Genomic DNA, 54,441 nt, shown 5'->3' on the forward strand with positions numbered 1-54,441 from the left:
GATGAGATTTCCCTTTGAGCAATCAAGAAAGACCCCTCAGAGACGATGAGGTAGATAGGTCATGGGTGGAAGCACGGCGACGTGTGGAGCTGAATGATACTAATCGGTCGAGGCTTTGATCTAGAAACGGTTTGAACTTGATGAGTCTTCAGTTTTCAGGGAACAATCCCTTGTCTGGTGGCGATAGCGAAGCGGCCACACCCGTTCCCATGCCGAACACGGAAGTTAAGCGCTTCAGCGCCGAAAGTAGTTGGGGGTCTCCCCCTGTGAGGATAGGACGTTGCCAGGCCATATGAAAGACGACCAAGCACATGCTTGGTCGTCTTTTCTTTTGAGCGACTACGCATTTGCGTCGTCGCTTTTCGTTTGCCTTTTTTTAAATCAGTGATAGAATAAAATCAAAAGTCAAAGATGGTCAGAGGGTGGTGGAGATGAGAAACATATCTGATGTAATCGAACAGTATTTGAAGCAAGTGCTGAAGGAAAGTCAGGCAGAAGCGATTGAAATCAAACGACAAGATATCGCGAAACGTTTTGAATGTGTTCCGTCTCAAATCAACTATGTCATCAATACACGTTTTACGGTCGAAAAAGGCTACCTTGTAGAAAGTAAGCGAGGTGGGGGCGGTTATATTCGAATTCGTCGTGTCATTCTTCACGAGAAACAAGACTTGCTGACGAGTTTAATGGACATTTTACAAGACCATCCTCGTCTGACGGAACAACTTGTTGAAAACATTTTGATCCGTTTATTTGAAGAAGGTATGTTGAGCGAGCGGGATGTCCGTTTACTGTACCACTTGTTGTCCGACGAAACGCTCGGCTTGAACGCCGACGACCGCTATCTGATTCGAAGACAGCAGCTACTCGCCCTGATGAAGTTACTTAGTTATCACTGACGGAGGCTTAAGACATGTTATGCGAACGGTGTAAACGGCGTCCTGCCGTCAATGAAGTCGTTATGTTGGAAAACGGGGTCCCAGTCGAACGAAAACTATGTCGGAACTGTACAGTCGAAGTGATGGCCGATTACGTTCCTGTCGTGAAGCGGTGTCCAACTTGCCAGATGACACAGAGCGAGATGACGCATCTAAGAAAAGCGGGCTGCGCCTCATGCTACACGGTCTTCCGTGAAGAGTTGATTAAAATGACACGTCAGTACCAGCAAGGGCATGACCATCATGTCGGGTCGGTACCTGACGCGTTACGCACACCGGATGAGCGAATCGGCGAACGTCTTGTAAAGTTAGCAGGGGAGTTAGAATGGGCCGTCGAACAAGAAGATTATGAACGAGCGGCACGCATCAAAAAAGAAATGACGCAACTGAAAGGGCAAGGTGAGGCGTGATGGAGACATTCCTCAAACATCCACTCGGTCCAAAAATGAAAGAACGGGCCAAGCTTGATGATCTTGTCATCTCGACACGAATTCGTTTGGCACGCAATTTAAAAGACATCGTCTTTTCTCCGACATTGTCTCAAGAAGGACAGCGTCAGCTATGCGAACGCATCGAGACGGCCTTGGGCGGCTTACAAGGCTTTGAATATTTGCATATGCGCGCCTATGATCAAGTGACGCGGCAAGCTCTCGTCGAAAAGCATTTGATCAGCCCGACGATTGCGGAAAAAGATGAGAGTGCTGTTTTCCTGAGTGAAGACGAGACGATCAGCGTGTTGATTAACGAAGAAGATCATTTGCGCATCCAAACGTTGCTTCCCGGCTATCAAGTCCAAGAAGCGTTCGAACTTGCGAAACGAGTCGACGCGCTCTGTGGCGAGTCGCTCCCATACGCTTTCGATGAAGAGCTTGGCTATTTGACGACGTGTCCGAGCAACATCGGTACCGGACTTCGCGCATCGGTCATGCTGCACCTGCCGGGTCTGACGTTAACGGGACGAATAACTCCTATATTAGTAGAACTTCGCAAACTCGGATACACGATTCGAGGACGTTACGGAGAAGGCAGTGACGCAGCCGGGCGTTTGTTCCAGTTATCGAATCAACGGACGCTTGGTAGCGATGAATCGCAGTTGTTATCTGATTTTATGGAAATCACAGAACAAGTCGTCCACGCGGAACGTCAAGCCCGAGAACAACTCCTGAACAGTAATCAAGATGAATTGGAAGATCAGTTTTATCGTTCTTACGGGATTTTACGGTATTCCAAATTATTGTCGTCGACAGAGGCGATTGAACGGTTATCCGATTTACATTTAGCGAGTGACCTCGGTATTTTGTCCGACTGGAGTCCACCGCAGTTTCATGATTTGATTGTCCGCCTACAATCAGGTTTCCTACAAAAACATTTCGGGAAAACATTATCTACGAAAGAACGAGATCGCGAACGAGCGACTCTCGTACGTCGAACGTTAGATCATGGTTTAGTTTGATCCAACTCTAAGGAGGTTTTGTCAATGATGTTTGGTCGATTTACAGAACGAGCTCAGCGCGTATTAGCTTTAGCACAAGAGGAAGCGGTACGACTTGGCCATCATAATATTGGTACGGAACATATCTTGCTCGGACTTGTCCGTGAAGGTGAAGGGATTGCTGCCAAAGCGTTGTTCGCCCTCGGTCTAACTTCTGAGAAGATTCAACAAGAAGTCGAGGCGTTGATTGGCCGTGGTTCTGAGAACGGGTCGACAATCCACTACACGCCGCGTGCGAAAAAAGTAATCGAGCTCTCGATGGATGAAGCCCGTAAACTCGGTCATTCTTACGTCGGGACAGAGCATATTTTACTCGGATTGATTCGTGAAGGCGAAGGCGTCGCTGCCCGCGTCTTGAACAACCTTGGTATCAGCTTGACGAAAGCACGGCAACAAGTGCTTCAACTTCTCGGGAACACGGAATCGTCGTCAAACGCATCACAACCAGGCACGAGCGCTGCGACACCGACACTTGATGGCTTGGCCCGCGACTTGACGCAACAAGCCCGTGAGTCACGTCTCGACCCTGTTATCGGCCGTGCCGGTGAAATTCAACGGGTCATCGAAGTGTTGTCTCGCCGGACGAAGAACAACCCGGTCTTGATTGGAGAGCCAGGTGTCGGTAAGACGGCAGTTGTCGAAGGACTCGCGCAACAGATCATTAACAATGAAGTGCCGGAGACGCTTCGCAACAAACGCGTCATGGTGCTCGACATGGGTACGCTCGTCGCGGGAACGAAATACCGCGGTGAGTTTGAAGACCGATTGAAAAAAGTCATGGACGAGATTCGCCAGGCCGGCAACGTCATTCTCTTCATCGACGAGTTACACACGTTGATTGGGGCGGGTGGAGCCGAAGGGGCGATCGATGCCTCGAACATCTTGAAACCGTCGCTCGCGCGAGGTGAGCTCCAATGTATCGGTGCAACAACGCTTGACGAGTACCGGAAATACATTGAGAAGGATGCCGCACTCGAACGCCGCTTCCAACCGATTCAAGTGAATGAGCCGACGACGGACCAGGCTGAACAAATTTTGTTCGGTTTGCGTGACCGCTATGAGGCTCACCACCGTGTCACAATTACGGATGAGGCGATTCATGAAGCGGTTGTCTTATCTGACCGCTATATTTCGGACCGGTTCCTTCCAGATAAAGCGATCGACCTCGTCGACGAAGCGGCTTCGAAAGTTCGCCTCCGTTCATTCACGGCGCCGCCGAACTTAAAAGAGCTTGAAGCACGTCTCGAATCGATCCGTAAAGAAAAAGATGCGGCCGTCCAGAGCCAAGAGTTTGAAAAAGCGGCTTCGCTTCGTGATACAGAACAGAAGCTTCGCGATGAACTCGAGCACCTCAAATCAGAATGGCAGAACAAGCAAGGTAATGAAAAGCTTGAAGTGACGAAAGAAGATATCGCTCAAGTCGTCGCAAGCTGGACGGGTGTGCCGGTGACAAAAATTGCCGAAGAGGAGACAGACCGTCTCCTCAAGCTCGAGTCGATCTTACACGGTCGGGTCATCGGTCAAGATGAAGCCGTCAAATCAATCTCGCGTGCGATTCGCCGGGCCCGGGCCGGACTGAAAGATCCGAAACGTCCGATCGGGTCATTCGTTTTCCTCGGACCGACCGGTGTCGGGAAGACGGAACTAGCGCGTGCTGTCGCTGAGGCGCTCTTCGGTGACGAGGATGCGATCATCCGAATCGACATGTCGGAGTATATGGAAAAACATGCGACGAGCCGTCTCGTCGGGTCGCCTCCAGGGTATGTCGGATACGAAGAAGGCGGTCAGTTGACGGAGAAAGTTCGTCGTAAGCCATACTCGGTCATCTTGCTTGATGAGATTGAGAAAGCTCACCCTGAAGTGTTCAACATCTTGCTCCAAGTGCTCGATGACGGGCGTCTGACCGACTCGAAAGGTCGTACGGTCGACTTCCGTAACACGGTCATCATCATGACGTCAAACGTCGGTGCGGCCGCACTTAAACGGAACAAATATGTCGGTTTCACCGTCGAAGATGACGTGAAACGTGAATATACGGAAATGAAAGATAAAGTCATGGAAGAATTGAAAAAAGCGTTCCGGCCTGAGTTCTTGAACCGGATCGACGAGATCACCGTCTTCCATTCGCTTCAAAAAGAGCATATCCAAGAAATCGTCAAACTTATGGCGAAGACGCTCACAGACCGACTTGGCGAGCAAGGCATCGATTTCACCTTGACGGAATCGGCGCTTGAGAAGATTGCCGTCGTCGGCTATGACCCTGAGTACGGGGCTCGTCCGCTCCGCCGTGCGCTCCAGCGCGAGGTGGAAGACCGACTCTCAGAATCGATGCTCAGCGGGGAAATCACGAAAGGCAGTAAAGTGGCTCTCGATGTTCAAGATGGTGAATTCATTGTCCGCAACGAAGGTGTCGTCCAGTAAATACGGAGCTCCCTCTCTCTTTTGAGGGGGCTTTTTTAGACAGAAGGGAATAACATGGCAAAAATTAAAACGAAGTACGTATGTCAGTCTTGTGGCTATGAATCCGCAAAATGGATGGGCCGTTGTCCGGGATGTAACGAGTGGAACACGCTCGTCGAAGAATTTGTTGAAGAAAAGAAAGCGAAACGGGGAGCTGCGTTTGTCCATAGTTCGTCGCGACAACTGAAGCCAGAGCGTCTCTCAGACGTCGTTTCCCAAGAAGAAACACGTGTGCATACGAACAGTCAAGAGTTCGACCGGGTGCTCGGGGGTGGAATTGTCCCGGGCTCGCTCGTCCTCGTCGGTGGGGACCCGGGGATCGGGAAGTCGACAATTCTCCTGCAAGTGAGTGCACATCTCGCCCATAGCGGTCGGAAAGTGCTATATATTTCCGGGGAAGAATCGTTGAAGCAGACAAAGCTGCGCGCGGAACGACTCGGGTTACCGACACAGGATTTATATGTTCTCGCCGAGACGGACATGCTCATGATCGAACGGGTCATCGATGAAGAGGAACCTGGGTTCGTCATTATTGACTCGATTCAGACGGTATATATGGATGAAATCCAATCGGCGCCAGGAAGCGTCGCCCAAGTACGGGAATGTACGGCTGCGCTGATGAAAATTGCCAAGACACGAGGGGTCGCCGTCTTTATCGTCGGCCACGTGACGAAGCAAGGGTCGATTGCCGGACCGCGTCTGCTCGAGCATATGGTGGATGCTGTTCTGTATTTTGAAGGAGAACGTCACCACACGTTCCGGATTTTACGGGCCGTCAAAAACCGGTTCGGTTCAACGAACGAGATTGGAATATTCGAGATGAAAGAAGGCGGCCTTGAGGAAGTGCTCAACCCGTCAGAGATTTTCCTCGAAGAACGGACGGCAGGCGTCTCAGGCTCGACGGTCGTCGCGTCGATGGAAGGGACACGGACGGTACTCGTCGAGCTGCAGGCACTCATTTCCCCGACGTCGTTCGGGAACCCGCGCCGGATGGCAACGGGAATCGACCAAAACCGGGTCGCCCTTCTCATGGCCGTGCTGGAGAAACGTTCGGGTCTCTTGCTGCAAACGCAAGACGCTTATTTGAAGGCGGCGGGCGGGGTCAAGCTCGATGAACCGGCGATTGACTTGGCGATTTGTATTTCCATCGCCTCGAGTTTCCGGGACCGCCCGACTCGTCCGACTGATGTCTGCATCGGCGAGGTCGGGTTGACCGGGGAAGTGCGCCGTGTGTCACGGATTGAGCAACGTGTCGCGGAAGCGGCCAAGCTCGGTTTCACACGTGCGATCATTCCGAAGAATAACCTAGGGGGCTGGACCGCCCCGCCTGGTATCGATGTGGTCGGTGTCAGTACTGTCGATGAAGCGCTCCAACTCGCCATCCCGTTTTGATGGGGCGCTTCTGGCAGTTTTTAACGCTTTGTAACGAACGCGTTTATAAGAACCGTGTTACAATATAGGTGTTATTTTTTTGAAATTTTAATTCAATAGAAGGAGGTGGAATGAGTGAAGATTTCAGTGCGACTCGGATTTATTTTGATTGGACTCGTCGTCGGGTGGTTTGGCATGATCGAAGCGATGGTGCTTCTTGATGACCTCGGGGTCAGCGTGCCGGCATGGTTGACGATTCCTTACGTTGCTAGTTTGATTGGTGGACTTATCTTCTTCATTCTCAGTTTATTTTTGACTGATGCAATCGTCAAATTTATCCGTTTTGTCGAAGAACGGCTCGTCCATTTACCGGTCGGCGATATTTTATTCGGCTCAATCGGATTGATCATCGGTTTATTGATTGCCTTTTTGATCAGTGTATCGCTTGAGGTCACGGACATCTTCTTACTCAGTAAGATTGTTCCGATTTTTGTGACTGCCCTGTTCGGTTACTTTGGATTTGCCGTTGGTTACCGGAAGCGGAACGAATGGATCAAGTTGTTCGTGAAAAGTGAACGGGACAAGCCGGAAGCGGAACCGTTACGCCGCTCGAACGACAAGATATTAGATACGAGTGTGATCATCGATGGTCGGATCGCCGATATTTCGAAGACCGGATTCATCGAAGGGACGCTCATCGTTCCTCAGTTCGTCATCGGAGAGTTGCAGTACATCGCCGACTCGTCGGATACGCTTAAACGGAATCGAGGCCGACGCGGTCTGGATATTTTAAAAGAGCTCCAAAACAACGATCGAATCGAGGTCGAGATTTACGATGGTGACTTTGAAGACGTAGCCGAAGTCGATATTAAATTGATCAAGCTCGCCGAGTTAAAGAAAGGCATTGTCGTGACGAACGATTACAACTTGAATAAAGTGTGTGAAGTCCGAAACGTACCGGTGCTCAACATTAATGATTTGGCCAACTCGGTCAAACAGATCGTCATTCCCGGAGAAGAGATGGTCGTGACGGTCATCAAAGAAGGGAAAGAACAAAACCAAGGGGTCGCTTACCTCGAAGACGGGACGATGGTCGTTGTCGAAGGCGGACGCAAGCTCATCTCGAAGACACTTCCTGTCGTCGTGACGAGCGTACTCCAAACATCCGCGGGCCGAATGATTTTTGCTCGCCCTGAATAAGTATGAAAAAAGAGACGCATCAGCGCTCTCTTTTTTCACGAAGAGAGGTGAACGTGATGGTACGTTACACGGTCGTCATCCCGGCTGCCGGGAAAGGCAAGCGCATGGGAGCCGATGAGAACAAGTTGATGTTGTCGCTCCAAGGAAAACCGATCATCGTCTGGACCGTCGAGGCGTTTGCGAAAGACACATGGTGTGAACAGATTGTTCTGGCGATTCGTCCGGAAGAAGAAGCCTGGTTCGCGCATGAGTTACGTCACGTCCCGACGCCGATTACGTACGTGGCAGGCGGGGAAGAACGGCAACAGAGCGTTCGAGCCGGTTTACAGACAATCGACACGGACGGAGTTGTGTTGATCCATGACGGGGCCCGGCCGTTCGTTCGAATCAGTCAGTTGCATCAAGTAGCGGAAGCGGCTCAGACGAAAGGGGCCATTTTAGCCGTTCCAGTGAAAGATACGGTGAAACAAGTGACCGCGGGGACGATTACGCAAACTGTTCCCCGTGAGACACTTTGGCTCGCTCAGACACCGCAAGCGTTTCCTGTGGCTGACATCCGGGCGATTCATGACCAGGCAGAATCATCCCGATTCATCGGGACTGATGATGCGAGCTTGTTCGAGTGGTCAGGGAAAGAAGTCACCGTCATTCCAGGTGACTATCACAACATAAAAATGACGACCCCTGAGGATTTGTTGTTCGGGGAAGCGATCTTGACGAAGGAGGACTATCGATGAGAATCGGACAAGGTTTTGATGTACATGCGTTCGCAGAAGGGCGCCCGCTTATATTAGGAGGGATCGAGATTCCCCACGACCGCGGTTTGCTTGGACACTCGGATGCCGACGTGTTACTTCACACCATCGCAGATGCGGCGCTCGGTGCCATCGCGGCAGGGGATATCGGCAAACACTTCCCGGATACGGATCCCGATTTTAAAGATGCAGACTCGAAAGTGTTGCTCCAACACGTATGGCAACTCGTCAAGGCAGAAGGGTATGTGCTCGGCAACGTAGACGCGACCGTTATGGCGGAACGGCCGAAGCTCCGGACGTATATCGATGACATGCGCGCGGTCATCGCCGAACTGCTTGAAGCTGATATTAGCCAAGTGAACGTGAAAGCGACGACGACGGAACGGTTAGGTTTCACGGGACGTGAAGAAGGAATCGCCGCCCAGGCGGTCATCTTGCTCAACCGTGCTTGAAAAAAGTGGTATACTATTTGGGCAGAAGAGAAGAAAGGTGGAAATATTATGAGTGAAGTGCGTGTACGCTATGCGCCAAGTCCGACGGGTCACCTTCATATCGGGAACGCCCGGACCGCGCTATTTAACTATTTATATGCTCGCCACGCAGGCGGGAAAATGATTCTTCGGATCGAGGACACGGATCAAAAACGAAACGTCGAGAACGGTGTCGAAAGTCAGATGAAGTACTTGGAATGGCTCGGTATCGAGTGGGATGAAGGTCCAGGTCGCGATGGCGATTACGGTCCATATTTCCAAATGGAACGACTCGATCTCTACAATAAACACGTGAACGAGTTGATGGACAAAGGGCTCGCTTATAAATGCTACATGACGTCAGAAGAACTCGAAGCGGAACGCGAGGCACAGATCGCACGCGGTGAAGCACCACGCTACTCGGGAGCACATCGCGACTTGAGCGACGCTGAGCGCTCGGCGTTTGAAGCCGAAGGACGGAAGCCGTCGATTCGGATTCGAGTGCCAGAACAGGTTACGTACAAATGGACAGACGTTGTCAAAGGCGACGTTTCGTTCGAGTCGAAAGACTTCGGAGACTGGGTCATCGTCAAGCAAGACGGGATCCCGACGTACAACTTTGCCGTCGTCGTCGATGACTACTTGATGAAAATCAGCCACGTGTTGCGCGGGGATGACCATATCGCGAACACACCGAAACAGATGATGGTATACGATGCACTCGGATGGGAGTATCCGGCGTTCGGTCACATGACATTGATCTATAACGAGAACCATAAGAAGCTCTCGAAACGTGATGAGTCGATCATCCAGTTCATCGAACAATATGCAGACCTCGGATATCTCCCTGGTGCGCTCTTCAACTTCATCTCGCTTCTCGGTTGGTCTCCAGTCGGTGAAGAGGAAATCTTCACGAAAGAAGCGTTTATCGACATGTTCGACGCGGGCCGTCTATCGAAGAGTCCGGCCGTATTCGACCAGCATAAGCTCGCTTGGATCAACAGTGTCTACATGAAGCAGGCTTCGCTTGACGAAGTGGTGGCACTCAGTTTACCATTCTTACAAGAAGCAGGACGATTGCCTGAAGCCTTGTCAATGGAAGAGGCGGACTGGGCCACAGCGCTCATCGCTCTTTATAAAGAACAAATGACACACGGTGCCGAAATTGTACCGTTGACAGACTTGTTCTTTAAAGACGAGGTCGAGTATGACGAGGCGGCGAACGCGGTGCTTGCCGGTGAAGCGGTGCCGGCTGTACTCGCCGAGTTTAAAACGCAACTCGAGGCGATCGAGGACTTCACACCGGAAGCTATCAAGGCGGCTACGAAGGCCACTCAAAAAGCGACTGGGCAAAAAGGAAAGAACTTGTTCATGCCAATCCGTGTCGCCACGACCGGACAAACACATGGACCAGAACTTCCAAACGCGATTGCGCTGATTGGCAAAGAGCGTGTGTTGGCACGTCTCACAACATTATTAGCTTAAAGGCAACGATGAGGAAAGTAAGCGGGTTGACACTTGTCAGAGACTAGAACCTAGGCTGGAAGTTCTAGAAGCGTCCCCCGTCGAAGTGCACCTCGGAGCCGTTCCGGCGATATGTAGTCGGGACCGCGACTCGGCGTTAACGAGACTTGAGAGGGGAACTTTCCCAAACAGAGTGGAACCGCGCTTACGGCGTCTCTGTGCCTTGGCACAGGGGCGTCTTTGTTTTTGATATGGAAAAGGAGAACAATTATGGGATTTTGGAAAAGTGTGAGCGCCGACATCCGGAACGTGCTCGAACTCGATCCGGCTGCCCGCTCAAAAGCAGAAGTCGTATTGACGTATCCAGGCCTCCATGCCTTATGGTCGCATCGGATCGCGCATGGGTTGTGGACTCGCAATATTAAACTATTGGCTAAAATGATTGCCCAGACGAGTCGCTGGGTGACCGGGATTGAGATTCATCCGGGTGCCATCATCGGCGAAGGTGTCTTTATCGACCACGGATTCGGGATCGTCATCGGGGAGACGGCCATCATCGGCAACAACGTCACCATCTATCAAGGCGTGACGCTCGGCGGAACCGGCAAAGAAAAAGGGAAGCGGCATCCGACCATCGGGAACGATGTGCTCATCTCGGCCGGCGCGAAAGTGCTCGGTAATATCACGATAGGCGATTGCGTCAAAATTGGGGCCAGTTCGGTCGTCTTAAAAGATGTCCCGTCAGACTCGACCGTCGTCGGGATCCCGGGACGTGTCGTCATCCGCAACGGGGAGCGGGTCAAACAGCACGACCTCGACCATCGCTTACCGGACCCGGATCGTGAATGCCAAGAGCGGTTAGAGAACGCCGTGGCTGATTTGGAACGCAAGTTAGCATTACTCGAGAAACAGATGGAGGAGAAGTCACATGATTCAGTTTTACAACAGCCTCACGAATAAGAAAGAACCGTTCAACCCGATCGTTCCTGGGAAAGTGTCCATGTACGTATGCGGACCGACCGTCTATAATTATATTCACGTCGGAAACGCCCGTCCGGCCATCGCATTCGACACGGTACGGCGCTATTTGACATACCGAGGCTACGACGTGAAGTACGTCCTCAACTTTACCGATGTGGATGATAAGATCATCCGTACGGCGAATGAGCTCGGTGAAGATGTCGGAACGCTGACGAACCGCTATATCGACGCTTATTTGGCGGATACGGGTGCGTTGAACGTCTTGCCAGCGGACGTGCATCCACGTGTCACCGACACGATGGAGGAAATCATCGACTTTATCCGTAACTTAGAGGATGAAGGCTACGCCTACGCATCAGAAGGCGATGTCTATTTCCGGACGCGTAAGTTTGAAGAGTATGGCAAGCTCAGCCAACAGTCGATTGAAGACCTTCGGGCCGGGTCACGTGTCGATGTCGGGGAGAAGAAGGAAGACCCGCTCGACTTCGTGCTCTGGAAAGCGGCCAAACCAGATGAGCCGGCTTGGGACAGCCCGTGGGGACAAGGACGCCCCGGCTGGCATATCGAATGCTCGGCCATGGCGAAGAAGCACCTCGGCAAAACGATCGACATTCACGCAGGCGGGCATGACCTCAAATTCCCGCACCACGAGAATGAGATTGCACAGTCTGAGGCGTGCAACCATACGAAGTTTGCGAACTACTGGCTCCACAACGGCTTCATCAACATCGAGAACGAGAAGATGTCGAAATCACTCGGGAATTTCCTGCTCGTCCACGAGGCGTTAAAAGAAGTCGACGCGATGGTGCTCCGTTTCTTCATGTTATCGGTCCACTACCGTCATCCGATCAACTATAGCCGCGAGCTGATCAATCAGGCCGCTAACGGATGGGACCGGATCAAGGAAGCGTACCATAACGTCGAATACCGTCTGTCGGTCACGGCCGGCCTCGTTGAACCGAGCGAGGCGATGGAGCGAAAACTTGCGACGGTGAAAGCAGCATTTATCGAAGCGATGGATGATGATATCAACACGGCGAATGCCGTGACAGTATTGTTTGATTTAGCAAAAGAGGCAAACATCTACGCCAAAGCAGACCATGTCTCGAAAGATACGCTCGAGCAAGTGCTCGACTTGTTCAAGGAATTGACGGGCGTACTCGGGTTGACGATTGAAGTGGAAACAGAACTACTCGACGCCGAGGTCGATCAGTTGATTCTCGAGCGGAATACGGCTCGAGCAGATCGTAACTTTGCCCGTGCCGACGAGATCCGTGACTTGTTGAAACAACAAAATATCCAGCTCGAAGATACGGCGCAAGGCGTACGGTGGAAACGATCATGACGAATGCGAATCAACTAAACGCGCTCGCCCTCGCTTATATGGGCGACGCAGTGTATGAGATGGCGGTACGAAAACGACTGCTCGGCAAAGGGTTGACGCGACCGAACGACCTCCATCGCGGGGCCGTCCGTTACGTGAATGCAACCGCGCAAGCGAGTGTCGTCACCCACTGGTTAGAGACGGGTATCTTGAACGAGGACGAGACAGCGATCGTCCGGCGCGGTAAAAACGCGAAATCAGGGTCGATCCCGAAACGCACTGACGTCCACACGTACCGCTACTCGACAGCTTTTGAGGCATTGATCGGCTACACATATCTAATAGAAAGAAGGGATCGTCTTGAAGAACTCATCGAACAGGCACTCACATGGCTCGAAACCGAGCAACCCGAAACGACATGAAGGAGGACGAGCGAACGATAAGCGTTCGTTCGACCGTCCGAGAGGCGAACGGGGCGACCGTCCGCACCGTCAAAAGCCGGAACGCCCGGACTATCAAGAAGTTGACGTCCTTGAAGAAGGCATCGATTTCTTATATGGACGTAATCCAGTAATCGAGGCGCTTCGGAGCGGACGGGATATGAACAAAGTCTTTATCATGGAAGGGCAGCACAAAGGGCCGCTCGCCCAAATTATCGGCATGGCCAATGAGGCCTCGGTACAGATCTCGTTCGTCCCGAAGACGAAGCTTGAAAAAATGGCTGGCAGTGAACACCATCAAGGCGTCGTCGCGGCCGTTGCGGCTTACGAGTATAAGACGCTTGACGATATGTTCGCGCTGGCCGAGTCTAAAGGGGAGACACCGCTCTTTATTTTGCTCGATGAGCTAGAGGACCCGCACAACTTGGGATCGATTTTACGGACAGCTGACGCGGTCGGCGCCCATGGAGTCATCATTCCGAAACGGCGTTCGGTCGGCTTGACGCAAACCGTCGCGAAAGCCTCGACGGGAGCGATTGAATATATCCCGGTCGCGCGTGTCACGAACTTGACGCGGACGCTCGAAGAATTGAAAGAAAAAGGGATGTGGATCGTCGGAACTGACGCGAGTGAGAGTCAAGACTATCGTCGGCTCGATGGGAACATGCCACTCGTCGTCGTCATCGGCAGCGAAGGGAAAGGGATGGGCCGTCTCGTGCGCGAGGCGTGTGACTTCCTCGTCCATATGCCGATGGTCGGTCATGTCACGTCGCTCAACGCTTCGGTCGCAGCCGCACTTCTTCTGTATGAGGTGCATCGCTCTCGTAATCCGTTATCATGAGCCTGAAAAAGCGAGAATTACTCCTCGTCGATGGCTATAACATCATTGGGGCGTGGCCGCATCTTCGAAAACTGCGGGACATCGACTTCGATCAAGCTCGAAATGACTTGATTGAAGCGATGGCCGAGTATCAGGCCGCCACAGGCCGCATGGTGACGGTCGTCTTTGATGCCCACATGCGCTATGGGCGCGAATCGATCCAGAAGCGGAGCCGGGTCGAGGTCGTCTATACGAAGGAGAACGAAACGGCGGATGAGTGGATCGAACGGCGAGCCCATGAACTCGTGGACGATCGTTTAGTGACGTTATTCGTCGCCACAAACGACTTTACCGAGCAATGGGTCATCTTCGGTCAAGGTGCCCTCCGTGTCCCGGCGACCGAACTATTAAAGGATTGGAAGCAAGCGAAAGTGGCGATTGAGCAAGAGCGTCAGACGCTCGCGAGCGACCGGTCCAATCGAAAAACAATCGATATCCCGCCTGACGTCATGGCCCGTTTTGAAGAAATGCGGCGCCGTAAGTCGAACGGTGAGGATTCTCACTGACGAGTTCATACAATGGACTCGTTTTTTTGTTTTTAATTTGACATTTTTTTGGAAAGAAATGTTGTATACTATTAGTTGTATAAGTTACACCATATCTAATTGACGGAATTTTTTGAAATTTATTTGACGGTCGTTTTGTATGACGCCTATAATAAGAGCACTAACTTACATAGTTCATTATCAATAGCCGGGGGGTATGAAACATGAACGGATGGCCATACGAGCAGTTTGAAACGATGTCAGACGAAGAGCTCGTCTCTCTAGCGCGGAATGAAGGGGATAGTGATGCGCTCGAGTTTTTGATTGAACGTTACCGTTACTTCGTGCGGGCGAAGGCGCGGTCTTACTTTTTGATCGGCGCCGACCACGAGGATATCGTCCAAGAGGGAATGATCGGTCTGTATAAAGGCGTGCGTGACTATCGGGATGAACGCCTCGCTTCGTTTAAGAGTTTTGCCGAGATGTGTATCACCCGTCAGATGATCACGGCGATTAAGACGGCGACGCGTCAAAAACATATTCCGCTCAACTCATACGTCTCGCTCGACAAGCCGATCTTTGACGATGAGTCTGACCGGACGTTGCTCGACGTGATCTTGCCCCCGCATCCGAACGACCCGCAAGACTTGCTCGTCACGCGGGAAGAACAACTGTTCATGGAAGAGAAGATGGATGAGCTCCTCAGTGACTTGGAACGAAAAGTGCTTCGTCTTTATTTAGATGGTCGTTCGTATCAAGAAATCTCTGACGACCTTGACCGTCACGTGAAGTCGATCGATAACGCCTTACAGCGCGTGAAGAAAAAATTCGAGCGGCACGTTGATGTTAAAATGCTGACGAGTTAACTCGTATTGACCGCACGCCTCCTATGTGATACTTTTAAGGCAGCGCCTTGTCCGTAGACGCCAGTTACAGGAGGCGTTTTTTTTTCGCTCTTTTTTAATATGGAGCTGTCGAAAGGGGCGCTTATGGATGGCAAAGAAAGTAAGTCTCGAGTGCGCGGATTGCGGGTCAAGAGTTTACTCGACGACCAAGAAAGATGATGTGCAGACGCGGCTCGAGCTGAACAAGTTCTGCCGTCGTTGCAATGCGCATACAACACATCGAGAATCAAAGTAACGTAGATTGGCATTCAACGTAGGAGGAAGCTACCATGAACTTTTTGCGCGATGTATGGAAAGAGTTAAAGAAGACGAGTTGGCCGACTCGTAAAGAGCTCACAAAATATACCATCACAGTCATCGCGACGGTCGTCGTGATCGGCCTGTTCGTGTTCGGCGTAGATACTGGTGTCAGTTATCTCGTCAACCTATTGATTAACTAAGGAAAGAGGTGAAAGCCGTGGAGAAACAATGGTTTGTTGTCCAGACGTACTCTGGCTTTGAGAACAATGTCAAAGAAAACCTAGAACGTCGAATCGGTTCGATGAACATGGAAGATAAAATTTTCCGCGTCCTCGTTCCGACCGAAACAACGCAAGAAGAAGTCACGTTGAAGAGTGGCGAAAAGAAAATTAAAGAGCGTGAAGTGAAAAACTTCCCTGGATACGTCTTCGTCGAGATGATTATGACAGACGATTCATGGTATGTTGTTCGTAACACGCCAAACGTAACGGGCTTCCTCGGATCAACCGGGGGCGGCGCCAAGCCGATCCCGCTCCAGCCTGACGAAGTGACGAACGTCCTTTCGCAGATGGGTCTGATTGAGAAGAAAGACCGTTATAACTATGAGCTTGGCGATCTCGTTCGTGTCAAAGAAGGCGCGTTCGAGAACTTTGAAGGTACGATTGATGAGATCGAAACTGACAAAGAGAAGCTCAAAGTCGTCGTCGACATGTTCGGCCGCGAAACAAAAATTGAGCTTGATTTCGAACAAGTTCAGAAAATTAACTAAAACCCACTTGCCATTCTCGGAAACGGATGGTACAATCGGAAATGTTTGATGTTGTGCTATATTTCAGTACAAACTCGACCTAATAGATTGAGTGGGAGGGCGCACAACGTCCAAGAAACCACATTTTAGACTTAAGGAGGTGTGTCTCGTGGCGAAAAAAGTTACTAAACTCGTTAAACTTCAAATCCCTGCTGGTAAAGCTAACCCAGCACCACCAGTTGGTCCAGCACTTGGTCAAGCAGGTGTTAACATCATGGGATTCTGTAAAGAGTTCAACGCTCGTACACAAGACCAAGCCGGATTGATTATTCCTGTAGTCATTACGGTATACGAAGATCGTTCGTTTACATTCATTACGAAAACTCCACCAGCTGCAGTTCTTTTGAAAAAAGCTGCTGGTATCGAGAGCGGTTCAGGAGAACCGAACCGTAAGAAAGTAGCAACGGTTAAGCGTGATAAAGTTCGCGAAATCGCTGAACTTAAAATGCCTGACCTTAACGCAGCGTCTGTAGAAACAGCGATGCTTATGGTTGAAGGTACTGCGCGCAGTATGGGTATTGTAATCGAAGACTAATTTATTAGTCTCTGGGATTGTCGGTGCATATTTTGCTCACCTTCAATCCCTTCATTATGTGGGAGGAAATTCCGCTAACCACAAGGAGGAAAAGAATCATGGGTAAAAAACACCAAGAAGCAGCTAAGCTTGTTGATCGCACGAAGTCTTACGACCTCGCAGAAGCGGTTGAACTCGTTCAAAAAACTGCAACAGCTAAGTTCGATGAAACAATCGAAATTGCTGTCCGTCTCGGCGTAGATCCGAAGAAAGCGGACCAACAAATCCGCGGTGCCGTTGTACTTCCACACGGTACTGGTAAAACACAAAAAGTTCTCGTCTTTGCAAAAGGCGAAAAAGTTAAAGAAGCTGAAGCGGCTGGCGCTGACTTCGTCGGCGATGCTGAGTACATCACTAAAATCCAACAAGGATGGTTCGACTTCGATGTTATCGTTGCGACACCTGACATGATGGGTGAAGTTGGTAAACTCGGTCGCGTTCTCGGACCAAAAGGCCTCATGCCTAACCCGAAAACAGGCACAGTCACGTTCGACGTTGCGAAAGCAATCGCGGACATCAAAGCTGGTAAAGTTGAGTACCGTGTTGATAAAGCCGGTAACATCCACGTACCAGTTGGTAAGAAGTCATTTGAAGCAACAAAACTCTCTGAGAACATCGAGACTATCCTCGAGACACTCATGAAAGTTAAGCCTGCTACTGCAAAAGGAACTTACCTCAAAAACATCGCGCTTTCTTCGACAATGGGTCCTGGTATCCGTGTCGCGACTGCCGATTTCATCAAGTAATTCACTTGAAATAAACTGTTGACAACGTGTGATGCCGCTGTTAAAGTAAAACACGTTCAACCGAATATGTTGGATTACCGCAGACAGAAGGTGGACATCGGTCCGTAAACCCTTCCGAGGTGTCTTTGCTCGAACTTGAGCCTGTTGTCACGGGTTTACTTTCAAACAATTACGCCCTCGTATGTCTTCATACGAGGGATTTCTTTTTGGAGAGCAGCCTCTCGTCCGGTATAAGAATTGACTAGGAGGTGCACAAACATGGCAAGCGAAAAAATCGTAGCTCAGAAATCGGTACTCGTTGATGAAATCGCTGAGAAAATGCAAGCAAGCGTTGGAACGATCGTTGTTGACTACCGTGGACTTACAGTTGAAGAAGTGACTACACTCCGTAAAACACTTCGTGACGCTGGAATCGAGTTCAAAGTATACAAAAACGGTCTCCTTCGTCGCGCGGCGACTCAGTCTGGTTATGACGGTCTCGATGAAGTCTTCACAGGTCCTACTGCAATCGCGTTCTCGAAAGAAGACGTTATTGCTCCAGCGAAGATCTTGAACGACTTCTCAAAAGAGCACAAAGCGCTCGAACTTAAAGGCGGAATCATCGAAGGCAAAGTAACTTCACTCGAAGAAGTTAAAGCCCTTGCAGAACTTCCATCACGCGATGGTCTTCTCTCGATGCTTCTCAGCGTCCTTCAAGCTCCGATCCGCGGGCTCGCAATCGCAACAAACGCAATCGCAGAACAAAAAGAAGAGCAGTCTGCTTAATCTTTGTCGCGTAGCGTAAAAAAACTTTTTACAACATCAAAGGAGGAAAACCATAATGGCTTTCAACAAAGAGCAATTCATCGAAGACCTCAAATCAATGACGGTTCTCGAACTTAACGAACTCGTAAAAACAATCGAAGAAGAATTCGGCGTATCAGCAGCAGCTCCAGTAGCAGCAGCAGGTGCAGGCGCAGCAGTAGCTGAAGAGCAAACTGAATTCGACGTAATCCTCACAAGCGCAGGTTCTGGTAAGATCAACGTAATCAAAGCAGTACGTGAACTTACTGGCCTCGGTCTTAAAGAAGCAAAAGCACTCGTTGACGGAACTCCGGCTCCAGTCAAAGAAGGCGTTTCTAAAGAAGATGCAGACGCAGTTAAAGCTAAGCTTGAAGAAGCTGGCGCATCTGTCGAAGTTAAGTAATCTAACTTTTACTTCACAACGTATAGAAGCTCGCTATGGCGAGCTTCTTTTATTTCCTTGAAGAGTGGGTTAGGAGGTTCAATGCATGGGAGATCATTACTATACGAACGATCCGAGTTCGAAAAGTGCCCCTGAGACGTGGACGTATGAGTTGCGAGGGAAGATGTATCGCTTCACCTCGGACCGCGGCGTGTTCTCGAAAGGATCGGTCGATTTTGGGTCACGTCTCTTAATCGAGTCATTTGAAGTGCCGGAAGTTGAAGGTCGCATTTTAGATGTAGGCTGCGGCTACGGTCCGATGGGGATCTCGCTTGCCGACGCCTCTGGGCGTGAAGCGCTTCTCGTCGACGTGAACGAACGAGCGCTTGCCTTGTCAGAGCAAAACGCCGCCCAAAACGGGGTGACGATCGAAACACGGCTTAGCCACGCATATGATGGAGTCGGAGGCGAGCAATTTGCCGCTATCGTGACCAATCCGCCGATTCGGGCCGGGAAGCAAGTGGTTCACACGATTTTAAGAGATGCGTACGCGCATCTCGTCATGGGCGGGGCACTCTACGTCGTCATTCAAAAGAAACAAGGAGCACCTTCTGCTAAGAAGTTGCTTGAAGATGTGTTCGGTCAGGTCGAGACGGTTGCCAAAGACAAAGGCTATTTTATTTTCCGGGCAATTCGCTCTTGACAAACGGTTGAGTCTTGTTGACTCGCTATAACGTATATGCTAACATTATAAAATGCCATTGGAATGGAATTCGCCTTGAATTGCCGCGTTTGCCGCTTTTTAGACGCGGAAAAAGGGCGACATTCAATGACAATGTTCGATTATTACGCCCGAAAAATTCGATAGAGAATTGGGGGTCTGAGAGGTGAATCAGTTGACTGGTCAACTTGTTCAGTACGGTCGTCACCGTCAGAGAAGAAGCTTTGCCCGTATCAGTGAGGTATTAGAGCTTCCGAATTTGATTGAAATTCAAACTGCTTCTTATGAGTGGTTCTTACGTGAAGGATTGAAAGAGATGTTTACCGACATTTCGCCAATCTCCGACTTCACTGGAAACCTCGTGCTTGAGTTCATCGATTACTCGCTTAGCGAGCCGAAATATTCGATTGATGACTCGAAGGAGCGCGACGTCACTTATTCTGCGCCATTGCGCGTGAAAGTACGTCTGCAAAACAAAGAGACAGGTGAGCTTAAAGAACAAGAAGTATTCATGGGTGATTTCCCGATTATGACAGAGTCGGGAACGTTTATTATTAACGGCGCAGAACGCGTCATCGTTTCCCAGCTTGTTCGTTCGCCGAGCGTCTATTACAATTCTAAACTCGATAAAAACGGTAAACGTGGTTTCGGTGCGACAGTCATCCCGAACCGTGGAGCATGGCTCGAACTTGAGACAGATGCTAAGGATATCGTTTATGTTCGTATCGACCGTACCCGTAAGATCCCGGTAACGGTGTTGTTGCGTGCTCTCGGATTTGGTACGGACCAAGAAATTATCGACCTTCTCGGGGATGATGAATATCTTCGGAACACCCTTGAAAAAGATAATACCGAGTCGACAGAGAAAGCGTTGATCGAGATTTACGAGCGTCTCCGCCCTGGTGAACCACCAACGGTTGAAAACGCAAAATCACTTCTCGTCTCACGTTTCTTCGACCCGAAACGCTACGACCTCGCAAACGTTGGTCGTTATAAGATGAACAAAAAACTTCATCTTAAAAACCGTCTCTTCGGTCAGAAATTGGCCGAGACGCTCGTTGACCCAGAGACAGGCGAAGTGATCGCCGAAGCTGGAACAATCCTCGACCGTCGCAACTTAGACCGCGTCCTTCCGCATTTGGAAAACGGTCTCGGTTACATGGACGCTGAGCCAACTGGCGGCGTTGCTGAAGGTGAGCCGTTTGGTCTCCAATCGATTAAAGTCATCTCACCAGATGACCCGGATGGAGAGCGTGTCTTGAACATTATCGGTAATGGCAACATCGACCGTAGCATCAAGCACGTCACACCAGCGGATATCATTGCATCGATCAACTACTTCTTCAACTTACTTCACGAAGTCGGAACAACAGATGACATCGACCACTTAGGAAACCGTCGTCTTCGTTCAGTCGGAGAACTTCTCCAAAACCAATTCCGTATCGGTCTTTCTCGTATGGAACGTGTCGTAAAAGAACGGATGTCGATTCAAGATCAAAATGCGATCACACCACAGGCGCTGATTAACATCCGCCCGGTAATCGCATCGCTGAAAGAGTTCTTCGGTAGCTCGCAGTTGTCACAGTTCATGGACCAAACAAACCCGCTCGCAGAGCTCACGCACAAGCGTCGTCTCTCTGCACTCGGACCGGGTGGTTTGACACGTGAGCGTGCCGGCTTCGAAGTTCGAGACGTTCACTATTCGCACTACGGTCGGATGTGTCCAATCGAAACACCTGAAGGACCGAACATCGGTCTCATCAACTCGCTTTCATCTTTTGCGAAAGTAAACGAGTACGGTTTCATTGAGACACCGTACCGCCGAGTCGACCCAGAAACAGGTCTCGTCACGAGCGAGATTCAATATATGACGGCGGATGAAGAAGATCTCTACGTCGTCGCCCAGGCGAACATGCCGCTCACTGAAGACAGTTACTTTGCAAACGAGCAAGTCCTTTGCCGCTTCCGCGGACAAAACTTGTCAGTTGAGCCAAGTCGAGTCGACTACATGGACGTTTCGCCGAAACAGGTTGTTTCTGCGGCAACAGCATGTATCCCGTTCCTTGAGAACGATGACTCGAACCGTGCCCTCATGGGAGCGAACATGCAACGTCAAGCTGTACCACTCCTTCAACCTGACTCGCCGATTATCGGTACTGGTATGGAGTACGTGTCAGCGAAAGACTCTGGGGCCGCGATTATCGCGAAATACCCAGGTGTCGTCGAGCGTGTCACAGCGCGTGAAATCTTGGTCCGCCGCACGTCTGACGTGAACGGAACAACGGTTTCAGGTGACCTTGACCGCTACAAACTTCAAAAGTACGTTCGTTCGAACCAAGGAACGTGCTATAACCAAAAGCCGATCATCGCTGCTGGTGACCAAGTCGAAAAAGGAGAAATCCTTGCTGACGGTCCATCGATGGATATGGGTGAGCTCGCGCTCGGCCGTAACGTCGTTGTCGCCTTCATGACTTGGGACGGTTACAACTATGAGGATGCGATCATCATGAGTGAGCGCCTCGTGAAAGATGACGTCTACACTTCGATTCACATCGAGGAGTATGAGTCAGAGTCACGAGACACGAAACTCGGACCTGAGGAAATCACACGTGATATTCCGAACGTCGGTGATGACGCGCTTCGCAACTTGGACGATCGTGGGATCATCCGCATTGGTGCGGAAGTGAAAGATGGCGATATCCTCGTCGGGAAAGTCACGCCTAAAGGTGTAACTGAACTGACGGCGGAAGAGCGTCTCTTGCATGCGATCTTCGGTGAGAAAGCCCGTGAAGTCCGTGATACGTCACTCCGTGTACCAAACGGCGGCGACGGCATCATCTTGGACGTCAAGGTGTTCGACCGTGAGAACGGCGACGAACTTTCACCAGGTGTGAACCAAATGGTTCGTGTCTACATCGTTCAAAAACGTAAGATTCACGAAGGGGATAAGATGGCGGGACGTCACGGTAACAAAGGTGTTATCTCGCGGATCCTCCCTGAAGAAGACATGCCATACATGCCAGACGGCACACCGATTGACATCATGCTTAACCCACTCGGTGTACCATCGCGGATGAACATCGGTCAGGTACTTGAACTCCACCTTGGAATGGCGGCTAAAAAGCTCGGCATCAAAGTGGCGACACCTGTATTCGATGGCGCACGTGAAGAAGACGTATGGGCAACGATTGAAGAAGCTGGAATGGACAAAGATGCCAAGACTCGTCTCTATGACGGTCGTACTGGTGAACCGTTCGATAACCGCGTCTCGGTCGGTGTCATGTATATGATCAAACTTGCGCACATGGTTGATGATAAACTTCACGCTCGTTCGACAGGACCATACTCGCTCGTTACGCAACAACCGCTCGGTGGTAAAGCACAGTTCGGTGGACAGCGCTTCGGTGAGATGGAAGTTTGGGCACTTGAAGCGTACGGCGCAGCCTACACGCTCCAAGAAATCCTTACAATCAAGTCGGATGACACGGTTGGTCGTGTGAAAGCATACGAAGCAATCGTGAAAGGCGAGAGCGTTCCGAAAGCGGGCGTTCCTGAATCGTTCCGCGTCTTGATCAAAGAGCTTCAAGCGCTCGGTATGGAAGTCAAGATGATGTCTGTGGACGACGAAGAAGTTGAAATGAAAGATGAAGATGACGACAACATCCCGAACGCAACATCGGCGTTAGAACAAGTCGTTCAACCGACTGTTACGGAAGAGGAATAAGGCGAAAAGGGAGGTCGGCCCCTTGGTAGATGTTAATCGATTTGAATATATGAAAATCGGCTTGGCTTCACCCGAAAAGATCCGTTCGTGGTCTTACGGGGAAGTCAAAAAGCCGGAAACAATCAACTATCGTACACTCAAACCAGAGAAGGACGGACTGTTCTGTGAACGAATCTTCGGTCCTACGAAAGACTGGGAATGTTACTGCGGGAAATACAAACGAATCCGATATAAAGGAGTCATTTGTGACCGCTGTGGCGTTGAAGTGACGAAAGCGAAAGTGCGTCGCGAACGTATGGGCCACATCGAGCTCGCGGCTCCGGTTTCGCACATCTGGTACTTCAAAGGGATTCCAAGTCGAATGGGGCTTGTTCTCGATATGTCACCGCGTGCGCTCGAAGAAGTAATCTACTTCGCGTCGTACGTCGTGACAGAACCAGGTGACACTCCGCTCGAGAAGAAACAACTTCTCTCGGAAAAAGAATTCCGTCTCTACCGTGAGAAGTACGGTAGTGACTTTAAAGCAGACATGGGTGCGGAAGCGATCCGGACACTCCTTCAAGACGTACAACTCGAGAAGGAAGTCGGAGAACTCCGCGAAGAATTGAAGACAGTTCAAGGCCAACGTCGTACACGTGCGATCAAACGTCTTGAAGTGCTCGATGCGTTCTTCACGTCGGGGAATGATCCAGATTGGATGATCCTCGAAGTACTTCCTGTCATTCCACCTGAGCTTCGCCCGATGGTGCAGCTCGACGGTGGGCGCTTTGCGACTTCTGACTTGAACGATTTATATCGTCGAGTCATCAACCGTAACAACCGTCTCAAACGTTTGCTCGATCTCGGCGCGCCGAACATCATCGTGCAAAACGAGAAGCGTATGCTTCAAGAAGCGGTTGACGCCCTCATCGACAACGGTCGTCGTGGTCGTCCGGTAACAGGTCCAGGTAACCGTCCACTTAAGTCGCTTTCACATATGTTGAAAGGGAAACAAGGTCGTTTCCGTCAAAACCTTCTTGGTAAACGGGTCGACTACTCAGGACGTTCGGTTATCGTCGTTGGACCGAACTTGAAGATGTTCCAATGTGGTCTCCCGAAAGAGATGGCCCTTGAACTCTTCAAACCGTTCGTGATGAAAGAACTTGTCGGTCGCGGGATCGCGTCGAACATCAAGAACGCCAAACGCAAAATTGAGAAGATGCAACCAGAAATCTGGGGCGTCCTCGAAGAAGTCATTCGTGAGCATCCGGTTCTCTTGAACCGTGCCCCTACACTTCACCGTCTAGGGATTCAAGCTTTCGAACCGATTCTCGTCGAGGGCCGTGCGATTCGTCTACATCCACTCGTATGTACGGCTTACAACGCCGACTTTGATGGTGACCAAATGGCGGTCCACGTACCACTTTCAGCCGAAGCGCAAGCAGAAGCTCGTCTCCTCATGCTCGCTGCACAGAACATCTTGAACCCGAAAGATGGTAAACCAGTTGTTACACCATCGCAGGATATGGTCCTCGGTAACTACTACATCTCGCTTGAACGCGACGATGCCATCGGACAAGGGAAAATTTTGTCGAACGTCAACGAAGCGCTCATCGCGTATCAAAATGGATACGTCCACTTGCATACACGTGTCGCCCTTCCAGCACGTACGCTCAACAACCCGACGTTCACAGCGGAGCAAAATGAGAAAATGTTAATCACGACAGTCGGTAAGATGATCTTTAACGAGATCTTGCCGAACACGTTCCCATACTTGAACGAACCGACGATGGAAAACTTGCAGGAAGCAACGCCTGATAAGTACTTCATCGAAAAAGGTGCCAACGTCGCGGAAGAAATTGCCGCACGTCCACTCATCGAACCGTTCAAAAAAGGATTCCTTGGTAAAGTCATCGCGGAAGTGTTCCAGAAGTTTGAAACGACTGAAACGAGCCGCATGCTTGACCGGATGAAAGATCTCGGCTTCAAACACTCGACTAAAGCGGGTGTGACGGTCGGAATCGCCGATATCATCGTTCTTCCGGACAAACAAGAAATCCTTGATGAAGCGCAAACTCAAGTCGACCAAATCATGAAGTCGTTCCGTCGTGGTCTCATCACTGAAGATGAGCGTTACGAGCGCGTTGTACGCTCTTGGAACGAAGCGAAGGACGAGATTCAATCGCGATTGATGAAATCCCTCAACCGCTTGAACCCGATCTTCATGATGTCTGACTCAGGTGCCCGTGGTAACGCGTCCAACTTCACGCAGCTCGCAGGGATGCGTGGTTTGATGGCCGCTCCATCTGGCCGCATCATCGAACTTCCAATCAAATCGTCGTTCCGTGAGGGACTGACGGTTCAAGAATACTTCATCTCGACGCACGGTGCGCGTAAAGGTCTTGCCGATACAGCCCTTAAAACGGCTGACTCAGGTTACTTGACGCGTCGTCTCGTCGACGTTGCCCAAGATGTCATCATCCGTGAAGAAGATTGTGGAACGGACCGCGGAATCCGCGTTGCCGCTCTCCGCGAAGGCACGGAAGAAATCGAAAACTTGTATGACCGCCTCGTCGGCCGTACAGCGTTCGAGACAGTGGCACATCCGGAAACGGGTGAAGTCATGATTGAGAAGAACCAATTGATCACAGAAGATATCGCCCGCGACATCGTCGACGCTGGTATCGAACGAGTTGAAATCCGTACAGCCTTCACATGTAACACGTCACACGGCGTATGTAAGAAGTGCTACGGCCGCAACTTGGCGACCGGCTCGAACGTTGAAGTTGGCGAAGCAGTCGGAATCATCGCCGCGCAATCAATCGGTGAGCCAGGAACGCAGCTTACAATGCGTACCTTCCACACAGGTGGGGTAGCCGGAGATGATATCACGCAAGGTCTTCCACGTATCCAAGAGGTATTCGAGGCTCGTAACCCGAAAGGGCAAGCGGTCATCTCGGAAATTCCTGGTACGGTCATCGACTTTACCGAGTCGCGTGACAAGCGGGAACTCACGGTCGAAGGACTCAGTGAGACTCGTACGTACACGATTCCGTTCGGAGCGCGTTTACGCGTTCAGATCGGCGACACGGTAGATGCCGGGGAAGTCTTCACGGAAGGTTCGATCGATCCGAAAGAATTGCTCACCGTCCGTGGTGTGTCTGGTGTCCAAAACTATCTTCTTCAAGAAGTTCAAAAAGTATACCGGATGCAAGGGGTAGAAATCGGCGACAAACACGTCGAAGTCATGGTTCGCCAAATGCTTCGTCGCGTCAAAGTCATCGAGTCAGGTGACACGCCACTTCTCCCTGGTTCACTCGTCGATATCGGCGTCTTCAAAGAAGCGTGTAAAGACGTACTTCGCGTAGGTAAGAGCCCAGCAACGGCGAAACCGGTCCTTCTCGGAATCACGAAAGCGTCGCTTGAGACAGATTCGTTCCTCTCGGCCGCTTCGTTCCAAGAAACGACTCGCGTGTTGACAGACGCTGCCATCAAAGGCAAACGCGACTATCTTCTCGGACTCAAAGAGAACGTCATCATCGGTAAACTCGTGCCAGCTGGTACAGGGATGCCGGTATACCGTGACGTTAAACTTAAAGAAGATGCGTCGAAAGCCGTCCTCGAAGACGCGAACGTCGAGTAAAAACGTCTTGACAGCACTCTTTGGCGGTGCTACTATGATTTAGTGCCGCCAATCGGTTGTTGTCGATGACAATGGTGTCCAGCAGTCGGCAAGCTACTTGGACGTTAACCGATCTTTCTACGGAAAGGTTTGGCTGCTATTATTGCCACTTTCAAGGTATAACTCACGTTTTTGCGAGGTCATGGAATGCCTACGCCTCGTAAAAGCGTTTCGTTATGACCTTAAATGAACCACCCGGGTCGGTGGGTCTAGAAAATAGCATAATTCAGGAAGGGAGGATCTTCAAAGATGCCTACTATCAACCAGTTAGTCCGTAAAGGACGCAAATCGAAAGTCGTTAAATCTGACTCTCCAGCACTTAACAAAGGTTACAACAGTTTCATCAAGTCACAAACAAACGTGAGCTCACCACAAAAACGTGGTGTTTGTACACGTGTTGGTACAATGACTCCGAAGAAACCGAACTCGGCGTTACGTAAGTATGCCCGTGTTCGTTTGACTAACCAAATCGAAGTGACTGCGTACATTCCAGGTATTGGCCACAACCTTCAAGAGCACAGCGTTGTTCTTATCCGCGGAGGACGTGTAAAAGACTTACCAGGAGTACGTTACCACATCGTTCGTGGTGCACTTGACACTGCAGGTGTGGACGGACGTATGCAAGGCCGTTCTAAATACGGTACGAAACGTCCGAAAGCTGCGAAGAAGTAATTCTCGCAAACTAAACTACTGAAATTTTGAAAGGAGGGTACTCGGATGCGTAAAAACCGTGCAGAACGTCGTGACGTTATCGCAGATCCGATCTACAACTCGAAATTGGTAACTCGCCTCATTAACCGTGTCATGTTAGACGGTAAAAAAGGTACAGCTCAAACTATCATTTACAACGCATTTGGTCTCATCGCTGAACGCTCAGGCAAAGAGCCTATGGAAGTGTTCGAAGAAGCAATGACAAACATCATGCCTGTACTTGAAGTTAAAGCTCGCCGTGTAGGTGGAGCAAACTACCAAGTTCCTGTTGAAGTTCGTCCAGAACGCCGTACGACACTTGGTCTTCGTTACCTCGTGAACTACGCTCGTCTCCGCAACGAGAAGACGATGGAGCAACGTATCGCGAATGAAATCATGGATGCAGCCAATAACACTGGTGCTTCTGTTAAGAGACGCGAAGACATGCATAAGATGGCAGAAGCGAACAAAGCGTTTGCTCACTATCGTTGGTAAGTTAAACGTAAAGACCACTCCACGTCACCAAGCGGTGGCTTAATGGAGTGGCTTTCGGGTATAATCATATCGTGTGCCAGCACACGAAAAACACATGCGGAAGGAGAATACCCAGTATGGCAAGAGAATTCTCCCTAAAGAATACTCGTAACATCGGGATCATGGCTCACATCGATGCCGGTAAAACGACTACAACTGAACGTATTCTTTATTACACAGGTCGTATCCACAAGATTGGTGAAACTCATGAAGGAGCTTCACAAATGGACTGGATGGAGCAGGAGCAAGAGCGTGGAATCACGATCACTTCTGCAGCGACGACTGCACAGTGGAATGGCCACCGTGTAAACATCATCGATACACCTGGACACGTAGACTTCACAGTTGAAGTTGAACGTTCACTCCGTGTACTTGATGGCGCAGTTGCTGTACTTGACGCTCAGTCAGGTGTTGAACCACAAACAGAAACTGTATGGCGTCAAGCGACAACATACGGTGTTCCACGTGTCGTATTCGTCAACAAGATGGATAAGATTGGTGCGGACTTCATGTACTCGGTGAAAACACTTCACGAACGTTTACACGCTAACGCACACCCAATCCAACTTCCAATCGGCGCAGAAGATGAATTCAAAGGAATCATCGACCTCGTCGAAAGAAAGACATACATGTACTCGAACGACCTCGGTACTGACATCGAAGTAACAGAAGGCTTCCCAGCTGATATGGCTGACCAAGCTGAAGAACTTCGTGGTCGCTTGATCGAAGGCGTTGCGGATTACAACGAAGATTTGATGATGAAATACCTCGAAGGCGAAGAGATCTCAATCGAAGAACTCAAAGCTGGTATTCGTCAAGCAACACTTAGCGTTGAATTCTACCCTGTACTTGTAGGTTCGGCCTTTAAAAACAAAGGTGTTCAATTGATGTTGGACGCTGTTGTTGATTACCTCCCATCACCAGTTGATGTCGAGTCAATCAAAGGAATCAACCTCGATACAGAAGAAGAGATCACGCGTGAACCTTCTGACGAAGCGCCGTTCTCGGCACTTGCGTTCAAAGTCATGACTGACCCTTACGTCGGTAAATTGACATTCTTCCGTGTGTACTCTGGTACAGCACAAGCTGGTTCGTATGTGAAGAACTCGACTAAAGGGAAGCGCGAGCGTCTCGGTCGTATCCTTCAAATGCATGCAAACAGCCGTGAAGAAATTCCAATGGTATTTTCTGGTGACATCGCCGCTGCTGTTGGTCTTAAAGATACAACGACTGGTGACACACTTTGCTCAGAGAAAGACAACGTCGTTCTCGAGTCAATGACATTCCCAGAACCGGTTATCTCGGTCGCAATCGAGCCTAAATCGAAAGCAGACCAAGACAAGATGGGTCAAGCCCTCGCGAAACTCGCAGAAGAGGATCCAACTTTCCGCACTGAAACAAACCAAGAGACTGGTCAAACGATCATCTCTGGTATGGGTGAGCTTCACCTTGATATCCTCGTTGACCGTATGCGTCGCGAATTCAAAGTCGAAGCAAACGTCGGTGCACCACAAGTTGCTTACCGTGAGACAATCCGTAGCGCTGCGAAGATCGATTCGAAATTCGTACGTCAATCGGGTGGACGCGGTCAGTACGGTCACGTTGTCGTTGAATTCGAACCGAACGTAGAAGGTGCTGGATTCGAATTTGAGAACAAGATCGTCGGTGGTGTTGTTCCACGTGAATACGTACCGGCTGTTCAAAACGGTATTCAAGAAGCTCTCGAAAACGGTATCCTCGCTGGTTACCCAGTAGTTGACGTTAAAGCTGCCCTCGTCTTCGGATCGTACCACGATGTCGACTCGAACGAGATGGCGTTTAAAGTTGCTGCTTCGATGGCGGTCAAACAACTTAAGGAACAAGCGAAAGCTGTCATCCTTGAGCCAATGATGCGTGTTGAAGTTGTCATCCCAGAAGAATACTTGGGAGACATCATGGGTGACGTCACGTCACGCCGTGGACGCGTAGAAGGTATGGAAGCTCGCGGTAACGCACAAGTCGTTAAAGCGATGATTCCACTTTCGGAAATGTTCGGATATGCAACGTCACTCCGTTCACGTACGCAAGGACGTGGAACGTACTCGATGCACTTCGACCACTACGAAGAAGTACCGAAGTCAATTGCAGAAGAAATCATCAAAAAAGCGAACGGCTAATAACGGTTGTAACGCTGAAATGATTGTTGTAAGCTAAGGAGGACGTATGTTAAAAGTAGCCTACGTCTTCCTAGTTAAATAAAAAATTAATTGTCTATAGAGGAGGAATCTAGAATGGGTAAAGAAAAATTCGACCGTTCTAAACCGCACGTTAACGTTGGTACAATTGGCCACGTCGACCACGGTAAAACAACTTTGACTGCAGCGATTTCAGCTGTACTTTCAAAAGCACAAGGGAAAACAGCTACAAAGTTTGACGCAATCGATGGTGCTCCAGAAGAGCGTGAGCGCGGTATCACAATCGCAACAGCTCACATCGAGTACGAAACTGAAAAACGCCACTACGCACACGTTGACTGCCCAGGTCACGCTGACTATGTTAAAAACATGATCACTGGTGCTGCACAAATGGACGGCGCGATCCTCGTTGTTTCGGCAACAGATGGCCCAATGCCACAAACACGTGAGCACATTCTTCTTTCACGTCAAGTAGGTGTTCCTTTCATCGTAGTATTCATGAACAAAGTTGACATGGTTGACGACGAAGAGCTTCTCGAACTCGTTGAGATGGAAATCCGTGAACTTCTTTCTGAATATGACTTCCCAGGCGACGACCTCCCTGTAATCAAAGGTTCAGCACTTGGCGCGCTTAACGGCGAAGCACAGTGGGAAGAAAAAATCATGGAACTCATGAACGCAGTTGATGAGTACATCCCTGAGCCTGTTCGTGACACGGACAAAGACTTCATGATGCCAGTTGAGGACGTATTCTCAATCACTGGTCGCGGTACTGTAGCGACTGGTCGTGTTGAGCGTGGTGTTCTCCGCGTCAACGACGAAGTTGAAATCGTTGGTCTTACAGAAGAAACTAAGAAAACTGTATGTACTGGTGTAGAGATGTTCCGTAAGCTTCTTGACTATGCTGAAGCTGGCGACAACATCGGTGCTCTTCTCCGTGGTGTATCACGTGAAGACATCGAGCGTGGACAAGTACTTGCTAAACCAGGTACAATCACTCCGCACTCTAAATTCAAAGCTTCAATCTACGTTCTTTCTAAAGAAGAGGGTGGCCGTCACACGCCATTCTTCGCGAACTACCGTCCGCAGTTCTACTTCCGTACAACTGACGTAACAGGTATCGTTCACCTTCCAGAAGGTACTGAAATGGTAATGCCAGGAGACAACATCGAGTTGACGATCGAATTGATTTCTACAATCGCGATCGAAGACGGAACACGTTTCTCAATCCGTGAGGGTGGCCGTACTGTAGGTGCTGGTTCGGTAACAGAAATCGTCGAGTAATCGATGTCTTAAGCAGTCCGCATTTGCGGGCTGCTTTTTTGTTTTTTGAAACGAAATGATAAGATAGGAGATAGGATTGTAGGAAGGAGAATCGACGATGGAAAAGCAAGTGGAGACGCTTTGTCGGTTGAACGGCGTTGCCTGCCGCTTTGGTGGGTCAAGTTTACTCAAGCATCACGGGATCGTCGAGACGGCGCATGACTTGGATCTGTTCGTTGAGCCTGACCAGTTCGAGACGATTGACCGTGTGCTCAGCCGTGCCGGAAAAAAAGAAGAGTCTGATCCGCATGACGAGTATATGACGACGTACTTTGGCGAATATACGTTTGAAGGCCAGGACATCGACGTGATGGCTAGTTTTCGGATGCGTTGTACGGACGGGATTTATACGCATCCTTACATTGAACCGGACGGGAGTTGGATGCATCTTGAAGAGTGGGTCGTCCTCTATTCAGTGATGGGGCGGGGAGAGAAAGTCGACAAGCTGCACGAATACTTTATGACGCACCCGTTCAACAACTCGATTGTGCAATCGTGTCTGAAACGAGCCCCGGCATCGGTCATCGAAGCCGTGACTGAGCAGTTTAAAGAGTATATGAAACGCTAGGAAGAGTTGGCATGGGCCTTCTTTTGAAAAATAGTTCAACAAAAGAAGGAAAAGAACTTGCAAAAGGGTTCGAATCTTGTTACATTAGTGAACGTTGAACAACTCATCAGACATCCGGCACGATCGAAAAAAATCAAATCTTGCATTTGTTTTGCAGATTCGATATAATGATTAAGTGTTTGTGCGAGTGGTGAGAGACTTTACAGCAGAAAATGGGTCCTATCGTTGATTTGCAATGATCGGATGCCTCTGCTGACACAAGCACGCTGCGATGAAGCGGGAGGTTATGACACGCCAGGCAGCTTTGCCATGGCCGGTGTGGAAATTTCCGCTGAGAACTGTCTATTTTTAAAAGTAGGCGACAAAGGAGGGAAACTTACATGGCAAATGAAAAAATCCGTATTCGCTTAAAAGCATACGACCATCGCGTTCTCGATCAATCAGCTGAGAAAATCGTTGAAACTGCGAAACGTTCAGGTGCGAAGGTCTCGGGCCCAATCCCGCTTCCAACTGACAAATCGATCTACACGATCCTTCGTGCGGTCCACAAGTATAAAGATGCTCGTGAACAGTTCGAAATGCGTACACACAAACGCTTGATCGACATCGTTAACCCAACACCAAAAACGGTTGATGCGCTTATGCGTCTCGAATTACCATCAGGTGTTGACATCGAAATCAAACTTTAATTCTTCATATAGTAGATACTAGCCAGAAGAGACAATAATTATTAAACAGGAGGTGTATCTCATGGCTAAAGGAATCTTAGGAACAAAACTTGGTATGACTCAAATCTTCAACGAAGCAGGCGAAGTCGTACCGGTAACAGTAGTTGCTGTCGAAGGAAACGTCGTGCTTCAAGTTAAAACACTTGAAACAGACGGTTACGAAGCAGTTCAACTCGGTTTTGGAGACATCAAAGAATCGCGTCAAAACAAACCGGCAAAAGGTCACGCTGCGAAAGCAAGCGCGACACCTAAGCGCTTCATGAAAGAAATTCGTACTTCAGTAGAAGGATACGAAATCGGTCAAGAGATCAAGGCGGACATTTTCGCTGCAGGTGAATTAGTGGACGTAACAGGTACTTCAAAAGGTAAAGGATTCCAAGGTGCGATTAAGCGTCACGGACAATCACGTGGACCAATGTCCCACGGTTCGCGTTACCACCGTCGCCCTGGTTCAATGGGTCCTGTAGCTCCTAACCGCGTATTTAAAGGGAAGCTTCTTCCTGGTCAAATGGGTGGCGAGCGTAAAACGATTCAAAACCTTGAAATTGTCAAAGTTGACGTGGAACGCGGCCTTGTACTCGTTAAAGGCGCAATCCCAGGCGCTCGTAAATCGAACGTCATCATCAAGACAGCTGTCAAAGGTAACTAATTAACTGCACGGAAAGGAGGAATTACGAATGCCTAAAGTAGCTTTGCTAAACCAAACAGGTTCACAAGTTGGCGAAATCGAATTGGCTGAAGCCATTTTCGGTATCGAACCAAACGAATCAGTACTTTATGACGCGATCGTCATGCAACAAGCATCACGCCGTCAAGGTACTCACGATACGAAAGGTCGCTCGGAAGTACGCGGTGGCGGCCGTAAACCATGGAAACAAAAGGGAACTGGTCGTGCGCGCCAAGGTTCGATCCGCTCACCACAATGGGTTGGTGGTGGAACAGTCTTCGGTCCAACTCCACGTTCATACTCTTACAAGCTTCCTAAAAAAGTTCGTCGTCTTGCACTTCTCTCGGCTTTGTCGTCGAAAGTACAAAACAACGAAATGATCGTCCTCGAAGGCCTTGCTTTCGATGCACCAAAAACAAAAGATATGGTCGCAGTACTTCTTGGCCTATCAGTAGAACGTAAGGCTCTTGTAGTCACAGCGGACTACAATGAGACTATCGCTCTCGCAGCTCGTAACATCCCAGGAGTGACTGTAATCGAGGCAGCAGGCGTTAACGTTCTTGACCTCGTTGCTAACGACAAAGTCATCTTCACTAAAGATGCGGTTGCGAAGGTAGAGGAGGTGCTTGCATAATGGCTCAAGCATACGATATCATCAAACGTCCTATCATCACTGAGCGTTCAGTTAGCCTCATGGAAGCTAACAAATACGTTTTCGAGATCGACGTTAAAGCGACTAAATCACAAGTGAAGCACGCTATCGAAACAATCTTCAACGTGAAAGTTGCTTCGGTAAACACAATGAACATTAAACCGAAAGCGAAACGTGTCGGTCGTCACTCTGGTTACACATCGCGTCGTAAAAAAGCGATCGTAACTCTTGCTGAAGGCAACACAATCGACTTCCTCGGTTAATTTACTACCTTAGAAGAAAAGGAGGGAATCCTCGATGGCAATTAAAAAGTTTAAGCCGACCACTAACGGTCGCCGTAACATGACATCTCTCGACTTTGCAGAGATCACAACGAACCGTCCTGAGAAATCGTTAACTGAAAAGCTTTCGAAAAAAGGCGGTCGTAACAACCAAGGTCGTTTGACTGTACGTCACCAAGGTGGCGGGCACAAACGTAAATACCGTATCATCGATTTCAAACGTAACAAAGATGCTATCATCGGACGCGTTGCTACGATCGAATACGATCCAAACCGTTCAGCTAACATCGCCCTCATCAACTATGCAGATGGTGAGAAACGTTACATCCTCGCTCCTAAGGGCATCAAAGTAGGCATGGAAATCATGTCTGGTCCTGAAGCGGATATCAAAGTGGGGAACGCTCTTCCACTCGTAAACATCCCTGTCGGTACTACTATCCACAACATCGAGCTTAAGCCTGGTAAAGGCGGTCAGCTTGTTCGTGCGGCTGGTGCATCGGCACAAATCCAAGGACGTGACGGCAAGTACGTCATCGTTCGTCTTCAATCAGGTGAATCACGCTTGTTCCTCGGCACTTGCCGCGCGACAATCGGTTCAGTTGGTAACGAAGAACACGAACTTGTAAACATCGGTAAAGCAGGACGTTCACGTTGGTTAGGCAAACGCCCAACAGTACGTGGTTCTGTAATGAACCCAGTTGATCACCCACACGGTGGTGGTGAAGGTCGTGCGCCAATCGGTCGTTCGGGCCCACTTACTCCTTGGGGTAAACCAGCTCTTGGTTACAAAACTCGTAAGAAAAACAAATCGAGCGACATGTACATCCTTCGTCGTCGTAAGAAATAATTATTACATGATTCTTGGGCGGTTCGAAAGAGCCGTTCCCGAATCATTCCAAAGGGAGGTTCTATCATGGGTCGCAGCTTGAAAAAAGGTCCATTCGCAGATCACCATTTGCTCGCTAAAGTTGACAAACTTAACGAATCTGGTGAGAAGCAAGTCATCAAAACTTGGTCACGTCGCTCGACAATCTTCCCAGAATTCATGGGTCACACGTTCGGTGTACACGATGGTCGTAAACACGTACCAGTATTCGTGACAGAAGACATGGTCGGTCACAAACTTGGTGAATTCGCTCCAACACGCACGTATAAAGGTCACGGATCAGACAAGAAAACGAAACGGTAATCTGAGGGGAGGTCAAATCCATGCAAGCTAAAGCATCAGCTAATATGGTCCGTCTTGCTCCTCGCAAAGCACGTCTCGTTGTAGACTTAATTCGCGGGAAACAAGTCGGCGAAGCGCTCTCTGTCCTTGCTCACACGAACAAGGCAGCGTCGCCAATCGTTGAAAAAGTATTGAAGTCAGCGATTGCTAACGCAGAGCACAACTACGATATGAACATTGAGAACCTTGTTGTATCTGAAATTTTCGTCAACGAAGGTCCAACACTCAAACGCTTCCGCCCACGTGCGATGGGTCGCGCAAGTCGTATTAACAAACGCACAAGCCACATTCACATCGTGGTAACTGAGAAATAAGGAGGGATATGTAGTGGGTCAAAAGGTAAATCCGCACGGTTTTCGCGTTGGTGTTATCAAAGACTGGGATTCGCGTTGGTACGCTGAGAAAGACTACGCAGATCTCCTTCATGAAGACTACGTTATTCGTGAATACATCGAAAACAAAATGAAGGATGCTAGTGTGGCTAAAGTTGAAATCGAACGCGCTGCAAACCGCGTAAACATTTCGCTTCACACTGCGAAACCAGGTATGGTCATCGGTAAAGGTGGTTCGGAAATCGAGTCACTCCGTAAAAATATCACAAAGCTTGCTGAAGGCAAACGTGTTCACATCAACGTTGTTGAAGTGAAAAACGCGGATGCAGTCGCTAAGCTTGTTGCTGAGAACATCGCTCGTCAATTGGAAGGCCGTGTGTCATTCCGTCGTGCAATGAAACAGTCAATTCAACGTTCGATGCGCACTGGCATCAAAGGGATCAAAACAGAAGTTTCTGGTCGTCTTGGTGGCGCTGATATCGCTCGTTCAGAGAAGTACTCAGAAGGATCAGTTCCGCTTCATACAATCCGTGCCGACATCGACTACGGAACAGCTGAAGCTGACACAACGTATGGTAAAATCGGAATTAAAGTATGGCTTTACCACGGAGAAGTTCTTCCAACAAAAAACACTAAATAATAAACACTCTTTCAGGAAGGAGGCAACACACTATGTTGTTACCTAAACGCGTGAAATATCGTCGTGTACACCGTGGTAAAATGCGCGGAAATGCAAAACGCGGCACAACAGTACATTTCGGTGAATTCGGTCTCCAATCGCTCGAAGCGAGCTGGATCACAAACCGTCAAATCGAATCAGCACGTATCGCAATGACACGTTATATGAAACGTGGCGGTAAAGTGTGGATCAAGATCTTCCCACACAAACCGTACACTAAAAAGCCTCTCGAAGTTCGAATGGGTTCGGGTAAAGGTGCTCCAGAAGGCTGGGTAGCTGTAGTTAAGCCTGGTAAAGTAATGTTCGAAATCGCGGGTGTATCTGAGGAAGTCGCACGTGAGGCACTTCGCCTTGCAGCGCACAAACTTCCAGTAAAATGTAAGTTCGTGAAACGTGAAGAAAATGGTGGTGATACGAATGAAAGCAACTGATCTCCGTCAATCAACAAATGAAGAGCTCAACGGTAAAGTAGGCGAGTGGAAAGAAGAACTCTTTAACCTTCGTTTCCAATTAGCTACAGGTCAGCTTGAGAATCCTGCTCGTATCCGTGAAGTACGCAAGTCGATTGCGCGTGCTAAAACGATTCTTCGTGAACGCGAACTCGGCATCAACAACGGCTAATCTAATCGGATTATTGAAGAGGAGGTAACACTCATGGAACGCAATAAGCGTAAAGTACTCACTGGACGCGTCGTGTCTGACAAAATGGACAAAACGATCGTCGTTGCAGTTGAAACAAAAGTACGTCATAAGCTTTATGGAAAACGTGTAAACTACACGAAGAAATTTAAAGCGCACGATGAGAACAATGTCGCTAAAGTAGGCGATGTAGTCCGCATCGCGGAAACACGTCCGCTTTCTAAAGACAAACGTTTCCGTCTCGTAACAGTAGTAGAAGAATCAGTAATCATCTAATAACAGTTCGGATCTATAAACATCCGGAGGGAGGTACACTCGCATGATTCAACAAGAATCTCGCTTGAAAGTAGCAGACAACTCTGGCGCGCGTGAACTGTTGACAATTAAAGTCCTCGGTGGTTCAGGTCGTAAGACTGCAAACATCGGTGACATCATCGTCGCGACGGTAAAACAAGCAACACCAGGTGGCGTTGTTAAAAAAGGTGACGTTGTCAGAGCAGTTGTCGTTCGTACAAAACGCGGCGCTCGTCGTAAAGATGGTTCGTACATCCGTTTCGATGAGAACGCAGCAGTCATCATCAAAGATGACAAGAGCCCACGCGGCACTCGGATCTTCGGGCCAGTTGCACGTGAACTTCGTGAAAAAGAATTCATGAAGATCGTTTCGTTGGCACCGGAAGTACTTTAATTTCCAATTTCAATCCTATAAGGAGGTGCGCAAAACGATGCATGTTAAAAAAGGCGATACAGTCCAGGTAATGTCTGGTAAAGATAAAGGCAAGCAAGGGGTTATCCTCAAAGCTATGCCAAGCAAGAACCGCGTAGTCGTCGAAGGGGTTAACGTGATGAAAAAACACGCTAAACCATCACAAGCGAATCCACAAGGCGGTATCCTTGAAATCGAAGCACCAATTCACGTCTCGAACGTCATGCCAATCGACCCTAAAACGGGCAAACCAACTCGCGTTGGTTTCCAAGTAGTCGATGGTAAAAAAGTTCGTGTCGCGAAATCGGGCGAAGTACTCGATAAATAAGAACAACGTGACGAAAGGAGGTCCATTCGACTATGAACCGTTTGCAAGAGAAGTATAAAAGCGACATCGTGAAAGCGATGATGGATAAATTCAACTATGACTCGGTTATGCAAGTGCCACAAGTCGACAAGATCGTCATCAACATGGGTGTAGGTGACGCTGTTTCGAACTCGAAAGCTCTTGACATGGCAGTGGAAGAATTATCAATTCTTTCAGGTCAAAAACCACTCGTAACGAAGGCTAAGAAATCAATCGCTGGTTTCAAACTTCGTGAGGGCATGCCGATCGGTGCGAAAGTAACACTTCGTGGCGAGCGCATGTACGATTTCCTCGACAAATTAGTAACTGTTTCACTTCCACGTGTACGTGACTTCCGCGGTGTATCGAAGAAAGCATTCGACGGACGCGGTAACTACACGCTTGGTGTGAAAGAGCAACTTATTTTCCCTGAAATCGATTACGATAAAGTAACTAAAGTACGCGGTATGGATATCGTTGTTGTTACAACAGCGAACACAGACGAAGAAGCACGTGAATTGCTCACACTTCTCGGAATGCCATTCCAAAAATAATAAAGGGAGGTCGACAACATGGCTAAAAAGTCAATGGTGAATCGCGAGCAAAAACGCGAGAAACTCGTTGCCCAGTACGCTGAGAGACGCGCGCAATTAAAAGCTGAAGGCGACTACATCGGACTCAGCAAATTGCCACGTAACTCGTCACCTGTACGTCTTCATAACCGTTGCCGTATCACAGGTCGTCCACATGGTTACATGGGTAAATTCGGGATCAGCCGTATCAAGTTCCGTGATCTTGCATACAAAGGTCAAATCCCTGGTGTTAAAAAAGCAAGTTGGTAATCCACTAACAGTGTGAAAGGAGGTACATCGCATGGTAATGACAGACCCTATTGCAGATATGCTTACACGTATCCGTAACGCTAACATGGTTCGCCATGAAAAATTGGAGCTTCCAGCTTCTAATATCAAACGTGAGGTTGCAGAGATCCTCAAGCGTGAAGGTTTCATTCGCGATGTTGAATATATCGAGGACGCTAAACAAGGTACACTTCGTCTTTTCCTTAAATATGGAGCAAGCAACGAACGTGTTATCACTGGTCTCAAACGTATTTCGAAACCAGGTCTTCGTGTATATGCAAAAGCAGATGAAGTACCAAAAGTACTCGGAGGACTCGGTATCGCAGTTCTTTCGACATCAAAAGGTCTTATGACTGATAAAGAAGCTCGCCAACAACAAGTCGGCGGCGAAGTGCTCGCCTACATCTGGTAAGTCACTTTTCTAACAAGAACGGAGGTGTAATCAATGTCACGTATTGGTAAAAAACCAGTTACGATTCCAGCTGGCGTTACTGTAACGGTTGCAGAAGGCAACATTGTCACAGTAAAAGGTGCTAAAGGTGAACTTTCGCTTTCAGCTAACCCAGCCTTGGAAGTCAAAATTGAAGAAAACGAACTAACTGTTGTTCGTCCGGATGACTCGAAAGAGAACCGTACGATCCACGGTACGACACGTGCCCTCATTGCCAACATGGTGGAAGGTGTGTCTAACGGGTTCCAGAAAACACTTGAGATCTCAGGGGTTGGTTACCGTGCTGCTAAGCAAGGTAACAAACTCGTCCTCAGCCTCGGTTACTCGCATCCAATCGAGTACGTTGCTGAAGAAGGTATCGAGATCGAAGTTCCTTCAAACACGCAAATCATCGTAAAAGGGATTAGCAAAGAGCGCGTCGGTCACGTTGCAGCTCAAATCCGCTCGTACCGTGCTCCAGAACCTTACAAAGGTAAAGGTGTTCGTTACTCTGATGAACGTATTCGCCGTAAAGAAGGTAAGACTGGTAAGTAATTCGTCACGAAATGAACGGAAAGGAGTGGCATAAATGATCACAAAAGCAGATAAAAATGCAGTTCGTAAGAAACGTCATGCTCGTGTACGTCGTACGATCACCGGGACGGCAGCTCGTCCACGTTTGAACGTATTCCGTTCGAGCAAGAACATCTACGTACAACTTATCGATGACGCGTCACAAACAACGCTTGTGTCAGCATCTTCGAAAGATAAAGCACTCGATCTTACAAACGGCGGCAACGTTGAAGCAGCGAAAGCTGTTGGTAAACTTGCAGCTGAACGTGCACTCGAGAAAGGTATCGACACTGTTGTGTTCGACCGTGGTGGATACCTCTATCATGGCCGCGTCAAAGCTGTTGCAGAAGCAGCTCGTGAAGCGGGTCTTAAATTCTAACAAAAAGGAGGGGACACTCGATGCGCCAGTTAGACGTTAACATGGAACAACTTGAAGAACGCGTTGTTACCGTAAACCGCGTCGCGAAAGTTGTGAAAGGTGGCCGTCGCTTCCGTTTCGCCGCTCTCGTAGTCGTAGGTGACAAAAATGGTCACGTCGGTTTCGGTACAGGTAAGGCACAAGAGGTGCCAGAAGCGATCCGCAAGGCTATTGAAGCCGCTAAGAAAAACATGGTTCAAGTACCAATGGTTGGTACAACAATTCCACACGAAATCACAGGAGTATACGGAGCAGGTCGTGTATTCATGAAACCTGCTTCTGAAGGTACTGGGGTTATCGCCGGTGGTCCAGTTCGTGCAGTGCTCGAACTTGCAGGTGTAGGTGACATCCTTTCGAAATCGCTTGGATCAAACACACCGATCAACATCGTCCGTGCGACGGTCAAAGGCTTGACAGAGCTTAAAAAAGCAGAGGAAGTTGCTAAACTACGCGGTAAAAGCGTAGAAGAACTTCTTAAATAAGGGAGGGAACTAGACATGGCGAAACTCGCAATCACCCTCACACGCAGCACAATCGGTCGTCCCGAGGATCAGCGTGTAACAGTACGTACACTTGGTCTTCGCAAAATGCATCAAACCGTCGTTGTCCCTGACAACGTCGCGATGCGTGGTATGATCAAAAAAGTGTCGCACCTTGTGACTGTAGAAGAAATTAACGAATAATATCGATTTTAATAATAAGGAGGTGCCACTATGAAACTCCATGAATTGAAGCCAACTCCAGGTTCGCGTCACGAACGCAACCGTGTCGGTCGCGGTATGGCGACTGGTAACGGTAAAACTTCTGGCCGTGGACATAAAGGTCAAAAAGCTCGTTCAGGCGGTGGCGTTCGTCCAGGGTTCGAAGGTGGACAAAACCCACTTTACCGTCGTCTTCCAAAACGCGGTTTCAACAACCCTACTCGTAAAGAGTATGCAGTTGTTTCCCTAGACACGCTTAACCGTTTCGAAGCAGGTACTGAAGTCACTCCAGAACTCTTAATCGAGACTGGTGTCGTCAGCTCTGCTAAAGACGGAATCAAAGTACTTGCTAACGGCAAGCTTGAAACAAAATTAACTGTTAAAGCCAACAAATTCTCGGGTGCAGCGAAAGAAGCGATCGAAGCAGCTGGCGGTTCAGTTGAGGTGATCTGATGTTTCAGACGATCTCCAATATGTGGCGCGTGAAAGATATTCGACAGCGTATTCTCTTCACACTCGCAATCATCATCATTTTCCGCATCGGGGCCCATATCCCGGTGCCGATGGTGAATACGGATGTGTTGCGTTTTGACTCAGGAGGTCTACTCGACTTCTTGAACTTGTTTGGAGGAAATGCTTTACAGAACTTCTCCCTGTTCGCAATGGGGATCATGCCGTACATCACGGCATCGATCGTTGTACAACTTTTACAAATGGACGTCGTTCCGAAGTTTGCCGAATGGGCAAAACAAGGCGAGTCCGGGCGTAAGAAGCTAGCGACGGTCACGCGCTATGGGACGATCATGTTAGGGTTTGTCCAAGCGACATCACTGTCGTTCGGATTTAACCGCCTCTACCCAGGTCTCGTCAATGAGACGTGGGGAACGGCAACCTATTTCGTGATCGCGATTGTACTTACTGCAGGTACGGCGTTCTTGATGTTCCTCGGTGAGATGACAACGGAGAAAGGTGTCGGGAATGGTATTTCCGTCATCATCTTCGCGGGTATCATCGCTGGGTTCCCAAGAATCTTCACGCAGATTTACGAGACGAAGCTCCAAAATGCTGGAGACGCGTTATTCATTAACATCGTTTACTTGGCTGTGCTATTGCTCGTTATTCTTGCTGTGACGGTTGGGATCATTTATGTTCAACAAGCGGCACGTAAGATTCCGATTCAATACGCGAAGCGCACGGCGAACCGCACCCCTGTGGGCGGTCAGTCGACGCACTTGCCAATCAAGCTAAACGCTGCTGGTGTCATCCCGGTCATCTTCGCGATTTCCTTTATGGTGACACCGCCAACTGTTGCAAGCTTCATTGCTTCTCCGGAAACGACGCAGAAGTTGCAGACTTACTTCGATACGACATCTCCAATCGGAATGTCAATCTATGTAGCGCTCATCATCGCGTTCGCTTACTTCTATACATTTATTCAGGTCAACCCAGAGCAAATGGCAGAAAATCTGCAGAAGCAAGGTGGCTATATTCCTGGGATTCGTCCTGGGGCGCAAACAGAACAGTACATCACGAAGTTGCTCTATCGATTGACTTTCTTCGGAGCGATTTTCCTATCGCTCGTCGCGATCATGCCGACAATCTTCATTAAGCTTGCCGGTCTCCCAACTTCGGTGCAAATCGGAGGGACGAGCTTGTTGATCGTAATCGGGGTAGCCCTCGAAACGATGAAACAAATCGAAAGTCAACTCGTAAAACGACACTACAAAGGCTTTATCCGTTAAAGCGGAAGGAAGGGCTCTCCCTTCCTTCCTGTCGTGTTTACGATGTGTTGTGAAAATCAAAACTGGAGGCTAACTGAGATGAATCTAGTACTCATGGGCTTACCGGGTGCAGGGAAAGGGACTCAAGCGGCTAAAATCGTCGAAGAGTACCAAATCCCACACATTTCGACAGGCGACATGTTTCGTGCGGCAATCAAAGGCGGAACGCCACTTGGTAAAGAAGCTAAATCGTTCATGGATAAAGGTGAACTCGTACCGGATGAGGTAACAATCGGAATCGTACGTGAACGCTTGAGTCAAGATGATACGAAAAACGGCTTTTTACTCGATGGATTCCCGCGTACTGTTGCTCAAGCAGAGGCACTCGAAAGTTTGCTTAAAGATTTGGGGAAACAGATCGACCACGTCGTCAACATTGATGTGGCTGCGGAAATTCTCGTTCCGCGTTTGACAGGTCGTTGGATCTGCCCGACGTGTGGAGCGACATATCATGTGATCTTCAATCCACCAAAAGTGGAAGGCATCTGTGATGTGGATGGGTCGGCACTCATGCAACGTGAAGACGATAAAGAGGAAACGGTTCGCCGTCGCCTTGACGTCAACATCGAGCAATCGAAACCACTTATTGACTTTTATGCAGAAAAAGGGTATCTTCGTACATTGGATGGAGATCGTCCAATCGATGTCGTTTATGCCGATGTTAAAGCGTTACTCGGTGATACTGAATGATCATCACGAAGACGCCTCGAGAAATTGCGATTATGCGTGAGGCTGGGCAAATTGTTGCTCGAACGCACCAGGTGCTCAAAGAGCACATCAAACCAGGTATTACGACGCTAGAGCTCGACCGGATTGCGGAAGATTACATTCGCAGCCAAGGTGCGACACCGTCGTTCAAAGGCTACAACGGTTTTACCGGTAGTGTTTGCGCTTCAGTGAACGAAGAACTTGTTCATGGAATTCCCGGAGAACGGGTATTGAACGATGGAGATATCATCTCGATCGACATCGGTGCCCACTATAACGGATACCATGGAGATTCCGCTTGGACTTATCCAGTGGGAACAATCTCAGAAGAGACACAGCGGTTGCTTGACGTAACCGAAGAAAGTCTGTATAAAGGATTGGAGCACGCCAAGGCTGGACTGCGATTGACAGACATTTCGCATGCGATTCAAGCGTATGTTGAATCTCATGAGTTTTCTGTCGTCCGTGAGTATGTCGGTCATGGTGTCGGTCAAAATTTGCATGAAGAACCGCAAATTCCGCACTATGGTCCACCGGGGAAAGGGCCGCGCCTAAAGACTGGGATGACGTTAGCCATTGAACCAATGGTCAACGCTGGTCAACGCTATGTTCGAACGCTGGCTGACAACTGGACAGTTGTGACAGTGGACGGTAGCATGTGCGCCCACTTTGAGCACACCATCGCCATCACAGACGATGGATACGAGGTTTTAACGAAACTCGATTCCGGTGAATGAGGCTCTATTGTTGCGTGCTGATCCGTTATGGATCCTTCTCTCACAGTACTGTACAATAGATCGTCTGTGCTCCTAAATATCTTCATATAGAAAGGGGAATAAATGATGGCGAAACAAGATGTCATTGAAGTGGAAGGCACTGTTATCGAACCACTTCCAAACGCAATGTTTAAAGTGGAGTTAGAAAACGGCCACACGGTGCTCGCGCACGTCTCAGGGAAAATTCGGATGCACTACATTCGAATCCTTCCAGGCGACCGCGTAACTGTCGAGTTGTCTCCGTACGACTTGACTCGCGGGCGAATCACGTACCGTTATAAGTAACTCCGATTTTTCCAGGAGGAGGGTATAATCATGAAAGTAAGACCGTCGGTAAAACCGATCTGCGAAAAATGTAAAGTTATTCGCCGTAAAGGAAAAGTAATGGTAATTTGCGAAAACCCGAAACACAAACAAAAACAAGGTTAATCTAAGAGGAGGTGCACACATGGCACGTATTGCTGGTGTAGATATTCCGCGCGAAAAACGTATCGTTATTTCGCTCACATACATCTTTGGTATTGGTAAAACAAAAGCACAAGAAATCTTGAAGACTGCAAACGTATCTGAAGATTCACGCACACGTGATCTTACAGAAGACGAAATCAACCGCATCCGTGAAGCAATTGACGGAATTAAAGTTGAAGGTGACCTTCGTCGTGAAGTTTCACTCAACATTAAGCGTTTGATCGAGATCGGCGCCTATCGCGGTGTCCGTCATCGCCGTAGTCTCCCTGTTCGCGGACAAAACACGAAGAACAACTCGCGTACTCGTAAAGGCCCACGCCGTACAGTAGCGAACAAGAAGAAGTAAAGGAGGGAATTGAACAATGGCGAAACGTAAGCAAAATGTACGTTCAAAACGTAAAGTCAAAAAGCATATTGAAGTCGGTGTGGTACACATCCGTTCTACATTCAACAACACAATCATCACAATCACTGACACGCAAGGTAACGCGATCTCATGGGCTACTTCTGGTAACCTTGGATTTAGAGGATCACGTAAATCGACACCGTTCGCAGCACAATTGGCTGCTGAAACTGCAGCGAAAGTTGCAATGGACAACGGTATGCGTACAGTAGAAGTTAACGTTAAAGGTCCTGGTGCTGGACGTGAAGCGGCAATCCGTGCCCTCCAAGCTACTGGTCTTGAAGTAACTGCAATCCGTGACGTAACACCTGTTCCGCACAACGGTTGCCGCCCTCCAAAACGTCGCCGCGTATAATCGTTTGTGCGTGTGATGGGCTTACCTAGCACGAACAACATATACAATGCAGCGCAAGCTGCGTGGCAGGATACACTCAAGGAGGGGTTCAGATGATCGAGATTGAAAAACCAAAGATCGAAACGGTCGAAATCAGCGAGGATGCTACGTTTGGTAAATTCGTGGTGGAACCGCTTGAACGTGGATATGGCACTACTCTCGGCAACTCACTGCGTCGAATTTTATTGTCATCGCTTCCTGGTGCAGCGATTACGGCGGTTCAAATCGATGGCGTGCTTCACGAGTTCTCAACGATTGACGGAGTCGTCGAAGACGTCACCCAAATTGTTTTAAACCTCAAGAAGTTAGCGCTCAAAGTGTACTCGGAAGAAGAGAAAACGCTTGAGATTAACGTTTCAAGTGCCGGTGCTGTCACTGCGGCAGACATTACCCATGATAGCGACGTTGAAATCTTGAATCCTGAGCTCCACATCGCGACTCTCGCTGACAATGCGACGCTTCGCATGCGTTTGACTGCTCGCCGTGGTCGTGGTTACGTCCAGGCAGAAGATAACAAACGTGATGATATGCCGATTGGTGTCATTCCAATCGATTCGATCTATACACCGATTCAACGCGTGAACTACGAAGTAGACAAAACACGTGTCGGTCAAGATGCTAGCTTCGATAAGCTTCTATTAGACGTGTGGACAGATGGTTCAATCCGTCCGGAAGAAGCAGTATCGCTTGGAGCGAAAATTTTGACAGAACACTTGAATATCTTTGTTGGTTTGACTGACGAAGCTCTCAACGCAGAAATTATGGTCGAGAAAGAAGAAGACCAAAAAGAAAAAGTACTTGAAATGACGATCGAAGAACTCGATCTCTCAGTTCGTTCGTACAACTGCTTGAAGCGCGCCGGCATCAACACTGTTCAAGAACTCGCAAACAAATCAGAGGAAGAGATGATGAAAGTCCGTAACCTCGGACGTAAATCACTCGAAGAAGTTCAACTCAAGTTGGACGAGCTCGGTTTGGGCTTGCGTAAAGAAGACTAAGTTCAACCGAAGGAGGGAAATGTAATGGCTTATTCGAAACTTGGCCGTACAAGCTCGCAACGCAAGGCTCTTTTGCGTGATCTTGCAACTGACCTTATTATCAACGAGCGCATTCAAACAACTGAACAAAAAGCGAAAGAACTTCGCCCAGTCGTTGAAAAATTAATCACTCTTGGAAAACGTGGCGATCTTCATGCCCGTCGTCAAGTAGCTTCATTCGTTCGCAAAGAGAGCGCTGGAGAGAAAAACGCAATCCAAAAATTGTTCGAAGACGTGGCACCACGCTACGCTGAACGTCAAGGTGGATACACACGCATCATGAAAGTCGGCCCACGCCGCGGTGACGGTGCGGAAGTCGTAATCATCGAACTCGTCTAATTCATTAGGCAGTCAACAGGGCATGCGGTCACGTATTGCCCTGTTTCCACATCGGAAAGGAGTCGACAGATGGAATCTCAAATTATGGTACGCGATGTCGTGTTTCGTTACCCGGGACAAACCGAGCCAGCCTTAGACGGGTTGTCACTCGATGTATACAAAGGGGAATGGCTCGCCATCGTTGGCCATAATGGTTCCGGCAAGTCGACTTTGACGAAGTTGTGGAACGGGCTTTTGCTTCCTCAGGAAGGAGAGGTCCGGGTTGAGACGCTCGATCCGACGGACGCCACAGACGTGTGGGACGTTCGTAAACGGATCGGTGTCGTCTTCCAAAATCCCGACAATCAGTTTGTCGGGGCGACCGTGCGCGATGATGTGGCGTTCTCTCTCGAAAACATGGGACTTCCACGTCAAGAAATGGTTCGTCGAATTGATGACAGTCTAGCGCGCGTTGGATTATCGGAACTAGCGGACCGTGAACCGCATCAGTTATCCGGTGGACAAAAGCAGCGTGTTGCGATTGCTTCGGCTCTCGCAATGCGCCCGCATGTCCTCGTGCTCGATGAAGCTACCTCGATGCTCGACCCGATTGGGCGTAAAGAGGTGTTACAAACGGTACAACAGCTCGTCTCAGAAGGGATGACCGTTGTCGCCATTACACACGAGCTCGACGAAGTGTTGTTTGCCGACCGTATCATTGCCCTGTCTAAAGGGAAAATTGCAATGACCGGTACACCAGAAGACGTGTTTAGAAATCCGGAAGCGTTACGTGCCATCCAATTGGATGTGCCGTTTATCGTACGGATGCAACTCGAACTGAAGGAACGGGGCATACCACTCGATCGTCTGATGCTACAACATTCGGAGTTGGTGAACCATCTATGCCGATTAGCATTGAAGAAGTGACATACCTTTATCAATTGAATACTCCGTTTGAACGAACCGCGCTGCGCGATGTGAATGTATTTATTCCGTCGGGGGCGCTTGTTGCGTTTCTTGGCCATACCGGCTCTGGGAAATCGACACTCGTTCAGCACATGAACGGCTTACTGCGACCGACAAAAGGTCGTGTCGTCGTGGATGACATTACAGTACGTGCGATTACGAAGCGTCGCGATAAAAAGCAAAGTTTGCTTCCGCTTCGGCGCCGCGTTGGGCTCGTCTTTCAGTATCCCGAGCATCAACTGTTTGAAGAGACGGTCGAACGCGACGTGATGTTTGGTCCCCGCAACTTCGGTGCGACGGAGGCCGAGTCGAAAGAACGGGCCCATGCGGCCCTGCGCCTTGTCGGTCTCGATGAAACGTTATGGGACCGTTCCCCGTTCGATTTGTCGGGCGGACAGATGCGACGCGTCGCGATTGCGGGCGTGCTCGCGAGTCGTCCGGACGTCTTAGTCGTCGATGAACCGACGGCAGGACTCGACCCGCTCGGCCGTCAAGACATGCTGGCACTGTTTAAACGTTTAAAAGAAGAACTCGACTTGACGCTCATCCTCGTCTCGCATGACATGGATGACGTGTTGACGTATGCGGAACGTGTCGTCGTCATGGAACAAGGACAAGTCGCTTTCGACGGTGACCCGTTCGAACTGTTCAAGGACGAGTCACTCGTTCGCTCGTTGCAACTCGACATCCCGAACGTGCTTCGGCTCGCGCTTGAACTCGCACCGGCGTTCGGGGTCGAGCCTCCATCCCTTCGGACGGAAGTCGAACTGGCGGACTGGATTGCGGCCGAGTTGAGAAAGGGGGGAGCCATATGATCATCGGGCAATACATTCCCGGTCATTCATGGCTGCACACACTTGACGCTCGGGCCAAAACGCTGTTCATCCTCGGGTTTATTCCAGTCGTCTTCTTGGCCGACAATTTGTGGACGAACGTGTTTTTACTCGCGTTCACGTTATTTGCGGTCAAATTGTCTCAGTTGTCATGGCGCTATTTGTGGAACGGGTTGAAAATGATTTTATTTTTGATCGTGTTCACACTCCTGTTGCAACTGTTCTTCAATCGGGAAGGGACGTTGCTCGTTTCACTCGGTCCGTTCTCGATTTATTCGGAAGGGGTGAGAATGGGCTTGATCGTCTCGCTCCGTTTTTTCTATCTCGTCATGTTGACGACGCTCGTCACCTTGACGACGACGCCGATGGAACTGACCGATTCGATTGAAGCCGGTCTTCGTCCCCTCGAACGCATACGAGTGCCGGCACACGAGATCGCCCTGATGCTGTCCATCTCGCTTCGTTTCTTGCCGACGCTAGCCGACGAGACGGATCGCATCATGAAGGCGCAACAGGCGCGAGGCGTCGATTTAAAGAGTGGTCCGATTAAAGATCGGCTAAAAGCGGTCGTCCCGCTCATGATCCCATTGTTCGTGTCCGCGTTTAAGCGGGCTGAGGACCTTGCCACGGCGATGGAAGCCCGCGGGTACCGTGGGGGTGAAGGGCGGACGAGGTGGCGTGAGATGACGTGGGAACGGCGCGACACAGGATTGTTGATCGTTTTCGTCTGCTTGACACTCATATTGATTGGATTGCGAGGGATAGGATGAGACGGGTTAAATTGACGATTGCTTATGATGGGACGAATTATGCGGGCTATCAAGTCCAGCCGAACGGCAATACGGTTCAGGCCGAAGTCGAGACGGTTCTTGCGAGGATGCATGGTCAGGCGGTGAAAGTCGTCGCTTCTGGGCGGACAGACGCCCGTGTTCACGCTAAAGGTCAGGTCATCCACTTCGATACGCATTTATCAATGCCGGCAGATCGCTTCGTCAAAGCGTTGAACGCGATGTTGCCAGATGATATCCTTGTTTGTTCGGCCGAAGAAGTAGATGTTTCTTTCCATGCCCGCTATGGTGCGAAACGGAAAGAGTATCGTTACTTCATTCGCACTGACGTCGATCCGTTCCGCCGCCACCATGTCGTGACGGTGACGTATGCGCTTGACCGGGAACGGATGCGTCAAGCGCTCCGGTCACTCGTCGGAACACATGATTTCACTTCGTTTTCGGTGACGAAGTCAGAAGTGGTGGACCGTGTCCGCACGATTTATGAAGCGGAACTTGTTGAGGCGGGAGACGAAATGTACTTTCGCTTCGTCGGATCCGGCTTTCTGTATAACCAAGTCCGGATTATGGTCGGTACGTTAATGGAGGTTGGCAGAGGGAAGTATGAACCGGCCGATGTGAGTCGAATGCTCGCGGCGAAAGACCGCCGCAGTGCTGGGATTACGGCTCCACCGCACGGTCTATATTTATGGAATGTGAATTATAAAAAAGTAGATTGACATTCCCCTTGTAAAAACGTATCATATTCATTGGCATTTCATTTTCACATTGAGAGATGAACCACAATCTTAGCCCCGTAAACTAGGATTATGATAAAGCATCAAACAAGCATTAAAAAAATCAAATGAACAGACATTTTAGGAGGTATTCCACATGCGCACGACATTCATGGCTAAAGCATCTGAAGTAGAACGCAAATGGCACCTTATCGATGCAGAAGGCAAAACACTCGGTCGTATGACTAGTGAAGTAGCATCACTTCTTCGCGGTAAGCACAAGCCAACTTTCACACCACACGTTGATTGCGGAGACCACGTCATCATCATCAACGCTGAGAAAGTCAAATTGACTGGTAACAAACTGAACGACAAGATGTACTACCGTCATTCAGGTCATCCAGGCGGCTTGAAATCACAAACTGCAAAAGAGCTTCTTGCAAAACGCCCAGAGCGTATGCTTGAACTCGCGATCAAAGGGATGCTTCCAAAAGGATCACTCGGTCGTCAACAATTCACTAAACTCCACGTTTACGCTGGAGCTGAGCACAACCACGAAGCACAAAAACCAGAAGTTTACGAACTTCGCGGTTAATCGGGACACAAGGAGGAACTAAACGATGGCAGATGTACGTTACTACGGAACTGGCCGCCGCAAGCACTCGGTGGCTCGTGTTCACCTCGTTGCAGGTGACGGCAAAGTTGTTGTAAATGGCCGTGATATTTCAGAATACTTCGGTCATGAGACTTTGATCATGATGGCAAAATCACCACTCGTATTGACTGAAACAGAAGGTAAATACGATATCATCGTTAACGTTAACGGTGGTGGATTCACTGGACAAGCTGGAGCGATTCGCCACGGCGTATCACGTGCGCTTCTTCAAGCGGACCCAGAATTCCGTCCAAGCCTCAAAGAAAAAGGCTTCTTGACTCGTGACGCACGTATGAAAGAGCGTAAAAAATACGGTCTTAAAGCAGCACGTCGCGCACCACAGTTCTCGAAGCGTTAATCAATTTGTTGCTACACCAACGTGTGCAGAGAGTTTTTGGTTCAAGTTGGTGCAACTATGCGATTTAATGATTAAAGAGAATTTAAGAGGTTTAAAGCATCAGCATCTTGCTGGTGCTTTTTTTCTGGCATTAATTCTAAATAGTAGTTCTGTGTAGTTTGAATATTGTTATGACCTAGACGTTGAGAAACGTATGCAATATCTATATCCTGTGAGAATAAGAAGGATGCATGGGTATCTCTCAAGCCATGGAAAGTTGTTTTTTGGATTTCAAGACTATCTAATAGATCAGCGAGTCTTTCGGATTGTTTGAAACCTCCGAAACTAAATATATAGCCAGTGTCCTTGACGGGTATCTTAGCAATTAACTCATAGACGTCTTTGTTAATAGATACGTCACGTTTTGCGCTTAGTGTTTTTAATGATGTGTCGTCGGAGGTAGGACTAATTGAATGTCTTACTTTTATTCCATACATATATAAACTGTCAGGTCGTAATGCTAATAATTCTCCTCTTCTCATTCCTGTTTCGAGTGCCAGTAGCACTAATAAGTTAAATTCATCTTGAGGATGCGTTAGAAGGTGTTTACGGAGCTTTCTAAGATTTGTGATACTCAGGGCTTTGTTTCGCTTAGGAAGCACTTCACCGCGTGTTTTAAGCAGCTTAGAGAAATCATTAGCTATATACCCTCTCGCATATGCATCATGTAGAGATGTTTTAATCTTTGCAAGTAAGCCATGAGTTGTTTTGCGTGAGTGAGTCTTAGCGTACTCATCAATTTTTTGCTGAACAACGATATCGTTTAAATCTTTTAACCGAATGTCTTTAAATAGATTTTTTATGATTTTGGACGCCTGAAGGTAGTTTTGGAATGTTGTTTCCTTAACATCCTTTGCTTTGACTAGATACATCCACGTTTCAAAAAAATCAGCGAATGAAGTCATTCGATGAACTAGCTCTTTTCCACCTCCTTTTGCTACCTCCATTTCCAAACTCCAAAGCTCTGCCTCTTTTTTTGTTTGAAATGTTTTAGAGATTTTTTGGTGCTTGCCATTTTTATAAAGCGAGACTTGAGCTCTATAAGCTTTACCTCGCTTGATGATACTAGCCATACTATCAATTCCTTTCAAAAAAATGATTGATAGATGCTAGTTGAATACAACTGAATTGTATTCCGAAACTAGTACATTATCAATCAAGTGAATGTTAAATAGAATGCTGTGTAATGAATTGAGTTAAAGCTTCGACTGTATAGCGCTCTTGGCGACCAATCATGAATCTTTTTAAAGCGTCTTGAGAACGAACATATTTATCAAATGATTTTGGATCGACGCCTAAGAATGATGCGGCTTGCTCTCTAGTTAAAAGATAGGGATACTCCATTTGTATTAATTTGTTATGCATAGTACTATATCCATCCTTTCTTAGAGTTTTTGATCTCGGTGTTTTAACAACTCAATCCGTAAATCTTTCATTCGATGTGCAAATAATTCGAACTCGATTTTGCATTTTTTATAGCAAACTTCTTCAGTCGGTGTGTAATTAGTTATCAACCCAAGTTTGCCATAAATATTAACTTGAATTACTTCTACGTGTTTCTCGAGTTCCGCTAGATCGTGCATTATAGCTTCAATTTTCATATCAGTTATTCTCCTCCCAGGGTTTACCCTCAGACAAGTACAATTTTTTGTACTTACTCACCCAAGAAATGTGATCGTCGTTTGGTTCGAAAACTTCATAGTACTGCTCGTAGAAGTACTTCATTAAATCTTGTGCTGTATCATCTCCCCAAATTTGTTGCACTTTCCAGAGCGTTGGTAAAAGACCAGATCCTTTAATTAAGTGGTCTATAGTTTGCTCTAATAAGTTATTCCGAGGAGATGGCGATTCAAATTTGAAGTTTTTATTGTCCAATAGTTCTAACATCAATCTAGTTATTTTATGGGGTCTATTTGAGTTCACATAAAATAGCATATAGCGATCAACTAAAGAACTAAGAATTATATTCTTAAGTTGTTCATCCGTATTACATTCCTTTATTGCTTCAGTCAACTGGTGAGCATAGTCTCCAGAGAACTCCGCTTCGACACGTGTCCAGTCATCAACTTCCTTAGCAATATGTCGAAGATACTTCATGATAATTGTTCTGCTTTTTTGTTATAAATACGTAAGTGAACCTTAGTGTTTCGACTTCTGGCTCCGATATACAATGTCTCTGCTTCAAAGTCTTTAGAGACATCAGAGATTTGTGAATTATTCTTTCTGTATGGTTTTTCCTTATTATCGTCAATGACTTTTTGTAAGTAGCTTTTTTTAGTACTTTCCATAGCGCAACTCCGTCCTTCCGTCTTCGATTGAGCGTTTTAACTTAGCAATGTCGATATTCTCGTTTATGAAATCACAGCATATGTCAATTCGAGAAAGCCTAGAGGTATAATGCTCGGAATCAATTAATTTCAAAAAACTGTGCAAATGAATTGATTCGTTGAATTCTATTTCATAAAGTTTTCTGTACTCATGCCATGCATATGCGCTGAATTTAACAATGACACCCATTTTAGAAAAGACTTCATGATAAGCTATGCAAAAATAAAATGGAGCATTAGCAAATGAATAACCTAGTGAGTATCCCTCTGGCAGCTTGATATCGGATTCTCCAAAATGGTCGAATAATGACAGCATTTTAGATTGATTTAAAAATGAATTGATAATATTATCTGCAACTCGATCACGCCATTCATCAAAATCGAATATATCCGTTGATTGTAGTATTAGCGTGAATTGATCAATATCTGGTTTAATCAAGTATTGTTCACTCCTTTTATTTGAAAAACTTTAGAGAGAGTTTTTCAAGTTTAAAAGCTGTCTAGAATAGGGTTTAACGTGGTTTTTATTCTCTATAGGAAC

72 protein-coding genes, 2 rRNA genes and 2 other annotated features are annotated in these 54,441 nt (G+C 48.6%); of the genes, 68 read left to right on the top strand and 6 right to left on the bottom strand.

The window, feature by feature from the left end; translation table 11 throughout:
- The 68 genes from EVJ30_RS10230 to rpsI all read left to right on the top strand — a co-directional run.
- A 23S ribosomal RNA gene (locus tag EVJ30_RS10230) occupies positions 1-123 on the top strand; the annotation flags it as partial.
- 50 nt (positions 124-173) lie between these two features.
- Positions 174-289 (top strand): 5S ribosomal RNA (gene rrf / locus EVJ30_RS10235).
- A 142-nt stretch (positions 290-431) separates the two neighbouring features.
- Positions 432-899 carry a CtsR family transcriptional regulator gene (locus tag EVJ30_RS10240; RefSeq protein ID WP_070329265.1) on the top strand — a complete coding sequence of 156 codons (468 nt, stop codon included), beginning with the start codon at positions 432-434 and terminating at the stop codon, positions 897-899.
- A 14-nt stretch (positions 900-913) separates the two neighbouring features.
- Entirely contained in the window at positions 914-1,348 is a 435-nt protein-coding gene (locus tag EVJ30_RS10245; protein WP_131458633.1) for a UvrB/UvrC motif-containing protein, read from the top strand.
- A complete protein-coding gene (locus tag EVJ30_RS10250; protein WP_131458634.1) occupies positions 1,348-2,391 on the top strand; it encodes a protein arginine kinase in 1,044 nt (347 codons plus the stop codon). The genes EVJ30_RS10245 and EVJ30_RS10250 overlap by 1 nt, the downstream gene beginning before the upstream one ends.
- Before the next feature lie 24 nt (positions 2,392-2,415).
- Positions 2,416-4,851 carry an ATP-dependent protease ATP-binding subunit ClpC gene (gene clpC / locus EVJ30_RS10255; RefSeq protein ID WP_070329262.1) on the top strand — a complete coding sequence of 812 codons (2,436 nt, stop codon included), beginning with the start codon at positions 2,416-2,418 and terminating at the stop codon, positions 4,849-4,851.
- Between the two features lie 54 nt (positions 4,852-4,905).
- Positions 4,906-6,282, top strand: a complete 1,377-nt coding sequence (gene radA, locus EVJ30_RS10260) for a DNA repair protein RadA (RefSeq protein ID WP_070329261.1) — start codon at positions 4,906-4,908, stop codon at positions 6,280-6,282.
- A 114-nt stretch (positions 6,283-6,396) separates the two neighbouring features.
- A complete protein-coding gene (locus EVJ30_RS10265; RefSeq protein ID WP_131458635.1) occupies positions 6,397-7,461 on the top strand; it encodes a PIN/TRAM domain-containing protein in 1,065 nt (354 codons plus the stop codon).
- A gap of 56 nt (positions 7,462-7,517) precedes the next feature.
- Complete coding sequence (gene ispD, locus EVJ30_RS10270) at positions 7,518-8,198, top strand: 2-C-methyl-D-erythritol 4-phosphate cytidylyltransferase (RefSeq protein ID WP_201738376.1); 681 nt, start codon at positions 7,518-7,520, stop codon at positions 8,196-8,198.
- Positions 8,195-8,668 (top strand): 2-C-methyl-D-erythritol 2,4-cyclodiphosphate synthase, encoded by a 474-nt coding sequence (ispF, locus tag EVJ30_RS10275; RefSeq protein ID WP_070329258.1) that lies wholly within the window; start codon positions 8,195-8,197, stop codon positions 8,666-8,668. The genes ispD and ispF overlap by 4 nt, the downstream gene beginning before the upstream one ends.
- Before the next feature lie 45 nt (positions 8,669-8,713).
- Positions 8,714-10,171 (top strand): glutamate--tRNA ligase, encoded by a 1,458-nt coding sequence (gltX, locus tag EVJ30_RS10280; protein ID WP_201739077.1) that lies wholly within the window; start codon positions 8,714-8,716, stop codon positions 10,169-10,171.
- Positions 10,168-10,371, top strand: a binding site (T-box leader). Its footprint overlaps the gene before it by 4 nt.
- Positions 10,372-10,420: 49 nt before the next feature.
- Positions 10,421-11,110 carry a serine O-acetyltransferase gene (gene cysE / locus EVJ30_RS10285; protein ID WP_070329256.1) on the top strand — a complete coding sequence of 230 codons (690 nt, stop codon included), beginning with the start codon at positions 10,421-10,423 and terminating at the stop codon, positions 11,108-11,110.
- The gene (gene cysS, locus EVJ30_RS10290) at positions 11,079-12,476 is read left to right on the top strand and encodes a cysteine--tRNA ligase (protein WP_131468999.1); all 1,398 of its coding nucleotides are present in this window, start codon (positions 11,079-11,081) and stop codon (positions 12,474-12,476) included. The genes cysE and cysS overlap by 32 nt, the downstream gene beginning before the upstream one ends.
- Positions 12,473-12,877: a Mini-ribonuclease 3 gene (locus tag EVJ30_RS10295; protein ID WP_131469002.1), complete on the top strand. Its 405-nt coding sequence runs from the start codon at positions 12,473-12,475 to the stop codon at positions 12,875-12,877. Before cysS ends, EVJ30_RS10295 begins: the two co-directional genes overlap by 4 nt.
- Positions 12,878-12,998: 121 nt before the next feature.
- On the top strand, positions 12,999-13,736 hold the full coding sequence (gene rlmB / locus EVJ30_RS10300) for a 23S rRNA (guanosine(2251)-2'-O)-methyltransferase RlmB (RefSeq protein ID WP_035386115.1): 738 nt from the start codon (positions 12,999-13,001) through the stop codon (positions 13,734-13,736).
- Positions 13,733-14,281, top strand: a complete 549-nt coding sequence (locus EVJ30_RS10305; protein ID WP_070329254.1) for a YacP-like NYN domain-containing protein — start codon at positions 13,733-13,735, stop codon at positions 14,279-14,281. The genes rlmB and EVJ30_RS10305 overlap by 4 nt, the downstream gene beginning before the upstream one ends.
- 203 nt (positions 14,282-14,484) lie before the next feature.
- Complete coding sequence (gene sigH, locus EVJ30_RS10310; RefSeq protein WP_070329253.1) at positions 14,485-15,126, top strand: RNA polymerase sporulation sigma factor SigH; 642 nt, start codon at positions 14,485-14,487, stop codon at positions 15,124-15,126.
- Between the two features lie 127 nt (positions 15,127-15,253).
- Complete coding sequence (gene rpmG, locus EVJ30_RS10315) at positions 15,254-15,400, top strand: 50S ribosomal protein L33 (RefSeq protein ID WP_083274150.1); 147 nt, start codon at positions 15,254-15,256, stop codon at positions 15,398-15,400.
- A 34-nt stretch (positions 15,401-15,434) separates the two neighbouring features.
- On the top strand, positions 15,435-15,605 hold the full coding sequence (gene secE, locus EVJ30_RS10320) for a preprotein translocase subunit SecE (protein ID WP_012727692.1): 171 nt from the start codon (positions 15,435-15,437) through the stop codon (positions 15,603-15,605).
- A gap of 17 nt (positions 15,606-15,622) precedes the next feature.
- Positions 15,623-16,174, top strand: coding sequence for a transcription termination/antitermination protein NusG (gene nusG, locus EVJ30_RS10325; protein WP_016508920.1), 552 nt, complete (start codon positions 15,623-15,625; stop codon positions 16,172-16,174).
- A gap of 148 nt (positions 16,175-16,322) precedes the next feature.
- Positions 16,323-16,748: a 50S ribosomal protein L11 gene (gene rplK, locus EVJ30_RS10330; RefSeq protein WP_070329252.1), complete on the top strand. Its 426-nt coding sequence runs from the start codon at positions 16,323-16,325 to the stop codon at positions 16,746-16,748.
- A gap of 98 nt (positions 16,749-16,846) precedes the next feature.
- Positions 16,847-17,533, top strand: coding sequence for a 50S ribosomal protein L1 (gene rplA, locus EVJ30_RS10335; protein WP_083274148.1), 687 nt, complete (start codon positions 16,847-16,849; stop codon positions 17,531-17,533).
- Positions 17,534-17,592: 59 nt separating this feature from the next.
- Positions 17,593-17,746: a sequence feature (ribosomal protein L10 leader region), on the top strand.
- A gap of 45 nt (positions 17,747-17,791) precedes the next feature.
- Positions 17,792-18,298 carry a 50S ribosomal protein L10 gene (gene rplJ, locus EVJ30_RS10340; protein ID WP_070329251.1) on the top strand — a complete coding sequence of 169 codons (507 nt, stop codon included), beginning with the start codon at positions 17,792-17,794 and terminating at the stop codon, positions 18,296-18,298.
- A gap of 55 nt (positions 18,299-18,353) precedes the next feature.
- Positions 18,354-18,719, top strand: coding sequence for a 50S ribosomal protein L7/L12 (rplL, locus tag EVJ30_RS10345; protein ID WP_070329250.1), 366 nt, complete (start codon positions 18,354-18,356; stop codon positions 18,717-18,719).
- 85 nt (positions 18,720-18,804) lie between these two features.
- A complete protein-coding gene (locus EVJ30_RS10350) occupies positions 18,805-19,401 on the top strand; it encodes a class I SAM-dependent methyltransferase (RefSeq protein WP_131441633.1) in 597 nt (198 codons plus the stop codon).
- A gap of 193 nt (positions 19,402-19,594) precedes the next feature.
- Positions 19,595-23,143, top strand: a complete 3,549-nt coding sequence (gene rpoB / locus EVJ30_RS10355) for a DNA-directed RNA polymerase subunit beta (protein ID WP_070329266.1) — start codon at positions 19,595-19,597, stop codon at positions 23,141-23,143.
- 22 nt (positions 23,144-23,165) lie between these two features.
- Positions 23,166-26,765, top strand: a complete 3,600-nt coding sequence (rpoC, locus tag EVJ30_RS10360) for a DNA-directed RNA polymerase subunit beta' (protein WP_070329248.1) — start codon at positions 23,166-23,168, stop codon at positions 26,763-26,765.
- A gap of 288 nt (positions 26,766-27,053) precedes the next feature.
- The gene (gene rpsL / locus EVJ30_RS10365; RefSeq protein ID WP_012727683.1) at positions 27,054-27,476 is read left to right on the top strand and encodes a 30S ribosomal protein S12; all 423 of its coding nucleotides are present in this window, start codon (positions 27,054-27,056) and stop codon (positions 27,474-27,476) included.
- A gap of 45 nt (positions 27,477-27,521) precedes the next feature.
- On the top strand, positions 27,522-27,989 hold the full coding sequence (rpsG, locus tag EVJ30_RS10370; RefSeq protein WP_016508928.1) for a 30S ribosomal protein S7: 468 nt from the start codon (positions 27,522-27,524) through the stop codon (positions 27,987-27,989).
- Between the two features lie 116 nt (positions 27,990-28,105).
- Entirely contained in the window at positions 28,106-30,184 is a 2,079-nt protein-coding gene (gene fusA / locus EVJ30_RS10375; protein WP_070329247.1) for an elongation factor G, read from the top strand.
- A 114-nt stretch (positions 30,185-30,298) separates the two neighbouring features.
- Positions 30,299-31,486, top strand: coding sequence for an elongation factor Tu (tuf, locus tag EVJ30_RS10380; protein ID WP_131458638.1), 1,188 nt, complete (start codon positions 30,299-30,301; stop codon positions 31,484-31,486).
- 97 nt (positions 31,487-31,583) lie between these two features.
- Positions 31,584-32,093, top strand: a complete 510-nt coding sequence (locus EVJ30_RS10385) for a hypothetical protein (RefSeq protein WP_131458639.1) — start codon at positions 31,584-31,586, stop codon at positions 32,091-32,093.
- 380 nt (positions 32,094-32,473) lie between these two features.
- On the top strand, positions 32,474-32,782 hold the full coding sequence (gene rpsJ, locus EVJ30_RS10390; protein ID WP_016508894.1) for a 30S ribosomal protein S10: 309 nt from the start codon (positions 32,474-32,476) through the stop codon (positions 32,780-32,782).
- A gap of 61 nt (positions 32,783-32,843) precedes the next feature.
- Positions 32,844-33,470 carry a 50S ribosomal protein L3 gene (gene rplC, locus EVJ30_RS10395; protein ID WP_016508913.1) on the top strand — a complete coding sequence of 209 codons (627 nt, stop codon included), beginning with the start codon at positions 32,844-32,846 and terminating at the stop codon, positions 33,468-33,470.
- Between the two features lie 28 nt (positions 33,471-33,498).
- Positions 33,499-34,122 (top strand): 50S ribosomal protein L4, encoded by a 624-nt coding sequence (rplD, locus tag EVJ30_RS10400; protein ID WP_016508943.1) that lies wholly within the window; start codon positions 33,499-33,501, stop codon positions 34,120-34,122.
- A complete protein-coding gene (gene rplW, locus EVJ30_RS10405) occupies positions 34,122-34,403 on the top strand; it encodes a 50S ribosomal protein L23 (RefSeq protein ID WP_071398658.1) in 282 nt (93 codons plus the stop codon). The genes rplD and rplW overlap by 1 nt, the downstream gene beginning before the upstream one ends.
- A gap of 34 nt (positions 34,404-34,437) precedes the next feature.
- Positions 34,438-35,268, top strand: a complete 831-nt coding sequence (rplB, locus tag EVJ30_RS10410) for a 50S ribosomal protein L2 (RefSeq protein WP_070329243.1) — start codon at positions 34,438-34,440, stop codon at positions 35,266-35,268.
- Positions 35,269-35,334: 66 nt separating this feature from the next.
- The gene (rpsS, locus tag EVJ30_RS10415) at positions 35,335-35,610 is read left to right on the top strand and encodes a 30S ribosomal protein S19 (protein ID WP_012727673.1); all 276 of its coding nucleotides are present in this window, start codon (positions 35,335-35,337) and stop codon (positions 35,608-35,610) included.
- A 20-nt stretch (positions 35,611-35,630) separates the two neighbouring features.
- Entirely contained in the window at positions 35,631-35,963 is a 333-nt protein-coding gene (gene rplV / locus EVJ30_RS10420) for a 50S ribosomal protein L22 (protein ID WP_021066609.1), read from the top strand.
- A 13-nt stretch (positions 35,964-35,976) separates the two neighbouring features.
- Positions 35,977-36,621 (top strand): 30S ribosomal protein S3, encoded by a 645-nt coding sequence (rpsC, locus tag EVJ30_RS10425; protein WP_035386108.1) that lies wholly within the window; start codon positions 35,977-35,979, stop codon positions 36,619-36,621.
- Between the two features lie 32 nt (positions 36,622-36,653).
- The gene (rplP, locus tag EVJ30_RS10430) at positions 36,654-37,091 is read left to right on the top strand and encodes a 50S ribosomal protein L16 (protein ID WP_016508922.1); all 438 of its coding nucleotides are present in this window, start codon (positions 36,654-36,656) and stop codon (positions 37,089-37,091) included.
- On the top strand, positions 37,078-37,281 hold the full coding sequence (gene rpmC, locus EVJ30_RS10435) for a 50S ribosomal protein L29 (protein WP_016508900.1): 204 nt from the start codon (positions 37,078-37,080) through the stop codon (positions 37,279-37,281). Before rplP ends, rpmC begins: the two co-directional genes overlap by 14 nt.
- A 33-nt stretch (positions 37,282-37,314) precedes the next feature.
- Entirely contained in the window at positions 37,315-37,575 is a 261-nt protein-coding gene (gene rpsQ / locus EVJ30_RS10440) for a 30S ribosomal protein S17 (protein WP_016508930.1), read from the top strand.
- A gap of 43 nt (positions 37,576-37,618) precedes the next feature.
- Entirely contained in the window at positions 37,619-37,987 is a 369-nt protein-coding gene (gene rplN / locus EVJ30_RS10445; protein WP_012727667.1) for a 50S ribosomal protein L14, read from the top strand.
- A 37-nt stretch (positions 37,988-38,024) separates the two neighbouring features.
- Positions 38,025-38,333: a 50S ribosomal protein L24 gene (gene rplX / locus EVJ30_RS10450; RefSeq protein WP_070329242.1), complete on the top strand. Its 309-nt coding sequence runs from the start codon at positions 38,025-38,027 to the stop codon at positions 38,331-38,333.
- Between the two features lie 32 nt (positions 38,334-38,365).
- Positions 38,366-38,905: a 50S ribosomal protein L5 gene (gene rplE, locus EVJ30_RS10455; RefSeq protein WP_016508927.1), complete on the top strand. Its 540-nt coding sequence runs from the start codon at positions 38,366-38,368 to the stop codon at positions 38,903-38,905.
- A gap of 18 nt (positions 38,906-38,923) precedes the next feature.
- Complete coding sequence (gene rpsN, locus EVJ30_RS10460; RefSeq protein WP_035386110.1) at positions 38,924-39,193, top strand: 30S ribosomal protein S14; 270 nt, start codon at positions 38,924-38,926, stop codon at positions 39,191-39,193.
- Between the two features lie 31 nt (positions 39,194-39,224).
- The gene (rpsH, locus tag EVJ30_RS10465; protein ID WP_021066614.1) at positions 39,225-39,623 is read left to right on the top strand and encodes a 30S ribosomal protein S8; all 399 of its coding nucleotides are present in this window, start codon (positions 39,225-39,227) and stop codon (positions 39,621-39,623) included.
- Positions 39,624-39,656: 33 nt separating this feature from the next.
- Positions 39,657-40,196 (top strand): 50S ribosomal protein L6, encoded by a 540-nt coding sequence (gene rplF, locus EVJ30_RS10470; RefSeq protein ID WP_016508938.1) that lies wholly within the window; start codon positions 39,657-39,659, stop codon positions 40,194-40,196.
- A gap of 34 nt (positions 40,197-40,230) precedes the next feature.
- Complete coding sequence (gene rplR / locus EVJ30_RS10475) at positions 40,231-40,593, top strand: 50S ribosomal protein L18 (RefSeq protein ID WP_070329241.1); 363 nt, start codon at positions 40,231-40,233, stop codon at positions 40,591-40,593.
- A 20-nt stretch (positions 40,594-40,613) separates the two neighbouring features.
- Complete coding sequence (gene rpsE, locus EVJ30_RS10480) at positions 40,614-41,114, top strand: 30S ribosomal protein S5 (RefSeq protein ID WP_016508948.1); 501 nt, start codon at positions 40,614-40,616, stop codon at positions 41,112-41,114.
- A gap of 15 nt (positions 41,115-41,129) precedes the next feature.
- Entirely contained in the window at positions 41,130-41,315 is a 186-nt protein-coding gene (rpmD, locus tag EVJ30_RS10485) for a 50S ribosomal protein L30 (RefSeq protein ID WP_016508937.1), read from the top strand.
- A gap of 30 nt (positions 41,316-41,345) precedes the next feature.
- The gene (gene rplO, locus EVJ30_RS10490) at positions 41,346-41,786 is read left to right on the top strand and encodes a 50S ribosomal protein L15 (RefSeq protein ID WP_021066618.1); all 441 of its coding nucleotides are present in this window, start codon (positions 41,346-41,348) and stop codon (positions 41,784-41,786) included.
- Positions 41,786-43,075 carry a preprotein translocase subunit SecY gene (gene secY / locus EVJ30_RS10495; RefSeq protein ID WP_070329240.1) on the top strand — a complete coding sequence of 430 codons (1,290 nt, stop codon included), beginning with the start codon at positions 41,786-41,788 and terminating at the stop codon, positions 43,073-43,075. The genes rplO and secY overlap by 1 nt, the downstream gene beginning before the upstream one ends.
- A 78-nt stretch (positions 43,076-43,153) precedes the next feature.
- Positions 43,154-43,804, top strand: a complete 651-nt coding sequence (locus EVJ30_RS10500) for an adenylate kinase (protein ID WP_070329239.1) — start codon at positions 43,154-43,156, stop codon at positions 43,802-43,804.
- Complete coding sequence (map, locus tag EVJ30_RS10505; protein WP_131458640.1) at positions 43,801-44,559, top strand: type I methionyl aminopeptidase; 759 nt, start codon at positions 43,801-43,803, stop codon at positions 44,557-44,559. Before EVJ30_RS10500 ends, map begins: the two co-directional genes overlap by 4 nt.
- A gap of 105 nt (positions 44,560-44,664) precedes the next feature.
- A complete protein-coding gene (gene infA / locus EVJ30_RS10510; RefSeq protein ID WP_035386112.1) occupies positions 44,665-44,883 on the top strand; it encodes a translation initiation factor IF-1 in 219 nt (72 codons plus the stop codon).
- 30 nt (positions 44,884-44,913) lie between these two features.
- Complete coding sequence (gene rpmJ, locus EVJ30_RS10515; RefSeq protein ID WP_003156543.1) at positions 44,914-45,027, top strand: 50S ribosomal protein L36; 114 nt, start codon at positions 44,914-44,916, stop codon at positions 45,025-45,027.
- Between the two features lie 19 nt (positions 45,028-45,046).
- The gene (rpsM, locus tag EVJ30_RS10520) at positions 45,047-45,412 is read left to right on the top strand and encodes a 30S ribosomal protein S13 (protein WP_035386113.1); all 366 of its coding nucleotides are present in this window, start codon (positions 45,047-45,049) and stop codon (positions 45,410-45,412) included.
- A 16-nt stretch (positions 45,413-45,428) separates the two neighbouring features.
- Positions 45,429-45,824: a 30S ribosomal protein S11 gene (gene rpsK / locus EVJ30_RS10525; protein ID WP_070329238.1), complete on the top strand. Its 396-nt coding sequence runs from the start codon at positions 45,429-45,431 to the stop codon at positions 45,822-45,824.
- Between the two features lie 92 nt (positions 45,825-45,916).
- On the top strand, positions 45,917-46,861 hold the full coding sequence (locus EVJ30_RS10530; protein ID WP_070329237.1) for a DNA-directed RNA polymerase subunit alpha: 945 nt from the start codon (positions 45,917-45,919) through the stop codon (positions 46,859-46,861).
- A 24-nt stretch (positions 46,862-46,885) separates the two neighbouring features.
- Positions 46,886-47,239 (top strand): 50S ribosomal protein L17, encoded by a 354-nt coding sequence (gene rplQ / locus EVJ30_RS10535; protein ID WP_016510776.1) that lies wholly within the window; start codon positions 46,886-46,888, stop codon positions 47,237-47,239.
- Positions 47,240-47,308: 69 nt separating this feature from the next.
- The gene (locus tag EVJ30_RS10540; RefSeq protein WP_070329236.1) at positions 47,309-48,145 is read left to right on the top strand and encodes an energy-coupling factor transporter ATPase; all 837 of its coding nucleotides are present in this window, start codon (positions 47,309-47,311) and stop codon (positions 48,143-48,145) included.
- Positions 48,121-48,999: an energy-coupling factor transporter ATPase gene (locus EVJ30_RS10545; protein WP_131469004.1), complete on the top strand. Its 879-nt coding sequence runs from the start codon at positions 48,121-48,123 to the stop codon at positions 48,997-48,999. The genes EVJ30_RS10540 and EVJ30_RS10545 overlap by 25 nt, the downstream gene beginning before the upstream one ends.
- Positions 48,996-49,787, top strand: a complete 792-nt coding sequence (locus tag EVJ30_RS10550; protein ID WP_070329234.1) for an energy-coupling factor transporter transmembrane component T family protein — start codon at positions 48,996-48,998, stop codon at positions 49,785-49,787. The genes EVJ30_RS10545 and EVJ30_RS10550 overlap by 4 nt, the downstream gene beginning before the upstream one ends.
- Complete coding sequence (gene truA / locus EVJ30_RS10555; protein ID WP_131458641.1) at positions 49,784-50,524, top strand: tRNA pseudouridine(38-40) synthase TruA; 741 nt, start codon at positions 49,784-49,786, stop codon at positions 50,522-50,524. The genes EVJ30_RS10550 and truA overlap by 4 nt, the downstream gene beginning before the upstream one ends.
- Positions 50,525-50,678: 154 nt before the next feature.
- Entirely contained in the window at positions 50,679-51,116 is a 438-nt protein-coding gene (gene rplM / locus EVJ30_RS10560) for a 50S ribosomal protein L13 (protein ID WP_016510784.1), read from the top strand.
- Between the two features lie 25 nt (positions 51,117-51,141).
- A complete protein-coding gene (rpsI, locus tag EVJ30_RS10565; RefSeq protein ID WP_070329232.1) occupies positions 51,142-51,534 on the top strand; it encodes a 30S ribosomal protein S9 in 393 nt (130 codons plus the stop codon).
- Positions 51,535-51,605: 71 nt separating this feature from the next.
- Here rpsI and EVJ30_RS10570 read toward each other — a convergent pair whose 3' ends face one another.
- The 6 genes from EVJ30_RS10570 to EVJ30_RS10595 all read right to left on the bottom strand — a co-directional run bounded on the left by EVJ30_RS10570 (position 51,606) and on the right by EVJ30_RS10595 (position 54,339).
- Complete coding sequence (locus EVJ30_RS10570) at positions 51,606-52,646, bottom strand: tyrosine-type recombinase/integrase (protein WP_131469006.1); 1,041 nt, start codon at positions 52,644-52,646, stop codon at positions 51,606-51,608.
- A gap of 94 nt (positions 52,647-52,740) precedes the next feature.
- Entirely contained in the window at positions 52,741-52,938 is a 198-nt protein-coding gene (locus tag EVJ30_RS10575) for a MerR family transcriptional regulator (protein WP_131469008.1), read from the bottom strand.
- Between the two features lie 20 nt (positions 52,939-52,958).
- A complete protein-coding gene (locus EVJ30_RS10580) occupies positions 52,959-53,174 on the bottom strand; it encodes a hypothetical protein (protein ID WP_131469010.1) in 216 nt (71 codons plus the stop codon).
- A 1-nt stretch (position 53,175) separates the two neighbouring features.
- Positions 53,176-53,670, bottom strand: a complete 495-nt coding sequence (locus EVJ30_RS10585) for a hypothetical protein (RefSeq protein WP_131469012.1) — start codon at positions 53,668-53,670, stop codon at positions 53,176-53,178.
- Positions 53,667-53,861, bottom strand: a complete 195-nt coding sequence (locus tag EVJ30_RS10590; protein WP_131469014.1) for a hypothetical protein — start codon at positions 53,859-53,861, stop codon at positions 53,667-53,669. Before EVJ30_RS10590 ends, EVJ30_RS10585 begins: the two co-directional genes overlap by 4 nt.
- Positions 53,848-54,339: a hypothetical protein gene (locus EVJ30_RS10595; RefSeq protein ID WP_131469016.1), complete on the bottom strand. Its 492-nt coding sequence runs from the start codon at positions 54,337-54,339 to the stop codon at positions 53,848-53,850. Before EVJ30_RS10595 ends, EVJ30_RS10590 begins: the two co-directional genes overlap by 14 nt.
- Positions 54,340-54,441 lie beyond the last annotated feature (102 nt).

The sequence above is a fragment of the Exiguobacterium sp. SH5S13 genome (assembly GCF_004337085.1).
GTDB classification, from domain to species: Bacteria; Bacillota; Bacilli; order Exiguobacteriales; family Exiguobacteriaceae; genus Exiguobacterium; species Exiguobacterium aurantiacum_A.

Excerpts from the sequence above, each read along its gene's own strand:
- EVJ30_RS10240 (WP_070329265.1), top strand. The coding sequence starts at position 432 with ATGAGAAACATATCTGATGTAATCGAACAGTATTTGAAGCAAGTGCTG.
- EVJ30_RS10245 (WP_131458633.1), top strand. The coding sequence starts at position 914 with ATGTTATGCGAACGGTGTAAACGGCGTCCTGCCGTCAATGAAGTCGTT.
- EVJ30_RS10250 (WP_131458634.1), top strand. The coding sequence starts at position 1,348 with ATGGAGACATTCCTCAAACATCCACTCGGTCCAAAAATGAAAGAACGG.
- clpC (WP_070329262.1), top strand. The coding sequence starts at position 2,416 with ATGATGTTTGGTCGATTTACAGAACGAGCTCAGCGCGTATTAGCTTTA.
- radA (WP_070329261.1), top strand. The coding sequence starts at position 4,906 with ATGGCAAAAATTAAAACGAAGTACGTATGTCAGTCTTGTGGCTATGAA.
- ispD (WP_201738376.1), top strand. The coding sequence starts at position 7,518 with ATGGTACGTTACACGGTCGTCATCCCGGCTGCCGGGAAAGGCAAGCGC.
- ispF (WP_070329258.1), top strand. The coding sequence starts at position 8,195 with ATGAGAATCGGACAAGGTTTTGATGTACATGCGTTCGCAGAAGGGCGC.
- cysE (WP_070329256.1), top strand. The coding sequence starts at position 10,421 with ATGGGATTTTGGAAAAGTGTGAGCGCCGACATCCGGAACGTGCTCGAA.
- cysS (WP_131468999.1), top strand. The coding sequence starts at position 11,079 with ATGATTCAGTTTTACAACAGCCTCACGAATAAGAAAGAACCGTTCAAC.
- EVJ30_RS10295 (WP_131469002.1), top strand. The coding sequence starts at position 12,473 with ATGACGAATGCGAATCAACTAAACGCGCTCGCCCTCGCTTATATGGGC.
- EVJ30_RS10305 (WP_070329254.1), top strand. The coding sequence starts at position 13,733 with ATGAGCCTGAAAAAGCGAGAATTACTCCTCGTCGATGGCTATAACATC.
- sigH (WP_070329253.1), top strand. The coding sequence starts at position 14,485 with ATGAACGGATGGCCATACGAGCAGTTTGAAACGATGTCAGACGAAGAG.
- rpmG (WP_083274150.1), top strand. The coding sequence starts at position 15,254 with ATGGCAAAGAAAGTAAGTCTCGAGTGCGCGGATTGCGGGTCAAGAGTT.
- secE (WP_012727692.1), top strand. The coding sequence starts at position 15,435 with ATGAACTTTTTGCGCGATGTATGGAAAGAGTTAAAGAAGACGAGTTGG.
- rplA (WP_083274148.1), top strand. The coding sequence starts at position 16,847 with ATGGGTAAAAAACACCAAGAAGCAGCTAAGCTTGTTGATCGCACGAAG.
- rplJ (WP_070329251.1), top strand. The coding sequence starts at position 17,792 with ATGGCAAGCGAAAAAATCGTAGCTCAGAAATCGGTACTCGTTGATGAA.
- rplL (WP_070329250.1), top strand. The coding sequence starts at position 18,354 with ATGGCTTTCAACAAAGAGCAATTCATCGAAGACCTCAAATCAATGACG.
- EVJ30_RS10350 (WP_131441633.1), top strand. The coding sequence starts at position 18,805 with ATGGGAGATCATTACTATACGAACGATCCGAGTTCGAAAAGTGCCCCT.
- rpsL (WP_012727683.1), top strand. The coding sequence starts at position 27,054 with ATGCCTACTATCAACCAGTTAGTCCGTAAAGGACGCAAATCGAAAGTC.
- rpsG (WP_016508928.1), top strand. The coding sequence starts at position 27,522 with ATGCGTAAAAACCGTGCAGAACGTCGTGACGTTATCGCAGATCCGATC.
- fusA (WP_070329247.1), top strand. The coding sequence starts at position 28,106 with ATGGCAAGAGAATTCTCCCTAAAGAATACTCGTAACATCGGGATCATG.
- tuf (WP_131458638.1), top strand. The coding sequence starts at position 30,299 with ATGGGTAAAGAAAAATTCGACCGTTCTAAACCGCACGTTAACGTTGGT.
- EVJ30_RS10385 (WP_131458639.1), top strand. The coding sequence starts at position 31,584 with ATGGAAAAGCAAGTGGAGACGCTTTGTCGGTTGAACGGCGTTGCCTGC.
- rpsJ (WP_016508894.1), top strand. The coding sequence starts at position 32,474 with ATGGCAAATGAAAAAATCCGTATTCGCTTAAAAGCATACGACCATCGC.
- rplC (WP_016508913.1), top strand. The coding sequence starts at position 32,844 with ATGGCTAAAGGAATCTTAGGAACAAAACTTGGTATGACTCAAATCTTC.
- rplD (WP_016508943.1), top strand. The coding sequence starts at position 33,499 with ATGCCTAAAGTAGCTTTGCTAAACCAAACAGGTTCACAAGTTGGCGAA.
- rplW (WP_071398658.1), top strand. The coding sequence starts at position 34,122 with ATGGCTCAAGCATACGATATCATCAAACGTCCTATCATCACTGAGCGT.
- rplB (WP_070329243.1), top strand. The coding sequence starts at position 34,438 with ATGGCAATTAAAAAGTTTAAGCCGACCACTAACGGTCGCCGTAACATG.
- rpsS (WP_012727673.1), top strand. The coding sequence starts at position 35,335 with ATGGGTCGCAGCTTGAAAAAAGGTCCATTCGCAGATCACCATTTGCTC.
- rplV (WP_021066609.1), top strand. The coding sequence starts at position 35,631 with ATGCAAGCTAAAGCATCAGCTAATATGGTCCGTCTTGCTCCTCGCAAA.
- rplP (WP_016508922.1), top strand. The coding sequence starts at position 36,654 with ATGTTGTTACCTAAACGCGTGAAATATCGTCGTGTACACCGTGGTAAA.
- rpmC (WP_016508900.1), top strand. The coding sequence starts at position 37,078 with ATGAAAGCAACTGATCTCCGTCAATCAACAAATGAAGAGCTCAACGGT.
- rpsQ (WP_016508930.1), top strand. The coding sequence starts at position 37,315 with ATGGAACGCAATAAGCGTAAAGTACTCACTGGACGCGTCGTGTCTGAC.
- rplN (WP_012727667.1), top strand. The coding sequence starts at position 37,619 with ATGATTCAACAAGAATCTCGCTTGAAAGTAGCAGACAACTCTGGCGCG.
- rplX (WP_070329242.1), top strand. The coding sequence starts at position 38,025 with ATGCATGTTAAAAAAGGCGATACAGTCCAGGTAATGTCTGGTAAAGAT.
- rplE (WP_016508927.1), top strand. The coding sequence starts at position 38,366 with ATGAACCGTTTGCAAGAGAAGTATAAAAGCGACATCGTGAAAGCGATG.
- rpsN (WP_035386110.1), top strand. The coding sequence starts at position 38,924 with ATGGCTAAAAAGTCAATGGTGAATCGCGAGCAAAAACGCGAGAAACTC.
- rpsH (WP_021066614.1), top strand. The coding sequence starts at position 39,225 with ATGGTAATGACAGACCCTATTGCAGATATGCTTACACGTATCCGTAAC.
- rplF (WP_016508938.1), top strand. The coding sequence starts at position 39,657 with ATGTCACGTATTGGTAAAAAACCAGTTACGATTCCAGCTGGCGTTACT.
- rplR (WP_070329241.1), top strand. The coding sequence starts at position 40,231 with ATGATCACAAAAGCAGATAAAAATGCAGTTCGTAAGAAACGTCATGCT.
- rpsE (WP_016508948.1), top strand. The coding sequence starts at position 40,614 with ATGCGCCAGTTAGACGTTAACATGGAACAACTTGAAGAACGCGTTGTT.
- rpmD (WP_016508937.1), top strand. The coding sequence starts at position 41,130 with ATGGCGAAACTCGCAATCACCCTCACACGCAGCACAATCGGTCGTCCC.
- rplO (WP_021066618.1), top strand. The coding sequence starts at position 41,346 with ATGAAACTCCATGAATTGAAGCCAACTCCAGGTTCGCGTCACGAACGC.
- secY (WP_070329240.1), top strand. The coding sequence starts at position 41,786 with ATGTTTCAGACGATCTCCAATATGTGGCGCGTGAAAGATATTCGACAG.
- EVJ30_RS10500 (WP_070329239.1), top strand. The coding sequence starts at position 43,154 with ATGAATCTAGTACTCATGGGCTTACCGGGTGCAGGGAAAGGGACTCAA.
- map (WP_131458640.1), top strand. The coding sequence starts at position 43,801 with ATGATCATCACGAAGACGCCTCGAGAAATTGCGATTATGCGTGAGGCT.
- infA (WP_035386112.1), top strand. The coding sequence starts at position 44,665 with ATGGCGAAACAAGATGTCATTGAAGTGGAAGGCACTGTTATCGAACCA.
- rpmJ (WP_003156543.1), top strand. The coding sequence starts at position 44,914 with ATGAAAGTAAGACCGTCGGTAAAACCGATCTGCGAAAAATGTAAAGTT.
- rpsM (WP_035386113.1), top strand. The coding sequence starts at position 45,047 with ATGGCACGTATTGCTGGTGTAGATATTCCGCGCGAAAAACGTATCGTT.
- rpsK (WP_070329238.1), top strand. The coding sequence starts at position 45,429 with ATGGCGAAACGTAAGCAAAATGTACGTTCAAAACGTAAAGTCAAAAAG.
- EVJ30_RS10530 (WP_070329237.1), top strand. The coding sequence starts at position 45,917 with ATGATCGAGATTGAAAAACCAAAGATCGAAACGGTCGAAATCAGCGAG.
- rplQ (WP_016510776.1), top strand. The coding sequence starts at position 46,886 with ATGGCTTATTCGAAACTTGGCCGTACAAGCTCGCAACGCAAGGCTCTT.
- EVJ30_RS10540 (WP_070329236.1), top strand. The coding sequence starts at position 47,309 with ATGGAATCTCAAATTATGGTACGCGATGTCGTGTTTCGTTACCCGGGA.
- EVJ30_RS10545 (WP_131469004.1), top strand. The coding sequence starts at position 48,121 with ATGCCGATTAGCATTGAAGAAGTGACATACCTTTATCAATTGAATACT.
- EVJ30_RS10550 (WP_070329234.1), top strand. The coding sequence starts at position 48,996 with ATGATCATCGGGCAATACATTCCCGGTCATTCATGGCTGCACACACTT.
- truA (WP_131458641.1), top strand. The coding sequence starts at position 49,784 with ATGAGACGGGTTAAATTGACGATTGCTTATGATGGGACGAATTATGCG.
- rplM (WP_016510784.1), top strand. The coding sequence starts at position 50,679 with ATGCGCACGACATTCATGGCTAAAGCATCTGAAGTAGAACGCAAATGG.
- rpsI (WP_070329232.1), top strand. The coding sequence starts at position 51,142 with ATGGCAGATGTACGTTACTACGGAACTGGCCGCCGCAAGCACTCGGTG.
- EVJ30_RS10570 (WP_131469006.1), bottom strand. The coding sequence starts at position 52,646 with ATGGCTAGTATCATCAAGCGAGGTAAAGCTTATAGAGCTCAAGTCTCG.
- EVJ30_RS10575 (WP_131469008.1), bottom strand. The coding sequence starts at position 52,938 with ATGCATAACAAATTAATACAAATGGAGTATCCCTATCTTTTAACTAGA.
- EVJ30_RS10580 (WP_131469010.1), bottom strand. The coding sequence starts at position 53,174 with ATGAAAATTGAAGCTATAATGCACGATCTAGCGGAACTCGAGAAACAC.
- EVJ30_RS10585 (WP_131469012.1), bottom strand. The coding sequence starts at position 53,670 with ATGAAGTATCTTCGACATATTGCTAAGGAAGTTGATGACTGGACACGT.
- EVJ30_RS10590 (WP_131469014.1), bottom strand. The coding sequence starts at position 53,861 with ATGGAAAGTACTAAAAAAAGCTACTTACAAAAAGTCATTGACGATAAT.